Annotated in this window: 10 protein-coding genes (2 of these 10 only partly in view); all 10 read left to right on the forward strand. The window is 45.9% G+C overall.

Annotation, left to right across the window (positions count from 1 at the left end; translation table 11 throughout):
* A protein-coding gene (gene fabD / locus WA325_RS00860) for an ACP S-malonyltransferase (protein WP_336183067.1) crosses the window boundary here: on the forward strand, positions 1-1127 show its end. The gene continues 1177 nt to the left of window position 1, outside the view; 1127 of the gene's 2304 nt are visible here — the last part of the coding sequence; its start codon lies off the left edge, out of view; the stop codon is at positions 1125-1127.
* A 93-nt stretch (positions 1128-1220) separates the two neighbouring features.
* Positions 1221-1469, forward strand: a complete 249-nt coding sequence (locus WA325_RS00865; protein WP_024121473.1) for an acyl carrier protein — start codon at positions 1221-1223, stop codon at positions 1467-1469.
* On the forward strand, positions 1447-2694 hold the full coding sequence (locus WA325_RS00870; RefSeq protein WP_336183068.1) for a beta-ketoacyl synthase N-terminal-like domain-containing protein: 1248 nt from the start codon (positions 1447-1449) through the stop codon (positions 2692-2694). The genes WA325_RS00865 and WA325_RS00870 overlap by 23 nt, the downstream gene beginning before the upstream one ends.
* Entirely contained in the window at positions 2695-3957 is a 1263-nt protein-coding gene (locus WA325_RS00875; protein ID WP_336183069.1) for a hydroxymethylglutaryl-CoA synthase family protein, read from the forward strand.
* Positions 3945-4727 carry an enoyl-CoA hydratase/isomerase gene (locus WA325_RS00880; RefSeq protein ID WP_227599148.1) on the forward strand — a complete coding sequence of 261 codons (783 nt, stop codon included), beginning with the start codon at positions 3945-3947 and terminating at the stop codon, positions 4725-4727. Before WA325_RS00875 ends, WA325_RS00880 begins: the two co-directional genes overlap by 13 nt.
* Before the next feature lie 43 nt (positions 4728-4770).
* Positions 4771-5520 (forward strand): polyketide synthase, encoded by a 750-nt coding sequence (locus WA325_RS00885; protein WP_202852804.1) that lies wholly within the window; start codon positions 4771-4773, stop codon positions 5518-5520.
* Between the two features lie 62 nt (positions 5521-5582).
* Entirely contained in the window at positions 5583-20735 is a 15153-nt protein-coding gene (locus WA325_RS00890; protein WP_336183070.1) for an amino acid adenylation domain-containing protein, read from the forward strand.
* Positions 20719-34452 (forward strand): type I polyketide synthase, encoded by a 13734-nt coding sequence (locus WA325_RS00895; RefSeq protein WP_336183071.1) that lies wholly within the window; start codon positions 20719-20721, stop codon positions 34450-34452. Before WA325_RS00890 ends, WA325_RS00895 begins: the two co-directional genes overlap by 17 nt.
* Before the next feature lie 15 nt (positions 34453-34467).
* A complete protein-coding gene (locus tag WA325_RS00900) occupies positions 34468-47265 on the forward strand; it encodes an SDR family NAD(P)-dependent oxidoreductase (RefSeq protein ID WP_336183072.1) in 12798 nt (4265 codons plus the stop codon).
* Between the two features lie 82 nt (positions 47266-47347).
* A protein-coding gene (locus WA325_RS00905; protein ID WP_336183390.1) for a non-ribosomal peptide synthetase crosses the window boundary here: on the forward strand, positions 47348-57671 show its 5' portion. Its footprint extends 6179 nt past the window's final position; the window shows 10324 of its 16503 coding nt (coding positions 1-10324); its start codon is at positions 47348-47350; its stop codon lies off the right edge, out of view.

Genomic DNA, 57671 nt, shown 5'->3' on the forward strand with positions numbered 1-57671 from the left:
ATGGCATTAACCTGGTGCACAATATGAAGCATATTGAATCAGAAGAAAAAATGATTGATCTTTTATTGAAACATAATGTGAGACATTTGGAAGCCTCCGCATTTCTAAGTGTCACTCCTGCTTTAGTAAGATATCGCGCCAAAGGATTGAAACGGCGCCCAAACGGTGAAGTGATATGTGCAAATCGAATGATAGCGAAAATCTCAAGACCGGAGGTTGCCGAATCCTTTATGAGTCCTGCGCCGGAGAATATGGTAGAAAAGCTTTTAAGAGAAAACAAAATCACAACTAGTGAAGCTGAGTTATTGCGGGAGATCCCTGTGGCAGAGGATATTTGTGTGGAAGCCGACTCAGGCGGTCATACGGACGGCGGTGTCGCATACAGCTTGATGCCGGCGATGACATTATTAAGGGACGAAATGATGAAAAAGTATCGATATAACAAAAAAATACGCGTCGGTGCGGCAGGCGGGATAGGAACTCCTGAGGCGGCGATGGCTGCCTTTATGCTCGGTGCTGATTTTATCTTAACCGGCTCAATCAATCAGTGTACGGTTGAAGCGGCCACAAGTGACAGAGTGAAAGATTTATTGCAGCAAATGAATGTTCAAGATACGGCGTATGCGCCAGCGGGTGATATGTTCGAATCGGGCAGCAAAGTGCAAGTGCTGAAAAAAGGTGTGTTTTTTCCATCGCGAGCCAGCAAGCTGCATGAACTTTACCAGCGATTTGGATCATTGAGTGAGATCGATCAAAAGACCTTAACTCAGCTTGAGGAGAAATATTTTAAACGCAGTATCGAAAAAATATATGAAGATATTAAATTACATTATCCATCGGCAGAGATTGAGAAGGCTGAACGGAATCCGAAACATAAGATGGCATTGATTTTCAGATGGTACTTTAGGTACAGCTCGCAATTGGCGATCAGCGGAAGCGAAGAGTCTAAAGTCGATTACCAAGTTCACTGCGGCCCGGCGTTAGGGGCTTTTAATCAATGGGTGAAAGGCTCGGAATTAGAGAGCTGGCGGAACCGTCATGTGGATGACATCGGGAAAATATTAATGACAGAAACCGCAAAGTTACTTAACGACAGAATTGCATTATTTTCTCAAAAGGCGCTTTAAAGTCTATTGTGCAATAATAAAAGATTGAATATTGCGAAAAAACTGGGCCGAGCCTGCATGTTTAACATTCCATTTAAAGGAGAGACAAACGTTATGAATAAACAGAAAGTCTTCGAAGTATTGATTACTAATATTTGTGAGGTTCTTCCGGAATTGGACGGACACCGTTTTGAGCCTGAAGACCGATTAGCTGATTTAGGGGCTGATTCTGTAGACAGGGCTGAAATTATAACCATGGTGCTTGAGGATTTATCATTAAAAATCCCTCGTGTCGAGCTGTCTGGTGTGAACAACATCGGCGAATTAGCTGAGGTGCTTTATGACAAAGTACAATCCGCCTGAGATTCTGGTGACCGGTGTCGGAGTAACGGCAGCGATCGGCCAAGGAAAAGAGGCTTTTGTTTCTTCGTTGTTGTCTGGGAGGCATGCCTTTGAAGTGATGCAGCGCCCTGGCAGACAAAAAGACAGCCGGTTTATTGGAGCTGAAATTCCTTCGTTATCTTATCCGGACCGTCTTTCTAAGAAACTGCTAAGAAAAGCGTCATTTTCCAGCCGAGCTGCTTTGGTTACTCTCTCAGAAGCCTGGGAGGAGGCGAAGTTAGACGATGCTGGTTCCGCACGTATCGGGCTGGTAGCAGGAGGATCGAACTTTCAGCAAAGAGAGACCCTCCAGCTTTATGAGAATTATAGGGACCGCTCTGGTTTCATGTCGCCAGCATATGCACTGTCTTTTATGGATAGCGATCTTTGCGGTCTTTGTACAGAACAGTTTGGAATTACCGGTTTAGCTTATACGGCGGGAGGTGCTTCCGCAAGCGGCCAGTTAGCGGTGATTCAAGCAATTCAGCAAGTCCTGTCAGGAGAGGTTGATATTTGCATCGCACTGGGGGCGTTAATGGATATTTCCTATATGGAATGTGAGGCGCTCAGGGCTTTAGGCGCTATGGGAACGGATAAATATGCTGATGAGCCGGAAAAAGCGTGCCGTCCCTTTGACCAGAACAGAGATGGATTTATTTATGGAGAATGCTGCGGCGCATTGGTGATAGAACGAAAAGATACGGCTGTCCGCCGGGGCGTAAAACCCTATGCTGCATTGTCTGGATGGTCAATCAAAGTAGATGGGAACCGCAATCCTGATCCTTCTTTAGAAGGGGAGATCTATGTCATACAAAAGGCATTGGAGCGAGCCGGTCTCACACCTGAAGAAATTGATTACATAAACCCCCATGGCACGGGTTCTTTCATTGGAGATGAAATTGAATTGAAGGCGCTGCATGCTTGCGGTCTTTCTCATGCTTATATAAACGCAACAAAGTCAATAACCGGGCATGGGCTCAGTGCAGCAGGCATTGTTGAGATTATTTCTGTATTGCTTCAAATGAAAGAATCACGCCTGCATCCGAGCCGGAATTTACATGATCCAATCGATCCTTCCTTGCATTGGGTGACGGATCAATCAATTTCACACGACATAAAAAACGCGTTGAGTTTAAGCATGGGTTTTGGCGGAATGAATACCGCTGTTTGTATACAAAACATTGAAAAATGCGGAGGCGAATCATAAATGGTTTCTGCTGGAATAGAAGCGATGAATGTCTTTGGCGGAACGGCATACCTTAATGTCATGCAATTAGCCAAGCACAGACATTTAGATACTGCTAGATTTGAAAATTTATTAATGAAGGAAAAAGCGGTAGCACTGCCTTACGAAGATCCTGTGACCTTTGGAGTGAATGCGGCTAAACCGATTATTGATTCACTAAGTGACGCAGAGAAGGACAGGATTGAATTGCTGATCACCTGTTCCGAATCTGGGATCGATTTTGGAAAATCATTAAGCACCTATATCCATGAATACTTAGGGCTTAATCGCAACTGCCGTTTGTTCGAAATAAAGCAAGCCTGTTATTCAGGAACTGCCGGATTTCAAATGGCAGTGAATTTTATATTATCCCAGACGTCTCCGGGTGCCAAAGCACTGGTCATCGCCAGTGATATTTCCCGTTTTTTAATCGCTGAAGGCGGAGACGCTTTAAGTGAGGATTGGTCCTATGCCGAACCGAGTGCCGGAGCGGGAGCAGTGGCTGTTTTGATAGGCGAAAATCCCGAGGTGTTTCAAGTTGATCCCGGTGCAAACGGCTATTACGGCTACGAAGTGATGGATACGTGCCGTCCCATTCCCGACAGTGAGGCGGGAGATGCTGACCTGTCTTTAATGTCATATTTGGATTGCTGTGAACAAACGTTCTTGGAATATCAAAAACGTGTACCCGGGGCTCATTATCAAGATACGTTTCAATATCTAGCCTACCATACGCCTTTTGGCGGGATGGTGAAAGGGGCGCACCGGACGATGATGCGTAAGATGGCAAAGGCGAAAACGGCTGAGATAGAAACTGATTTTTTGAAACGGGTACAGCCTGGATTGCTCTACTGCCAAAGGGTCGGAAACATTATGGGAGCCGCATTGCTTCTGGCGTTGGCTAGCACTATTGACAAAGCGCAGCTTGACTCGCCTAAACGAATCGGCTGTTTCTCCTATGGTTCAGGCTGCTGTTCTGAATTTTACAGCGGAATTGCAACGCCTCAAGGCCAACAACGCCAGCGCTTATTTGAAATCGAGAAGCACTTGGACAATCGATATCATCTTTCAATGGATGAGTATGAAACGCTGTTCAAGGGAAACGGGATGGTCCGGTTCGGAACTCGTAATGTCAAGCTGGATCTTGAGATGATTCCGGGGGTATTGCAGTTTCATCAAGAAAAGCCGAGGCTGTTTTTAGAAGAAATTTCTGAGTTTCATCGCAAGTACAGGTGGATGTCGTGACATACCAAACAATTAAGGTCCGGTTTCAAGAGTCAATTTGCTATCTAACCTTTCATCGTCCTGACGCTAATAATACGATCAATGACCAATTAATCGATGAATGTTTACATGTGATGAATCAATGTGAGACATCTTCCGTTACGGTCATTGTTTTAGAGGGGCTCCCGGAGGTATTTTGTTTCGGAGCGGATTTTCAAGAAATATATCAGGAGATGAAAAGCGGCAGAAAACAAGCGAGTGCTCAAGAACCTCTCTATGATTTGTGGCTGAAATTGCAGACTGGTCCTTTTGTCACCATTTCACATGTGCGTGGAAAAGTAAATGCCGGAGGTCTTGGATTTGTGGCTGCCAGTGATATTGTCATTGCGGATCAAACTGCATCATTCAGTCTGTCCGAGTTATTATTTGGTCTTTATCCAGCTTGTGTGCTGCCATTTCTGATTCGCAGGATCGGCTATCAAAAAGCGCATTATATGACATTAATGACAAAACCGATTTTTGTTCAGGAAGCCATGGAATGGGGCTTGGTAGATGCCTGTGACGCTCAAAGCGAGGTCCTGCTTAGAAAGCATTTATTGCGCTTGCGGCGGTTAAATAAAAAGGCAATTGCGCGGTATAAACAGTTTATCAATTCATTGGATGACCGCCCTCGCCGTACGAAATCCATGGCTTTAACTGAAAATCAAGACATGTTTTCCGACCCTCAAAATCAAATGGGCATCATAAGGTACGTCGAAACGGGGCAGTTCCCTTGGGAGAAGAGCCCGTAAACTGTGTGAAATACATACAATCAGAAACCGTTAGGAGGACATCATGACGCATTCTGTTGTAGAGCTTTTTGAAATCGAGCCCGCTATTATTCAGGTCAAGATGCATGACCGTGTTCATAAAAACGCGTTTTCGCAAGAACTCACAGACGGATTAATTCAAGCGTTCGAATTCATTCGCAATCAACAAAGCTATAAAGCAGTGATTTTAACGGGATACGACAATTATTTTGCTTCAGGCGGAACACAAGAAGGTTTGCTGAGAATCCAGCAAGGAATCACTAAGTTTACTGATGACAATCTCTATTCTCTGGCACTTGATTGCAGAATTCCCGTCATTGCTGCCATGCAGGGTCACGGAATTGGGGGCGGCTTTGTCATGGGGCTCTTTGCTGATTTTGTTATTCTGAGCAGGGAGAGCGTGTATACCACTAATTTTATGAAATACGGGTTTACACCGGGTATGGGAGCTACTTTTATCGTTCCCCAAAAACTCGGGTTCAGCTTGGCGCAGGAGTTATTAATGAATGCAGGCAATTACCGGGGAGCCGATCTCGAAAAAAGAGGAATACCCTTTCAAGTCCTCCCTCGATCTGAAGTTTTGGAGTATGCTGTGGAGCTGGCGCGTGAGCTGGCGGAAAAACCGAGAAACTCCTTAATTACATTAAAAGACCACTTGGTTGCGCCGCTTCGCGAGCAGCTTTCCCGCGTGATAGAACAGGAGCTCGTTATGCATGAGAAAACATTTCATCAAGACGAAGTCAAAACGAGAATCACAGGTTTATATGGGAATTAATTGATTTAGAAACGATCGTCGTGTGATACATAAAAATGTGCAGGTGAAATGGAGGCAGCTCTATGAGAAATGATGTGAATACCAGCGGATTATCTAATCCCTCTGTCAGTTATGGGGAGCCATTACATATATCCGAAGATCAACCGGCTACAATACCCGAGGTTTTATACAAAACTGCAGCGGAGCTTGGAGAAACAAAGGGGATCATTTATCTGCAGCCGGATGGAATTGAGATTCATCAATCTTACGGCCGTTTATGGAAGGATGCGCTGCGTATTGTGAAGGGGCTCCGTCAATCTGGCCTGAGAGCAAAAGATAATGTGATCTTGCAGCTTGGTGACAATTCACAATTTATCCCTGCTTTCTGGGGCTGTGTTTCAACTGGAATTGTTCCGGCGCCTTTAGCTGTTGCCCCGACGTACACAGCGTCGAACAGCGGGACTCAAAAGCTGAAAGACGCATGGACACTTCTTGACAGGCCGCCGGTGATTACGAGTCGGGAATTGCTTCAGGAAATGATTGATTGGGCAAAAGAGCAAGAACTTGAAGGTTTTCGCGTCTTGGCTGTCGAGGATCTTTACTGTGATGAGATGGAAACCGACTGGCACCAAGCTCACCCTGAAGATTTGGCGCTTCTGCTGCTGACTTCAGGGAGTACGGGCACTCCCAAAGCAGTCATGCTCAATCACAAAAATATTTTAAGCATGGTGAAAGGCATTATTCAAATGCAAGGTTTTACAAGAGAGGATATCACGTTTAACTGGATGCCGTTTGATCATGTCGGAGGCATCGGGATGCTTCATTTGCGGGATGTTTATCTTGGCTGCCAAGAAATCAACGTCGCAAGTGAAACGATTTTGATGGAACCTCTAAAATGGCTTGATTGGATTGATCATTACCGTGCTTCTGTTACGTGGGCGCCGAATTTTGCTTTCGGACTGGTCACTGATTTTTCTGATGAAATGAAAAATCGAAACTGGGATCTGTCATCCATGCGCTATATGCTCAATGGCGGTGAAGCGATGGTCGCTAAAGTCGGGCGCCGAATGCTAGAGCTTTTAGAACCTCACGGATTGCCTGCTGATGCGATTCGCCCTGCATGGGGCATGTCCGAAACTTCATCCGGCGTGATTTTCTCTCGTGAGTTTACCCGTGCCACAACAAGCGATGATGATGGTTTTGTGGAAATAGGCTCCCCGATTCCTGGGTTCTCCATGAGGATTGTGGATGACCATAATGAATTGGTTGAGGAAGGCGAGATCGGCCGTTTTCAAGTCTCTGGCCTCTCTGTTACCAGCGGATATTATCGGCGCCCGGATTTGAATGAGAGTGTGTTTACGGAGGATGGCTGGTTTGAAACTGGCGATCTCGGTTTTTTGCGCAATGGGCGTCTAACCATTACGGGCCGTACGAAAGATGCGATTATTATTAATGGTGTCAATTACTACAGCCATGCGATTGAATCCGCGGTTGAAGAATTAGCGGAAATCGAAACTTCTTATACTGCCGCTTGTGCTGTCCGTGTGAATAACAATACAACGGATCAGCTGGCTATCTTCTTTGTTACTTCCACCCAGATGAATGATGATGAAATCGTTCAGCTTCTTAGAAACATACAGTATCATGTCACGCAGACAATCGGTGTGACTCCCGAATTTTTGCTGCCGGTGCATAAAGAAGAGATTCCGAAAACAGCTATAGGAAAGATTCAGCGCACGCAGCTGAAAACGGCATTTGAAAATGGAGAGTTCGACCACTTGCTTCACAAACCGAACCGTATAAACGGTGAGGGAGAGACACAAGAAGCAGATGATGCCAAAAGAATAAGAGAAGATATACAGGAATATCTGCTCAGCTGTTTTACTGATGAGCTTCATGTTTCCCGCAATTGGATTGAGCCCAACACCAATATCCAAAGCCTCGGTATTGACTCTATTAAGATGATGAAGCTTATTCGGGCGGTCGAGAAAAAATACCGCATCAGACTTACAGCCAGAGAGTTATATAAGTATCCTGCAATCGAATCACTGGCAAACTATCTGTCTGAAAAAGAAGATTTACGGAGCAGCCTGTCTGGTGACAAAGATAGCATTGACGCACCCCAATCAGAAGAGGCGGAAAAAAAGCAAGCAGCCTTTCAACCTCTTTCTGAAGTTCAAAAAGGTTTGTGGACGTTGCAAAAAATGTCACCTGAAAATAGCGCGTATCACGTACCTCTCTGTTTTCGATTTACGTCAGCGCTTCACCTTGAAACTTTAAAGCAAGCTTTTCACCATGTGCTGAAACAGCATCCGATATTAAAGCATGTGATTCAAGAAAAAGACGGAGTGCCTTGCCTCAAAAATGAGCCGGCGCTGTCTCTTGATATCAAAACAGAAGACATTTCAGGTATGAAAGAGTCTGACACGACTGCTTATCTTAGAAAACAAGTAAAAGAACCGTATGTAAAGGAAAACAGCCCGTTAATGCGCGTCCGTGTTTTTTCCAGATCAGAAGAAGAGCACTTTTTGCTTTTGACTATTCACCATATTATTTTTGACGGGATTTCTTCCCTGACGTTTATTCGCAGCCTTTTTGACAGCTATAAGCTTCTATTAGAAGGACAGGAGCCGAAAGAGTCTGTTTCACCGGCCGTTTATCACGGTTTTGCCGCTTGGGAACAGAACATGCTTGCCGGTGAAGACGGCGAGAAACATCGTTCGTACTGGCGGAAACAGCTATCGGGCACATTGCCGAATCTTCAGCTGCCGACTGTAAGCACCAGTACGTCCGTTTCAGAGTTTAAGGAAGACACATACGCTCGGCGGTTGCCCAGCAGTTTAATGAAGCATGTCAGATCGTTTGCCAAAGAGCATTCTACAAATGTTTCAACAGTATTGCTGAGCTGCTATATGATGCTGTTAGGCCGTTATTGCGATCAGAAAGAACTGATCGTCGGCATGCCTGCGATGGTGAGACCTGAAGAGCGATTTGATTCCTCTATTGGGCATTTTCTCAATATGCTGCCTATTCGAGGTGAACTGAAAGCGGGAGAAACTTTTTCTGAGTTTGTTTCGAGATTGCAATTCACAATCCTCGACGGACTGGATCATGCGGCTTATCCTTTTCCAAAAATGGTGCGGGATTTGAATATTTCGCGCCAGCAAGCAGGTTCACCTGTTTTTCAGACAGCTTTTTTCTATCAGAATTTTCTTCAAACTGGAAGTTATCAAAGTCTGTTGAGTAAATATAAGGATTCCTTTTCTGTTGATTTCGTTGAGAGTATTCATCAAGAGGGTGAATACGAATTGGTGTTTGAGCTATGGGAAGAAGAAGAAAAAATGGAGCTGAACATCAAATACAATACTGGGCTGTTTGATACCGCTTCTATTTCCGCTATGTTCGATCATTTTGTTTATTTAACAGAACAGGCTGTTGGGAGTCCTTCTCAGACTTTAAAAGAGTATTCCTTATTAACTGACGAAGAGGAACAAATGATTCTCAGAACGTGGAACGCTACTGAAAAGAATTATCCACATGCGTGTTTTCATGAGTTATTTGAGCAGCAGGCGAAAAAGACGCCTAATCGGGCGGCTGTCAGCTATAAAGGTGAAACATTGACGTATCGGGAGCTTGATGAAAAAAGCACACAGCTGGCCATATATTTGCAGGCGCATGGAGCGGGGCCGGATCGCTTGGCAGGTATCTATGTGGATCGATCGCTGGAAATGATTGTGGGTTTATTGGCGATTCTCAAGGCAGGAGGAGCATATGTGCCGTTAGACCCGTCTTATCCGGCTGAGCGATTGGAATACATGCTGAAGGACAGTGAAGTCTCCATTACACTGACTACTTCCGAATTGGCCAATACTTTAAGCTGGAATGGGGTTCAGACAGTTTTGTTAGATCAGGACTGGGATGATATCACTCAAGCCGCTTTTGATCGACGTGTTCTTTCGCGCACCGTCAAGCCGGAAAACTTGGCTTATGTCATTTATACGTCCGGAAGCACAGGGAAGCCAAAAGGTGTCATGATTTCGCATAAAGCGTTGACAAACTTTCTCGTTTCCATGGGCGAGACGCCCGGTCTTTCATCAGCGGATAGCCTGCTTGCTGTGACAACCTACTGTTTTGATATAGCTGCTTTAGAGCTATATCTCCCTTTGATAAAGGGGGCGCAGTGTCATATTTGCCAAACTGAACATACAAAAGACGTTGAAAAACTGAAGCGCGACATACAAGATTTGAGACCGACAATCATGCAAGCAACCCCTGCGACATGGAAAATGCTCTTTTATTCAGGTTGGAAAAATGAAGAGGGAGTCAAGATTCTATGCGGAGGCGAAGCCTTACCTGAAAAACTAAAGCGGCATTTTCTCAATACGGACAGCGAAGCCTGGAATATGTTCGGACCTACGGAAACAACAGTCTGGTCTGCGGTCCAGCGTGTGAATGAAGAAAGCTCTCACATCACGATAGGCCGGCCTATCGCAAATACCCGGATTTATATTACCGATTCGCAGCTTACGCCTGTCCCGGCTGGTGTCCCGGGAGAGCTTTGCATTGCGGGGGACGGAGTGGCAAAGGGCTATTACAAACAGGGTGAATTGACGAATGAAAGATTTATAGACAGCCCTTTTGAGCCTGGGTCAAAGCTTTATAGAACAGGTGACATGGCACGCTGGCTTCCGGGAGGCAGGATTGAATATATCGGCCGCATCGACAACCAGGTGAAAATACGCGGATTCCGCATTGAGCTTGGCGATATTGAAAGCCGGCTTAATGAACATCCGGCTATTCAGGAAAGCGTCATTCTTGCAGCTGAACAGGACGGAGACGAGAAGCTCGCTGCCTATTATACAGTGAAAGATGCAAATTTATCTCTATCATCAAGGGAGCTGCGGAATTATTTAAAAAACAGTTTACCAGCCTATATGGTGCCTTCTTATTTTACCCAGCTTGACCATATGCCGTTAACACCGAACGGCAAGATAGACAGAAATACTCTGAAGAAACAAAAAGTGACAGTGAAGCAGCCAAGGCAAGGGAATATTGCTTCTATGAAAATACAGGAAACTATTTTATCTATTTGGCAAGATGTACTGAACGTTTATGACATTGAGCAGGAAGACGGATTTTTCGATGTGGGAGGCGATTCGCTTCTCGCTGTTACGGCGGCCGAACGCATCAAGCATGAACTATCCTGTGAGTTTACTGTCACAGACTTGTTTGAATACTCAACGATCAAAGGCATCAGTAAATATATCACTGAACAGCAAATGGCGGATACTGGTTTCTCTTTGGCTTTAGCATCAGCGGAAAAGTCAGATAAGCCTATTCGCATGCGAAATGTTACTGGTGATCTTCCGGATTATTATGAGGACAGTGTAGCGATTATTGGGATATCGTGTGAATTTCCAGGTGCGAAAAACCATGCTGAGTTTTGGGAGAACCTTAGAGACGGCAAGGAAAGTATTAAATTTTTCAGTACAGAAGAGCTTCGGAGTTTTGGTGTTTCAGAGGAACTGACTGAGAGCTCACGGTATGTCCCGGCTAAATCCTCGATTGAAGGGAAGGACGAGTTTGACCCTAGCTTCTTTCAAATATCACCTAAAGATGCTGAATTTATGGATCCGCAGCTGCGGATGCTCATGACTCACTCCTGGAAAGCGATAGAAGATGCCGGTTACGTGTCCAAACAGATTCCGGAAACGAGTGTTTATATGTCGGCAAGCAATAATTCATATCGCGCGCTCTTGCCAAAAGAAACAACGGAGAGCCTTGAAACGCCGGACGGTTATGTATCGTGGGTGCTTGCACAGAGCGGAACCATTCCGACGATGATTTCTCATAAGCTCGGATTGAAAGGGCCTAGCTATTTCGTTCATGCCAATTGTTCTTCTTCTTTAATCGGATTGCATTCCGCCTATCAAAGCCTGATGTCTGGTGAATCTAATTATGCTTTGGTCGGCGGAGCGACATTGCACACTGAGTCAAATATCGGATACGTGCATCAGTCAGGTTTGAATTTTTCAAGCGATGGGCATATTAAGGCATTTGATGCCTCTGCCGACGGAATGATTGGCGGTGAGGGCGTTGCCGTTGTATTGCTGAAAAAAGCGGCGGATGCCGTAAAAGACGGTGACCACATCTATGCGTTGTTAAGAGGCATAGGTGTAAATAACGATGGAGCTGACAAAGTCGGCTTTTATGCTCCAAGTGTAAAAGGACAGGCGGACGTGATTCAAAAGGTCATGAATCAAACGAATATTCAGCCTGAATCCATCAGCTATGTAGAAGCGCACGGTACAGGTACGAAGCTTGGAGATCCAATCGAGCTGTCAGCGTTGACGGCAGTTTACAGGCAGTATACAAATAAAAAACAATTTTGCGGAATCGGATCGGTCAAATCCAATATCGGACATGCTGATACGGCCGCCGGGCTGGCAGGCTGCATTAAGGTGGTGATGAGCCTTTACCATAATGAGCTTGCTCCTAGCATCAATTATAAGGAGCCGAATCCAAATACAGACTTAGCTCATTCTCCTTTTTACGTCGTCGATCAAAAGAAAGCATTGAGTAATGAAATAAAAACGCACAGGGCTGCACTTAGTTCGTTCGGGCTTGGCGGGACAAACACTCATGCGATTTTCGAGCAATACAAAACAGTTTCTGCTGATCAGAAACAAACAGGGGCCTGCATCATTCCGATATCGGCAAAAAATAAAGAGCGGCTGCATGAGTATGTACATGGCATTCTGGTTCATTTGGAAAGAAGAGGGCTTGAAAGCGGCCGTATGGCTGATTTTGCTTATACCCTTCAGGTCGGGCGAGAAGCAATGGAATATCGGGTTGCCTTTATCGCTGATCATGTGGATGAGTTAAAACAAAGGCTGGCTGATTTTATCAATGGAAATTCACCAATAGAAGGCTGTTATCAAGGAGAGAAGCAGCAAGCCAAGGATGTTTCATGGCTGACAGAGGATGAAGACAGCGCGGAACTGATTGGGAAGTGGCTCGCAAAAGGTAAAGTGAACAAGCTGGCGGAGATATGGAGTAAAGGAGCGCATATTGATTGGCTACAGCTTTACAAAGATGTGCGTCCAAACAGAATGAGTTTGCCGACATATCCTTTTGCAAAGGAACGATACTGGGCATCACAGGATGATCACAAGCTTTCGGGAAGAATGTCCGCTAAACAGGCAGGCGTCAGTGCATTGCATCCGCTGCTTCATCAAAATACGTCAGACTTTTCTGAGCAGAGATTCAGTTCAGTTTTTACAGGTGAGGAATTCTTTCTGACAGATCATGTGGTGAGAGGGAAGCCGGTGCTCCCTGGGGTTGCCTACCTTGAAATGGCGCAAATGGCTGTAAACAAGGCGACAGGCAGCACGAACGAACAGGATGTCAGAATCAAATTGAATCGCGCCGTTTGGGTTCAGCCTGTAGTGGTCGAGAGTCAGCCGGTTCATGTGCATATCAGTCTCTTTCCAGAAGAGGATGGGAAAATCACATATGACATTTACAGTACCGGAGAAGGGTCAGACTCAGCCATACACAGTCAAGGCAGTGCGGAACTGATAACTGCAGCAGAAAAGCCGGCTTGGGATCTTGGTGAATTACAGCGCCGCTGCAGCAGGAAGGAGCTTTCGCCTCACCAATTTTACGAGGAAGGCAGAAGCAGAGGAATGTTTCATGGTCCGGCATTCCAAGGAATTCAGAAAGTGAATATCGGAAACAGAGAGGTTTTGGCACGATTGCAGCTGCCAGCATCTGTTTCTGACACACAGGAACGTTTTGTGCTGCATCCAAGTATGATGGACTCCGCTGTTCAGGCCGCCACAATCTGTATCATGCAGGAATTTACTGAGCAAAAATTGATTTTGCCGTTTGCGCTTGAAGAACTTGAAGTGATCAAAGGATGTACGTCTGCGATGTGGGCATATGCCAGGTTAAGTGACGGTGATCACGGCGGGGATATGGTGCAAAAAGCGGATATCGATTTGTTTGACGAGACTGGGGACGTATGCGTAAGGATGAAGGGATTTTCAACAAGAGTATTGGAAGGAGAAGTTCATTCGCCAAAACCTGCAGTTACACATGAGCGGTTAATGCTCGAGCCGATTTGGAATAAGCAGGATGAGGTGATCGCTAAAGATGTGACATCTTACGGAGAGTATCTCGTTGTCTTCTGTGAAACCGAACGAAAGGTCAGCGACGGCATCGCATCCCGCATGCAGAATGTGCATGTCATTACTCTGAATGAAACTGAGGGGAATATCGCTGAACGTTTTCAAAGCTATACACAGCAGGTTTTTGAACTCCTACAAAAGAAAATTCGCTCTAAAGCTAATCTGATCATTCAAGTGATTGTGCCGGGGAAAGGCGAGAAGCATTTGTTTGCAGGAATGTCCGGATTACTCAAAACAGCAGAATTGGAGTACAGCAAACTTACAGCTCAGGTCATTGAGGTCGAGAATCCGGAAGAGATCATTGGCCTTCATCAAAAGCTGATAGACGACAGTCAGAGGCCTGATGACAAACAGATCAAATATAAAGCTGGAGACCGCTTTGTCAAAGGCTGGCGTGAAATAGCACGTCCGGCAGCTGCTGAGCTTCATATGCCATGGAAGGATAATGGCGTTTACCTTATCACAGGTGGAGCGGGGAGCTTAGGGCTTTTGTTTGCAAAAGAAATTGCCAATCGAGCCGTTCATCCGGTCATCATTCTTACGGGACGCTCAGTCTTAAATGAGCATAAGGAGCAGGAGCTTGAGGCTCTCCGAAAGTTGGGTGCAGAGGTTATCTATAAACAGGCTGATGTTGGAGATCAAAAGGCGGTCTCACGGCTCATGGATGAAATCAAAGAGACGTACGGCCATCTCAATGGAATTCTTCACGGTGCAGGCATCATAAAAGATCACTTCATTGTGCACAAAACAAATAAAGAGTTTCAAGAAGTGTTACAGCCAAAAGTGAACGGTTTGTTTTATCTAGATGAATGCAGCAAAGATTGGCAGTTGGACTTTTTCATCTTGTTTTCATCTGTGTCCGGATGTTTAGGAAACACTGGACAAGCAGACTATGCAGCAGCCAATACATTTATGGATGCATTTGCCGCGTACAGAAACGCGCTTGCCGTGTCTAAGAAGCGGAACGGCACAACCATTTCCTTCAACTGGCCGTTATGGAAAGAGGGCGGTATGCAAGTTGATGCTGAAATTGAAAAGAGTATGTTGAAAAACGCAGGAATGGTCCCGATGCAAAGTGATCACGGCATTAAAGCCCTTTATCAAGGAATCGCTTCAGAAAAGCCGCAAGTATTCGTGATGGAAGGTCAGCTTGCGAAAATGAAGCAAAAATTGCTCTCTTCCGGGTCTAAAATCAAACGGACGGATCATAAAAGCGCAGATAAACATAACAGCCAAACCCGTAAATTGGAACAGTCTTTCATCCAGATGGTCGGAGAGATTTTAAAAGTAAACACTGAAGATATTGATATCAATACAGAACTCAGCGAGTACGGATTCGATTCGGTTACGTTTACTGTATTTACAAACCGGATTAATGAAGCGTACCGATTGGAGTTAGCGCCGACCATTTTCTTCGAATACGGAAGCATACGAAGCCTGGCTGAATATGTAATGTCTGAGTATCAGGATGAATGGCTGCATCAAGATGTAGCTGTCAGCGGGGCTGATGAACCATCCAACTCTTTACCTGCTGCAGACAGCCTGCAAGCTTCATTGAGTCACATGGTCAGCGTCATTTTAAAAGTGAACGTTGATGATATCGATATCAATACAGAGCTGAGTGAGTATGGCTTTGATTCAGTTTCATTCACTGTATTTACGAATCAGATTAACGAAGCATATCAATTGGAATTGACGCCGACCATTTTCTTTGAATATGGAAGGATTCAAAGTTTGGCTGACTATCTGATAGATGAATACAAGGAGGCTTTTGCTGAGGAGAACGCAATATCATCGGTTCCTGAAAAAGATGAAGAAACAGCTCCTGCGGCGCCAAGCATGACAAAGAGGAGAAAACAGCGCTTTAAACAGACTGTTATGCCAAAAGAGGAAAGAAACACAAATCAGACTGCCGATTATGAGCCGATCGCGATTGTCGGCATCAGCGGCCGATTCCCTGGAGCCAATGACATAGATGAATTCTGGAGAAATCTTGAGGAAGGCAAAGACAGTATCACGGAAGTCCCGAAAGACCGTTGGGATTGGCGGGAGCATTTTGGAAATCCTGACTCAGAAGCCAATAAGACTGACATCAAATGGGGCGGATTTATTGATGGTGTAGCAGAATTTGATCCGTTGTTTTTTGGGATATCACCCCGTGAAGCCCATTATGTAGATCCTCAACAGAGGCTGTTAATGGAATATGCATGGAAGGTGATAGAAGATGCCGGATGCTCGCCGCAGACCCTTTCAGGTACAGGGACAGGCATCTTTATCGGCACAGGAAATACAGGATATAAAGATTTATTTAATAAAGAAAATCTGCCGATTGAAGGACATGCCGCAACAGGCCATATGATTCCTTCGGTCGGCCCGAATAGAATGAGTTATTTCTTAAATACCCATGGTCCAAGTGAACCGGTAGAAACGGCTTGTTCAAGCTCGCTAGTTGCGATTCACCGTGCTGTGACTGCCATGCAAAGCGGCGACTGTGAGATGGCAATCGCAGGAGGCGTGAACACGATATTAACCGAGGAGGCGCACATTAGCTACAGCAAAGCTGGCATGCTGAGCAAAGACGGTAGATGTAAAACATTCTCTGCTGATGCGAATGGTTATGTCAGAGGAGAAGGTGTCGGAATGGTCATGCTGAAAAAGCTGACAGATGCTGAGCGCGATGGGAATCATATTTACGGCGTCATTCGGGGTACGGCAGAAAATCACGGAGGAAGAGCCAATACTCTGACATCGCCTAATCCGAAAGCGCAAGCTGATTTGCTGGTGCGTGCATATCGCCGGGCAGGCATAGATCCAAGTACAGTCACATATATCGAAGCGCACGGAACGGGGACTGAATTGGGAGATCCGATAGAAATAAACGGGCTGAAAGCCGCGTTTAAAGAATTGTCTAATATGGATGAGCACATACAGCCGGAAGTTCCGGATCATCGATGCGGGATCGGCTCAGTTAAAAGCAATATCGGTCATTTGGAGCTGGCAGCGGGTATTTCAGGCCTGATTAAGGTACTGCTGCAGATGAAGCATAAAACCTTGGCCAAAAGCCTGCATTGCGATACGCTCAATCCTTACCTGCAGCTTACTGACAGTCCATTTTACATTGTTCAAGAAAAAGAGGAATGGAAAGCTGTCAAAGACCGGAACGGGAACGAAATCCCGCGCCGGGCAGGAATAAGTTCTTTTGGGATTGGCGGAGTAAACGCCCATATTGTGATTGAAGAATACATTCCAAAAGCAGGTTCCCGACATGCGCTTACTGAACATCCGAACATTATTGTGCTGTCGGCTAAAAATAAACAAAGGCTAATGGATCGGGCTGCACAATTGCTGGGTGCCATTCGTGACAAAAAGTATACAGATCAAGATCTGCACCGTATCGCCTACACGCTTCAAGTCGGGCGGGAAGAAATGGATGAACGTATGGCTTGTATTGCGGGCACAATGCAGGAGCTTGAAGAAAAACTGCAAGCGTATGTAGACAGCAAGGAAGGGGCTGAAGGGCTCTTCCGCGGACAGGCGAATCGAAACAAAGAAGCGTTGGCCATTTTTTCTGCAGATGAGGACTTGGCAATGGCTATTGAGGCTTGGATCAGAAAAAGGAAATACGCCAAGCTCGCGGATTTATGGGTCAAAGGTGTCGCGGTCAATTGGGCTAAACTGTATGGCGAGGCGGCCAAACCGCGTCTGATGAGCCTTCCTTCATACCCGTTTGCGAAGGATTACTATTGGCTTCCGGCAGAGGAACGTCTTTCAGAACCGGACAACATAGAGTTCGTTGATCACAGTGAAAAGCGCACCTCATGTGTTTTGACAAAACAATGGAGCGCAAGTCCGATTGCCACAAAAACGCCGGGGACAAGGGCTGTTGCGATTCTCAGCAATGAAGAGACGGCAGACTTGGCAGCTGAAGTATCAAAGCATTTCCCGAAACATCTCATATTAAATGCGAGCCGGATTGACAATGAACAGTTAAGTAATGATTGGAAACAGTTTGACGGCCTTGTGGATTTAATCGGTTGCGGCGGACACGAGGAAGAACAGCTACATTGGATTAGCTGGATTCAAAGGCTGGTTGAAGACGGGCATAAAGAGGGACTCATGCTGCTTTGTGTGACGAAAGGGCTGGAATCATTCCAAAACCCTTCCGTGCAGATGACAGGAGCCTCCCGTGCTGGCTTGTATCGTATGCTTCAAAGCGAATACAGCCATTTGAGATCAAGGCATATGGATGCGGAAGACTCTGTTCATCCTCATATTCTCGCGAAGCAGATCGCTGAGGAGTTTTATTCCGATACTGAGGAGACGGAGGTTTGCTACAGAGAGGGCTTGCGGTACCAGGCTTACTTAAAAGCGCATCCGGTAACCTGGAGAGGAAACGAAGAGCGACAGACCTTCCCGGAAGAACATGTGCTTCTCATTACAGGCGGGACAAGAGGAATCGGACTATTAAGCGCCCGGCATTTTGCGGAACACTATGGAGTGAAAAAGCTGGTTTTGACAGGACGTGAGCAGCTTCCACCGCGAGAGGAATGGGCTCATGCTGAGACATTAAATACCTCTGTAGCGCAGAAAATTCAAGCGGTGCGGGAGCTGGAGGCACAAGGCATACAAGTTCAAATGCTGTCACTCTCTTTGTCTGATGAGACACAAGTACAGCAAGCCTTACATGAAATCAATCAAACAATGGGGCCAATTGGCGGAGTCATTCATTGTGCAGGAATAACGGACATGGATACCTTGGCGTTTATCCGCAAAACAGCTGATGATATGTGGCAGGTACTGGAGCCGAAGGTGTCTGGGCTTACAACCCTTTATCGCTATGTAAGTCGTGAGCCACTACAGTTTTTTGTATTATTTTCTTCTGTTTCGGCCATTATTCCGGCACTTTCGGCTGGACAAGCTGATTATGCCATGGCTAACAGCTATATGGATTATTTTGCAGAAGCACATAAGGAAAATGCGCCAATCTTCAGCATTCAGTGGCCGAATTGGAAAGAAACCGGAATGGGGGAAGTGACAAATCAAGCATATCGAGAAAGCGGCTTGCTGAGCATTACGAATTCAGAGGGCTTGCGTTTTCTGGATCAAATCTTATCTGGGACCTTGCAGCCGGTTGTCCTCCCTGCTATCACAAATCAGGAAAATTGGAAGCCAGACCGGCTGATGGAGCGGCGGATCCGGCAAGAATCTGGATTGAAAGAAGAAGATTTGCTTGTATCACAACCCGAAAAAATCGGGAAAACCGCAGAGCCTGCTAAACATGAGCTGCTTTTAGATGAAACGCGGACATGGCTTGTTGCTTTGTTTTCTGAAGAGCTGAGAATCGAACGCGAACACCTGGAAATTGATGATTTATTTCAGGATTATGGTGTAGATTCTATTATTTTGGCACAGCTGCTCCAGCGTATTAATCGAAAGTTAGACGCAGCGCTCGATCCATCTATTCTTTATGAATATTCAACAATTCAGCGCTTTGCTGATTGGCTTGTAGGATCTTATGCCGAATCCTTGACTGCGCTGTTTGGAGACAAGATAGCGGAAAATGCGGAAGCATCTTCGGCAAATAGAACTGAGACAGTCACACCTCACCCTGCAGAGGATCCAGATTCTGTCAGCCGAAGACAAGTGCCGGTGTCCTCGTCACCGAGTTCTCATGCAGAGGATATCGCCGTTGTCGGATTATCTTGCCGCTTTCCGGGGGCGGATACACTGGAATCATATTGGGCGTTATTATCTGAGGGACGCTCGTCAATCGGACCGGTTCCGGCAGAGCGCTGGGGTTATCAGTCACCGTATTATGCCGGAGTCATTGATCACATCAGCCATTTCGATCCTGATTTCTTCCTGCTCCATGAAGAGGATGTAAAGGCGATGGACCCGCAAGCATTATTGGTATTGGAAGAATGTTTGAAACTTTGGTATCACGCCGGATATACACCAGATGAAATAAAGGGTGAATCCATCGGTGTCTATCTTGGAGGCAGAAGCCAGCACAAGCCTGATGAAGAGAGTCTTCTTCATGCGAAGAATCCTATCGTGACAGTCGGCCAGAATTATGTAGCGGCAAATATTTCACAATTTTTTGATGTTCGCGGTCCGAGTGTTGTGTTAGATACAGCATGTTCATCAGCTTTAGTCGGCATGAACATGGCTATTCAGGCCTTACACAGCGGGGATATGAAAGCTGCTGTAGTGGGCGGTGTCAGCTTGCTGGGTTCAGACGCCTCTCACCGGCTGTTTGAGCAGCGCGGCATTTTAAGTAAGCATTCATCCTTCCACGTGTTTGATGAGCGTGCTGATGGCGTTGTTTTAGGTGAGGGTGTCGGAATGGTTCTGTTAAAAACGGTAAAACAGGCCATACAAGACGGAGATACCATTTATGCTGTGGTCAAAGCGGCCTCGGTCAATAATGACGGAAGAACCGCAGGGCCTGCAACACCTAATTTGGAGGCGCAAAAGGAAGTCATGAAGGCTGCGCTTGCCAAAAGCGGAAAACAGCCAGAGGACATCAGCTATCTTGAAGCAAACGGATCAGGCTCAATGGTAACCGATCTGCTTGAGCTTAAAGCGATTCAATCCGTGTACCGTTCAGGGAACGCGAACCCCCTTTCGCTCGGATCAATCAAGCCGAATATCGGACATCCGCTTTGTGCTGAAGGAATCGCAAGTTTTATCAAGGTTGTTCTGATGATGAAAGAGCGCAGTGTTGTTCCATTTTTATCAGGTGATAAAGAGATGTCACATTTCGATAAGCAGAAAGCGAATCTCACGTTCAGCCGATCGCTGGAAAAATGGACAGAACCGCTGCCTGCTGCGGCCATTAACTGCTTTGCCGATGGGGGGACAAACGCCCATGTCATTTTAGAGGCGTGGGATGAAGATAAAAAACGTGTGATTAAGCGTAGTCCAATATCGCCTCCTGAATTAAAGAAACGGGTGTTTTCGGCTGGCGCGTCAAAGCCGGAAGAGGAGACCTTAAAAATGGACACAGCAAACATATGGGATACTTATGAAGTGGAGGTCTAACGTGAAAAATATAACGAAGCAACTCACTCTATCGTTAAAAAATCCGTTTATTTATCACCATGTGGTTTACGGACAACATGTTCTTCCCGGTTTGGCTTATATTGATATGATTTACCAGATATTCAGAGAACACGGCTATTCCTTCTCAGAGCTTCAGCTGCGGAACTTATCCATTTACCAGCCGTTGACTGCTAGACAGGATTCGGTAATTATGCTCAATATCAATTGCACCGAGAAAAATGAAGGGCATTGGCAAATATCAGTTAAAGGCTTCGAAAAACGCCGTGATAACGAAGCGTCAGAGGAAAAGCTCTATATGAAGGCTGATATGCACACCGACGTGCCGGCACTGTTTGAAGAAACACTGGAGCTCAATCACCTCAAAGCAACTCCGGACACGATTGTACAGCTCGATGATGTGTATGAACAGTGCAGACGTCAGGAACTTGTGCATAGCGGATATATGAAAGCAAATGGACATATTTATGAAGAGGAAGACGGTGTGCTCCTTGATCTTTCTCTTGGCTCAGAAGCCATGCTTCATGCAGAAGGCTTTATGTTTCATCCGGCTCTCATTGATGGGAGCGGAGTGGGAGCCAACAATTTGCTTACATCCTTGCTTAAAGGGGAACAGAGGCTGTTTTTGCCTCTGTTCTATGAATCTTTTTCTGCTTCAGCCCTTTTGCAGACGCATTGCATGACAAGAATTAAGCGTTCATCTGTCCGTCAGGAAAAAGAGCTCATTTATGTAACGCTTGAATTTTTTAATGCTTCGGGAGAAAAGGTGGCTGAACTGAAAAACTTCACAAGTAAATTAGTGCGTGAAGCAGAGCTTATTCATGGAGGCCGCAAGGATTTGCCTCAAAACCAGGAGACGAGAAAAGATACAGCCGAATTTTCACAGGCTGCAGAAGGAATCAAAGAGGTGTCATCGTCAGCCGAGAGTACGGGGACATACGAGGCAGCTGAACAATTCGTCAGCCAATTAATCGCAGACAAAATCAATAAGCCGGTCGAACAGATTGAAAAGCAGGTCGGCTATTATCAAATGGGCCTGAATTCTTCCGGGTTGCTTGAAGTGGTAGAAACCATCAGTGACAAAATTGGTGAGAGCCTTTCACCGACGCTCTTGTTTGAGCATACCACGATTGCGGAGCTGTCAGCGTTTCTTGCCCAGGAGTACGGTGAGCATTTTTCCTCCTCTCATTCTATTGGTCAAAATGAACGAAATCGTGCCGCTTTTCGCGCAATCGATCGCGGTACTGCTGAAAGCCGGAAGAGACGTGTACATGAGGATTCTGCCCGAACTGCATCTCTGAAGGCAGCGGAGGGAGACATTGCGATTATCGGCATGGCGGGCCGGTACCCGAAGGCAAACAATATTCATGACTTTTGGAACAATCTGAAAGAGGGAATGGATTGCATTAGCGAGATTCCCGAGTCGCGCTGGGATTGGAGGCGCTTTGAAGGAATCACCTCCCCTTCAGGAAAAAGCATTTCTAAGTGGGGCGGATTTATTGATGATCCTGATTGCTTTGATCCCCAATTTTTCAGAATCACGCCTAGAGAAGCGGAGACAATGGATCCTCAGGAGCGGCTGTTTTTAGAAACATGCTGGGAAACGATTGAGGATGCTGGCTACACGCCGAAGACGTTAGCCACACCTAGAGGACGGAACAAAAGACAGCATGTAGGTGTTTTTGCCGGCGTCATGCATAAGGATTATACATTAGTCGGTGCTGAAGCGGCATCGAAGGAAAATGTGTTCCCTCTCTCTCTCAACTACGCGCAAATTGCCAACAGAGTGTCCTATTTTTGCAATTTCCACGGTCCGAGTATGGCGGTTGATACGGTATGTTCCTCATCTTTAACTGCCGTACATCTGGCGTTGGAAAGCCTTCGACACGGAGAGTGCGAGGTCGCATTAGCCGGCGGTGTTAACCTTTCTCTGCATCCGAATAAGTATATGACGTACGGTGTTTGGGATATGTTTTCCACTGACGGGCACTGCCGCACGTTTGGCAAGGATGGGGACGGCTATGTGCCGGCAGAAGGAATTGGTGCGGTCTTATTAAAGCCTTTGCTCCAGGCCGAGAAAGATGGAGATCGGATTTATGCAGTAATTAAAGGAAGTGCAGTCAACCATGTAGGAACTGTAAGCGGGATTTCTGTGCCAAGTCCTGTTTCACAAGCTGATCTGATTGAGACATGCTTGGAGAAAACAGGGATTGACCCGCGGACTGTCAGTTATGTGGAAGCGCACGGAACCGGTACGTCTTTAGGAGATCCGATCGAATTACAGGGTCTGGTAAAAGCGTTCCGCCAATATACAGAGGATCGTCAGTTCTGTTCAATCGGTTCTGTCAAGTCAAATATCGGGCATGCGGAATCCGCCGCAGGTATCAGCGGTTTAAGCAAAGTCGCCCTTCAGCTTCACCATCAAACCCTCGTGCCTTCTTTGCATTCAGAAGAGCTGAACCCGTACGTTGACTTTGAAAAGTCGCCATTTTATGTACAGCATAAAACCGAAACTTGGAAGCAGCCTGTTATCAATGAGAATGGTGAGGGAATCATCTATCCGCGCCGGGCAAGCATCAGTTCGTTCGGTGCAACGGGGTCTAATGCCCATATGATTTTAGAAGAATACATTCCTGAAGCAGCGGAGCAGACCGTGTCTGTACCTGACACCACACCGGTGATTATTCCGCTTTCTGCCCGGAATCAAGAACGTCTTCATGTGTATGCGGAACGTCTTCTCGATTTTCTTCATGAGGGTATTGAAATCAGAGATGTGGCTTATACATTGCAGATTGGCCGTGAACCGATGGAAGAGCGGGTTGCTTTTTTGGCAGGCGGGATTCAAGAATTGAGAGGTCAATTAGAAGCATATCTAAAAGGGCAGGAAACCATTGAGCATTGCTGGAAGGGCCGAATGACAAAAGAAACCGGTGATATATCACTTTCCGCGGAAACAGTACATAAATGGCTGGAACAAGAAAATCTAAACCTGATCGCTGAAAAATGGGCCGGCGGATCTGCGGTTGATTGGAAGCTCTTATACGGGGAAAACAAACCTAAGCGGATCAGCTTGCCGACATACCCTTTCGCAAAAGTGCGGTATTGGGTGCCGGAGAAAGAGACAGAGACTGACTTGCCGAAACAGAATTTGACCCAAGGCCATGCCATTCATCCTCTCCTGCACGAAAATGTGTCTGACATGTCGGGCGTGCGTTTTCGTTCAGAGTTCACAGGGCGTGAATTTTTCTTAAAGGATCATGTCATTAAGGGTCAGCACATTTTACCCGGTGCAGCCTTGTTAGAAATGGTTCGGGCAGCTGCAGAAAAGGCAGCTGCGAACCAGATGCATGCAGATATTCGTCTTCAGGATATCGTTTGGATTCGCCCTGTTGCCGTCACAGATCTGCAATCAGACATATACGTTCACCTTTATCCGGAAGACAATGGTGATATTTTGTTCGAAATCTGCAGGGAGAGTGACAGTGCGGGGGAGGAACCGGTGATATACGGCCAAGGAAGCGTTGTGCTTTGCCAGACTGAAGAAGCTCCTAAACTGAATATTGAAGAGGTGAAAGCAAGCTGCAGTAGACGCATTCTGCCGCCTGATGTATGCTATGACGCTTATGCGGAAATGGGAATTGAGTACGGTGACGGCCACAGAGCGATTGATACTATATATGTCGGGGCAAACGAAGCTCTAGCTAAATTGACGTTGCCGTCTGTCGTTTCATATACCCAAGATCATTATATTTTGCATCCGAGCATGATTGATGCGGCATTTCAAGCTTCTATCGGTCTGAGGCTTGGAACAGAGGATGCCAGTTTGACAGAAAGCCAAGCAATGCTGCCTTTCGCATTGCAGGATGTCCAAATTTTCAAAGATTGTGGGACTTCGATGTGGGCCCGCGTGAAATACAGCGAGGACAGTACCGCTGCGGATCGTATTCAGAAGCTTGACATCGATTTGTGTAATGAAGCGGGCCAGGTATGCGTGCGAATGAAAGGTTATTCTGCCAGAACTCTAGAAAACGAGACGGATTTAGCAACTGGCATCCTTTTATTCGAGCATATATGGGAAGAAACAGCTGTTTCCGAGAAAAATGAGTTAATGGAATATCAGAGGCATAAAGTTATTGTTTGTGATATTACAGAAAGGCAAATCGAAAGAATCCGGAACAAGTTTGACTGTACGGTATTAGAAATAAGCGGGCAGGCAGTTCATGAACGGTTTAAAGCGTATGCTTTACAGTTATTCGAAGACATTCAACAGCTGCTAAACTCAAAGCCTGGCGGGAATGTGCTCATTCAAGTCGCTGTTCCTGCATTGGACGAACCGCAACTGCTAAACGGCTTAGCGGGACTTCTCAAAACGGCCCAGCTGGAAAACCCAGCATTCAATGGCCAGCTGATTGAATTTGATTCAGGCATATCTGCAACCGATCTGGCTGAAAAATTATCAGAATGCAGGCAATATCCTCATGATAACCATATCCGATATTGGAAAGGAAAACGGTATGTAAGCAAATGGAAAGAGACAGCAGCTGATCAACCGGGCACCGACATGCCATGGAAGGATAAAGGGGTTTATCTGATTACAGGCGGTGCAGGGGGGCTTGGTTTCCTATTTGCAAATGAAATTGCAAACAAAACGCGTGAGGCTGTCATGATTCTCACAGGCAGGTCTCCGCTCAATGAAAGAAAGCAGTCAGAGCTTCAGAGGTTACAGAAAATGGGCGCGCGTGTTGTTTATAGACAAACCGATATGACTGAAAAAGAAGCTGTTATGGCTTTAACGAAAGAGATTCAAGAGGAATATGGCGGCTTAAATGGCATCATTCATAGCGCAGGCATTATAAAAGATAATTTCATTATTAAGAAAAAGAAAGATGAGATTCAAGATGTGATCAGTCCAAAGGTCACCGGTCTGATTCATCTTGACGAAGCAACGAAAGATATCCCGCTCGACTTTTTTATCCTTTTTTCTTCAAATGCCGGGACAGTGGGAAGTGCAGGACAGGCAGATTACGCAATGGCAAATGCTTTTATGAATACATTCAGCGAGTACCGGAATGTCCAAGCAGCAGAGCACAAGCGCTACGGGAAAACCCTTTCCATGAGCTGGCCGCTGTGGGAAGACGGGGGCATGCATGTTGATGCTGAAACCGAAAGGGTGCTGACGAGAGATACAGGTATGGTCGCCATGGAAGCAGATGACGGAATTCAGGCATTATACCATGGATGGGCCTCAGGAAAATCGCAGCTGATGGTGGCTGCAGGCGTTGTAAGCAAAATCCATTCATTTTTGGATCAAACAGGAAATGGGCAATCTCCAAATGGAAAATACAAAAGTGAAATTCAGCATACTGAAAATGCGAGTTCCGTGATGGGAGCCGACGAAGAGATGCTGAGAGAAAAAGCAGAGGATTATTTCAAGAGTGTGCTTTCCTCAGTTACAAAGCTGCCTGTCAGCCAGATTGACACCGAAGCTCCAATGGAGGATTACGGAATCGATTCAATTATGATCATGCATGTTACCGGACAATTAGAAAAAGTATTCGGTTCATTGTCTAAAACCTTGTTCTTTGAATACCTCAATATTCGGTCATTATCACAGTATTTTACTGAATCACATAGAGAAAAGCTGTTACACATCTTGGGGATTGAATCAGAAACATCTTCTTTAATAGAAAAAAATAGAAAGACAGATTCTGAGACCGAAGAGAAAAAAGAAAGTCCGGTTCGCCGCAGAAAGTCCGGATTCGTCCCCATGCAAAGAAATGGGCAAAAGCAGTCTGCTGAAAAAGAAACGGAAGAGATTGCGATTATCGGAATCTCCGGACGCTATCCGCAAGCAGACAACATCCATGAACTGTGGGAAAACTTGAGGGACGGCCACGACTGTATTACCGAGATTCCTGAAGACCGCTGGGACCACAGTCTCTATTACGATAAAGATAAGGACAAACCAGGAAAAACGTATAGCAAGTGGGGAGGCTTTATTAGGGATGTAGATAAGTTTGATCCGCAATTTTTCCATATCTCTCCTCGTGAAGCGAAATTAATGGATCCGCAGGAGCGTTTATTTTTGCAATGTGTTTACGAAACGATGGAGGATGCCGGATATACAAGAGAGCACCTCGGACGTAAACGGGATGCTGAACTTGGCGGAAACGTAGGCGTTTATGTCGGTGTCATGTACGAAGAATATCAGCTGTACGGAGCGCAAGAACAAGCGCGGGGCCGATCTCTGGCTTTACCGGGAAATCCATCCTCTGTAGCAAACCGGGTATCCTATTATTTCGATTTCCATGGACCGAGTATGGCTCTGGATACGATGTGCTCTTCTTCATTGACCGCTATACATTTGGCTTGCCAAAGCTTGCAGCGCGGTGAATGTGAGGCAGCTTTCGCAGGGGGAGTCAATGTTTCAATCCACCCCAATAAATATTTGATGCTTGGACAGAACAAATTTATGTCAAGTAAAGGCAGGTGTGAAAGCTTTGGACAGGGAGGAGACGGCTATGTGCCGGGAGAAGGCGTTGGAGCTGTACTCCTTAAGCCATTGTCCAAAGCGATTGAAGATGGCGATCACATTTATGGAGTCATTAAGGGCACAGCCATTAACCACGGAGGAAAAACAAACGGATACTCAGTTCCTAATCCGAAAGCCCAGGCAGAGGTCATTAAAAAGGCGGTTACAGAGGCGCAAATTGACCCGCGGGCTATCAGTTATATCGAAGCGCATGGCACCGGCACTTCACTCGGAGATCCTATTGAAATAACGGGACTGGCTAAAGTGTTCTCAGAACATACGAAAGACAAACAATTTTGTGCCATAGGCTCAGCCAAATCAAATATCGGGCACTGTGAGAGTGCAGCGGGCATTGCGGGATTAACAAAGGTATTGCTTCAAATGAAATACAGACAGCTGGCGCCTTCCCTTCATTCAAAAGTGCTGAATCCGAATATCGACTTCTTTAATTCTCCATTCAAAGTCCAGCAAGAGCTTGAAGAATGGAAGAAGCCGATCATTGAAGTAAATGGAAAAGAAATTGAATATCCGCGAATCGCAGGTCTCTCATCATTTGGCGCCGGAGGGGGTAATGCCCATATTCTAATAGAAGAATATGCTTTCAAATCTGAGCCAGAGCATTCTTCAGCGGGACAGGCGGCTGTTATTGTGCTCTCAGCAAAAAATGAAGAGAGACTTCAAAAACGGGCGGAACGATTGCTGGATGCTCTCCGTGAGGGGCGTTATTCTGAAGCCGATCTGCCTCGTATCGCATATACGCTTCAGGTTGGACGTGAAGCAATGAATGAGCGTTTGGCGTTTGTGGCTGAAAATATGCAGGAGCTTAAAGAAAAGCTGAATGATTTTATCTCTGGAAAAGAACACATTGAACACTTATATCGGGGACAAGTGAAGCGAAATAAAGAAACCATGGCAGTTTTTGCGGCTGATGAAGATATGGCGAAGACAATTGAAGCATGGGTTCGCAAAGGAAAATTCGCAAAGTTTTTAGACCTCTGGGTCAAAGGATTAAATATCGATTGGAACATGCTTTATCAAAATGGTAAGCCGCGCCGTATCAGCTTGCCTGCCTATCCTTTTGCAAGAGACCGTTATTGGATAGAAGAAACTGTGGTGAAGACAGTTGAAAAAAGACCAGTGAAGCCGGCTGTCACATCACAGCCAGTCATCCAAGAGCCATTTATTCCGGAAAAAGTCAGCGGTAAGCCTGCCAATATTTCGTTGCAGCCTTTGATGGCAAGCAGTCAGGAAACACCGCAAAGTACATCTGTTCCGCTGCAGCCGGTTAGAAAGCAGCAAACCATAACTGCTGAAGTCTTATGTGATGAACTGACGGCAAGCTTAGCAGACGTGTTATATATGGATCAAAATGAAATCGACCCGGACGAGGCATTCATTGATATCGGAATGGACTCCATTACCGGTCTTGAATGGATAAAATCAATCAATAAGAAATTTGGTACATCGCTTCTTGTAACCAAGGTTTATGATTATCCGACAATCCGTGATTTTGCCGCTTTCTTAAAAGATGAAGTAAGCACACAAGCTGATGGAGAAAATGCAGAAAACCATCCGCAAAAATCAGAGGAGACGTATACACCGATACAACGGGAATCCATCTCATCTAAACCGGATAATATTTCGTTGCAGCCTTTAGGCCATCATGAGCCGGAGCAGCAGAAACCAGTTGAAGACATTCAATATGCAGCTGCGGAAATATCTGCTTCCAGCCAATATGCTGGAACAATTGAAACACTGAATGATGAATTAAAGGAAAGCATTGCTGAAGTGTTATGCATGGATTCCCAAGAGGTCGATATCGATGACACTTTTATCGATATCGGAATGGACTCCATTACAGGACTAGAATGGATAAAAGCAATCAATAAGCAATATGGCACATCATTTTCAGTTACCAAAGTTTATGATTATCCAACAATTCGTCAGTTTGCAAATATGTTAAAAGCCGAGCTTGTCAATCATAGTAATAGAAGTAAAGAAAGAGCGGATGAGCTTTTCCAAGAGAATAAACAGTCTGAAGCACCAGCTAAAGCGAAACCCGCGGAGCGTTCGATTCAGCCTGTTCGGCTGCCAGCGATGAAAGCGCCTGAACAGAAACCAGACCGTTCTCATCAAGGTTACCGAGACGATGCGATAGCCATAGTCGGGATGGCAGGCAGATACCCCGGTGCCAAGGATGTAAGAGAATATTGGGGCAATCTGGTAAATGCAAGAAATGCGATCCGTGACATTCCGAAATCACGGTGGGATGTAGACAAATACTATGACCCGGCACTGAATCAAAAGGGGAAAGTCTACTGCAAATCACTGGGGATGCTGGATGATATTGAACATTTTGATCCGCTGTTTTTTAATATTCCGCCGTCAGAAGCTGAACTGATAGACCCGCAGCATCGAATCTTTTTGCAGGAAGGCTATAAAGCATTCGAGGATGCCGGATATAATGCGCAAACGTTAAGCAATAAAAAATGCGGTGTTTATCTTGGCATTATGAGCAATGAATACGGAGTGATGCTGAATCGGAATCAGGCAAGAGCAAGCGCCACCGGAAACAGCTTTGCAATAGCTGCAGCGCGTATTCCGTATTATCTCAATTTAAAAGGGCCGGCGATTCCGATCGATACGGCATGCTCATCCTCACTAGTCGGTACACATTTAGCGCGTCAAGCATTAGTAAACAAAGAAATTGATATGGCGCTGGTGGGAGGAGTCACCTTATACCTGACACCGGAATCTTACATCAGTATGTGTGAGGCCGGCATGCTGTCTCCTGATGGACAATGCAAAGCATTTGATAATGGCGCAAATGGTTTTGTTCCCGGAGAAGGGGCAGGAGCGCTCGTTTTGAAACGGCTGAAAGATGCAGAAGCGGATCGTGATCACATCTATGGCGTTATTATCGGTTCGGGCATTAATCAGGACGGGAAAACAAACGGAATTACGGCACCGAGCGTGAAAAGCCAAATGGATCTGAAACGGGATATATATGAGACATATGGCATACATCCTGAAAGCATTAGCTATGTTGAAATGCACGGCACCGGAACAAAACAAGGAGATCCAATAGAATTAGAGGCGCTGTCCACCGTCTTTAAAGAGAAAACAGACAAAAAGCAATTTTGTGCGATCGGTTCTGTGAAAAGCAACATTGGCCATACATCAGCGGCAGCGGGTGTTGCCGGTGTTCAAAAAGTGCTGATGTGCATGAAACATAAAACGCTGGTGCCTACATTGAACTTCTCTGAACCTAATGAGCATTTTCAATTTGAAGAATCGCCTTTGTATGTAAACACTGAGCTTAAGCATTGGGAAACGGCTGATAGAAAACCGCGGCGGGCCTGTGTGAGTTCTTTTGGATATAGCGGAACGAACGCCCACCTCGTGATTGAAGAATATCAGTCTGATAGAAACAATGATTCATTGCCAGATCGCCATCATTCAAAATTATTTGTGCTCTCAGCGAAAAAAAGGCAGCAATTGAAGGCTTATGCCCAATCGATGAGAGACTTCGCAGATTCTAATAAAGATATCAATCTGGATGATATGGCATATACCCTTCAGACTGGCCGGGAACCAATGGACTACCGAATGGCATTTTTGGCTGATTCGAGAGAAATGCTTATCAAAACGCTAGAAGACTATATTGCAGATATTCCCAATACGGAAATCTATGATGCGCATGTCAAAACGAAGAAAAGTGAAATGAAAGTGTTTGAAACAGATAATGACGCCAAAATCCTGCTGGAAACGTGGATTGAGAAAAAAAGGCTGGAGAAGCTAGCAGAATTATGGGTAAAAGGATTGCGAATAAACTGGAACGAGCTTTATGGCAAACACATGCCTCGCCGAATCAGTCTGCCTGCTTATCCGTTTGCAGAAGAATACTATTGGCTCCCAATTGAAGATGCTGCAGAAAAAGACAGCCGTTCGGCATTGCCATCTGCTGTACGGCCTACGAAACAGAGCTTGTTACAAAAACAGTGGCAGGATTGCCCGATTGCATCAGCAGAACGTATGAGCCAAACGGTTGCCATATTGGCAAACGCAGAAACAAGGTCATTGGCTGAAGAGCTTTCCCTGTATTTCTCGAGCTATCGCATCATTGACAGCCAAGAGCTTGAGTATCTGTCAGACGCCGACTGGGAAAATGTCGGCGGAGCAGTGGATTTGATCGGATGCGGAATGAGCCATGAGCAATCGCTAAACTGGATCAGTTGGCTGCAGAAACTGATTGAGCTTGGCCGTAAACACAAGCAAGAATTGACTGTCTTGTGTGTGACGAAGGGGCTCGAGTCTTACGATAATAAAGATGTTAATCTGTCCGGTGCTTCCCGGGCCGGTCTTTACCGAATGCTCCAAAGTGAATACAGTCACCTTACATCAAGACATATGGACACAGACCATGTAACAGCCGAAAAGGAGCTGGCCAGACAGATTGCAGATGAATTTTATGCTGACAGTACAGACACTGAAGTTTGTTATCGAGACGGACGGCGTTATCGTGCATATTTGGACGAGCGAACAGCAGATGCTGTTAATCAAAAAGAATTATCGTTTCCGTCAGACCAGGTGCTGTTGATTACAGGCGGGACAAGAGGGCTTGGAATGATGTGTGCGCGTCATTTTGTGCAAACATACGGGGTGAAACGATTGGTTCTCACCGGCCGTGAAGTCATGCCCCCGCGTGAACAGTGGGAGTTTCTTAAAGCGAAAAACACGCCGCTTGCTCAGAAATTGAAAGCCATCCAAGAGTTGGAAGCAATGGGCGCTCAAGTACAAGTACTGTCTCTTCAGCTATCCGATCCGCTTGCTGTCAAACAAAGCATCGAGACGATTCAGCATACGATGGGAGCGATTGGCGGAGCGATTCATTGTGCCGGCGCAGTGAATAAACATAATCCGGCATTTATAAGAAAATCAGCAGAAGAAATTCAAGCCGTGCTGGAGCCGAAAGTCGGAGGGCTTCAAACCTTATTTGACCTGCTCAAGGATGAGCCGCTGCAATTCTTTGTTTTATTTTCATCTGTATCAGCGACCGTCCCTGTGCTTGCGGCCGGACAAGCTGAATATGCAATGGCGAATGCATTTATGGATTATTTTGCAGAATCACATAAAGATAAATATCCGATCGTCAGCATTCAGTGGCCAAATTGGAAGGAGACAGGCTTAGGCGAGGTTCGAAGCAAAGCTTTAGAACAGACCGGACTGTTAGGCTTGAATAACGAGGAGGGATTGCAGCTTCTGGATCAGATTCTTTCTGAAAAACAACAAGCTGTTGTCCTGCCCGCGATTTACCATACAGATGTATGGCAGCCGGGTAAGCTCATGCAGCACTCACTAACGGATAAGGCTTTCCGACGTGCTGAGACAAGAGAATCAGACAGCGCTCAAAGCTTGTTCCATGGAACAGTAGAATGGCTTGTGACTATTTTTTCTGACGAGCTGAAGATAGGCGCCGGAGACCTTGAAACTGATGAGCCTTTTCAAGAATACGGAGTAGATTCGATTATTTTGGCGCAGCTATTACAGCAGATTAATCAAAAGTTAAAGGGAGATATCGATCCATCTATTTTATTTGAATACCCCACAATAGAATCTTTTGCAAAGTGGCTGATTTCTGAATATAAATCTGCCTTACCAGATGCTGTACATCCAGCTGACTCAAAAGAACATGTGCCTGATGCGGCATCATTGCCGCCCGATCAGGGTTCCGCGGCGAAACAGCAAATGCAAAAGGCAAGCGATATAAAACCGGCGCTTCATGCAGAAGACATCGCGATCGTTGGCCTGACATGCCGATTTCCCGGAGCGGAAACGCTGGAGGCATACTGGGATTTAATACGTGACGGTCGATCAGAGATCAAACCTGTGCCGCATGAACGCTTTGGCAATTCAAGCTCGTATTATGCCGGGGTAATCGAGGACCTGAACCGATTTGATCCTGATTTCTTCCTGATGTCCGATGATGATGTCAGAGCAATGGACCCGCAGGCTTTGGCAGTATTGGAAGAAAGTCTGAAGCTGATGTATCACGCGGGGTACACCGAAAAGGAAATGAAAGGCATGCGGGCTGGTGTCTATATAGGAGGACGCAGTCAGCACAAGCCTGATCAATCCAGTCTTTCAAAAGCGAGAAATCCAATTGTGGCTGGAGGTCAAAACTATTTAGCCGCTAATATTTCACAATTTTTTGATTTGCGAGGACCGAGTATTGTACTGGATACAGCTTGTTCCTCTGCATTGGTCGGCATGAATATGGCCATTCAGGCTTTACGAAGCGGAGATATCGAGGCAGCGGTTGTCGGCGGTGTCAGTTTGCTCGATACAGATGCACATCGAATGTTTCAGGAGCGCGGACTTTTAAGTGACAAGCCGTCTTTCCACGTATTTGACAAGCGAGCAGAAGGCGTCGTTTTAGGAGAAGGCGTGGGAATGGTTTTAGTCAAAACGGTCAGCCAAGCACTTGAAGACGGAGATTCCATTTATGCTGTCATTAAAGCCGCAGCTGTAAACAATGACGGAAGAACGGCAGGCCCGTCCGCACCGAATCTTGAGGCGCAAAAGGACGTGATGCTGTCGGCGCTTGAGAAAAGCGGCAAAAAGCCTGAAGAAATCAGTTATCTCGAAGCAAATGGATCTGGTTCAGTTGTGACGGACTTGCTTGAGCTTAAGGCGATTCAAGCGATTTACCGTTCCCGCTGCAATGCTCCATTAGGATTGGGGTCGGTTAAACCTAACATCGGCCACCCTTTATGCGCAGAAGGGATAGCAAGCCTGATTAAGGTCGCTTTGATGCTGAAACATAGACAATTGGTTCCGTTCCTGTCAGGTGATGAGAAAATGACGCATTTTAATATTGAGGAAACGGATTTGTATTTTTGTAAAACACAAGCCGAGTGGAAAGAGAAAACGCCGGCTGCAGCGATCAATTGTTTTGCCGATGGAGGAACGAATGCCCACTTGATTTTAGAAGCCTGGGATGACTTGGCTGATCGTCCGATCAGAAGAAAGCCTTTGCCGCTGCCGGCACTGCATCGGCGGCCCGTTTTAACAGAGAATCGAGCCCTATCAGCTCAAACTGAGCGGGGACAAGGGTTTTCAGACAAGAGTGCTCCTAAAGAAATGTTTTGGAAAACTTTCAAATAAGAGAGGAGTGGGAACATGATAACTGAACAACTGCGCATCTCATTAAATAATCCTATCATGTGCAATCACAAGGTATATGGACAAGCGTTATTACCCGGCCTTGCTTATATAGATCTGATTTATCAAGTATTCCAAGAACATGGTTACGCTTATCAAGAGCTAGAACTGAAAAATCTGACCATTTTTTATCCTCTGATCGCGGAAGCATCGTATGACATTGCCCTGACAATCCAAGTGTCTGAAAGCAAAAAAGGGACATGGTCCATCTTCATTGAAGGGCAAAAACAGCATGGAGAGTCGTTATCAGGTCATAGACGATATGCTTCGGCCGAGATGCATCATAAAGCACCCGCTGCTTTCACGGAAAAGATTGACCTTCATCAATGGAAAAAAGCGGCCGGCAGAATTCTGAATTTGGACGACATCTATGATCAATGCCGCCGTCAAGAATTAGTGCATACAGGCATGATGAAAGCAGAAGGACAGGTATATGAAACAAAAGAGGCCGCTTTGATTGATGTATCTGTCGGACAAGAAGCATTGCTTCATTCTGAGGCTTTTATGTTTCATCCGACGCTCATCGACGGCAGCGGTTTAGGGTCAAGCGGCTTGCTCTTAAGTGTAAATAAAAACGAACAGACTGTGTATCTGCCTTTGTTTTTCGAATCCTTTGCAGCTTCGGAGCCATTACAAAAAGAATGTGTGGCGCGCATTCAAGCTTCCTCCGTGCGCCAGAAAAACGAGCTTACTTATATGACCATTGAATATTTTAATTCATCTGGACAAAAAGTAGCCGAACTTAAAAATTTTGCAAGCAAGTCTGTCCGGGATGCGAAGGCCTTTCAGCCTGAAAAAGAAACTGATCAGCTCCAGGAAGAGAGAGTGGTAAAAGAAATTACTGTCTCTCATGACGCTGGCCGGAAATACAATGCATTTGAAAGGTTACTGCGTCAGTTGCTGGCTGAACAGCTTGAAATACCGGCAGAACAAATGGATATTCACGCCGGGTACTATGAGCTTGGGTTAGATTCGCCATCCTTGCTTGAAATTGTTCAGGCGATAGGATCTCATGTTGGAGAAGATCTCTCTCCCACTTTGCTGTTTGAATATACAACGATTGCAGAATTATCAGCGCATTTGGCTGAAAACTATTTGTTTGGAGAGGCGGACGATGCTGTCCGCCAGTCTCCTGCATCACTGCCGGAGTCTTTAGATGCTCCTTCTTCCCCGCCAAAAAAAGCGGAGGACATTGCGATCATTGGGATGGCAGGCCGTTATCCTAAGGCGAAAAACATACAAGAATTTTGGGAAAATCTTAAGGCTGGAACAGACTGCATCAGTGAAATTCCGAAATCACGGTGGGAATGGAAGGAATTCGATGAACTGACAACACCTTCAGGAAAGCCCTTTTCAAAATGGGGCGGGTTCATTGAGGATGCCGATTGCTTTGATCCGCAATTCTTCAGAATTTCTCCCAGAGAAGCAGAAACCATGGATCCTCAAGAACGCTTATTTTTAGAGACATGCTGGGAAGCCATTGAAGATGCAGGTTATACGCCTGAGACAATTGCTGCACAACGAGGCGCTAATAAAAGACGGCATGTCGGCGTCTTTGCCGGTGTCATGCATAAGGACTATTCCCTTATAGGTGCTGAAGCTTTATCCGAACAAAATCCATTTCCTTTGTCCCTGAACTATGCGCAAATCGCCAATAGAGTGTCTTACTACTGTAATTTCCATGGGCCAAGCATGGCGGTGGACACGGTCTGCTCATCCTCTTTGACTGCCATTCACTTGGCGATAGAAAGCATCCGGAATGGGGAATGTGAGGCTGCGATAGCAGGGGGTGTCAACTTATCTCTGCATCCGGCTAAATATATCAGCTATGGCAGTGTGGGGATGCACTCGAGCGACGGCTATTGTCATACATTCGGCGAAGGCGGTGACGGATACGTTTCTGGAGAAGGGGTTGGAACGGTATTATTAAAGCCTCTGCGAAAAGCTGAGCAGGATGGTGACCAGATCTATGCCGTCATCAAAGGAAGTGCCATTAATCATGTAGGCAAAGTCAGCGGCATTACGGTTCCGAGCCCTATAGCGCAAGCCGATGTTATAGAAACCTGCTTAGAAAAAACAGGAATCGATCCGCGTACGGTCGGCTATGTGGAAGCACATGGCACGGGCACCTCTTTAGGAGATCCAATTGAAATTCAAGGATTGGTGAAGGCTTTCAGCCGAAATACGCAGGATCAGCAATTTTGTTCGATCGGTTCTGTGAAATCAAATATTGGCCATGCTGAATCTGCAGCCGGCATCAGCGGGTTAACGAAGACCGTTCTGCAGCTGCATTATAAAACGCTGGTCCCATCCCTACACTCAGAAGAGCTGAATCCTTATTTGGAGCTGGATCAATCACCGTTTTTTGTTCAGCGCGAAGCGAAGAAATGGGAGCAGCCGGAATTGACAGAAAACGGAATGGAGATTAAGTATCCCCGCCGTGCCGGTGTAAGTTCGTTTGGAGCGTCAGGGTCCAATGCGCATATCATTTTGGAAGAATACATCCCGGAAGAGAACGACTCAGCCTCTGTTTCTGTGAAATATGAAGAGGCAATTATCCCCTTGTCGGCGAGAAATATAGACAGGCTGCAAGCATACGCCGGCAAACTCATTGAGTTTCTTCACGAGGACATTAATCTTTTTGAGCTTGCTTATACACTGCAGGCAGGACGGGTGGAAATGGAGGAGCGGGCAGCCTTCATCGTGAAAGACATAAAGGATCTAATTCATCAACTTCAAGCATTTGTAAAAGGTGAAGAAGCCGATCGCTGCTGGACCGGACAGGCCAAAGAGGGCCAAGGGTTTAGCGGGGCAAAATCGGGGGGTTTGGAGAATATCGCGGAATCTTGGGTTCAAGGAAAACAGGTCAACTGGGATGAACTCTACGGCGCTCGCAAGCCGCTTAAAATAAGTGTTCCAACCTACCCGTTTGCAAAAGAACGCTACTGGATACCGGCACCTGAGACGAAAATCAGCGGCAGAACAACGAATTCTGCATTACATCCGCTGCTGCATAGGAATACGTCAGACTTTTCTGAGCAGCGCTTTAGCTCTAGCTTCACAGGCAAGGAATTTTTTCTATCTGATCATGTTGTGCAGGGACAGAAAATCCTGCCGGGTGTTGCCTATTTAGAAATGGCAAGGGAAGCAGCGGAAAAAGCAGCGGGTGATCTGGGAGAGGGACAAAGAATTGTGTCGCTCAGAGACATCGTCTGGATTCGACCTATCGCGATTGAAAGTGAACCAAAAGAGATACATATTGGCCTTTATCCTGAGGATAGCGGAGAGATCAGCTATGAGATTTACAGCAAAGGTGAAAACCAGATAATACACAGCCAAGGGACTGCAATCCTAGAAGCTGAACCGGACATTCCTGTTTTAGATATTAAAGCGCTGCAGGCGGAATGCAGTCTGGACACAGTGACGTCAGAGCAATGCTATGCGGCGTTTCGGAAGATAGGGCTTGACTATGGAGAGGGCTATCAAGGGATTAAAAAAGTGCTTATCGGACACGAACAATTGCTTGCAAAAATCTCCTTGCCCGCTTTTTTGGAAGACGGTAAGAAGCAATTCATGCTCCATCCGAGTTTGATGGATGCCGCTTTCCATGCATCGATTGGTTTTATCGTTAGCTCAGTCAATACGGATGCTCAAGTCCATAAGCTGTCTCTGCCGTTTGCAATGCAGGAACTTAACATTCTTGCCCCTTGCCCTTCTGAAATGTGGTCTTATATTAGATTCAGTTCAGACAGTAAGGCAGAGGACAAAATCAGAAAGTATGATATTGATCTATGCGATGAAGACGGGAATGTCTGTGTGCAAATGAAGGGTGCGTCCATTAGAGCGCTGGAAGGAGAACCTCAATCTCCGGAAGCAATAGAAACGGGGGCTTCATCGATAGGACATACGATGATGGTTCCTGTCTGGGAACCAGTGTCTCCAAATGCGGAGAGCGGTGTCTCGGCTGCCGGTGGGCAAGCCGTTTTATTAGGGGGTACTGAGCACGAACAGAAGTTAATGAAACAATACTATCCTCAGGCTGTGGTTTTGGATATCCAGCCGGCAGATCACATGGAAACGATAGTGAACAAGCTGCAAGCGTGCGGCAGCATTGACCATGTACTGTGGATGGCCCCGCTACACTCAGAGCAGATGTTTATTGAAGAACAGGAAGAAAACGTTCTTCACGTATTTAAGCTTGTGAAAGCACTTCTTCAATTAGGCTATGGCGGGGAAAAGCTGGAATGGTCAATTATCACCGTCCAAGCGCAGCCGATTACTCAGCATGAAGCTGTCAATCCTGCTCATGCTAGCATTCATGGACTCATTGGCACAATGGCTAAGGAATATCCGCATTGGAAGATCCGGCTGATTGACCTTGAAGAAGGCTACACTTGGCCGATCAAACAGATGTTTACACTCCCTGCAGACCGTCTTGGGCACGCGTGGGCTTATCGGAATCACCAATGGCATCAGCAGCAATTGATTCCCTATCAGCAATCCCCGTCAAATGATACGTTATATCGAATCGGCGGAGTGTATGTGGTTATTGGAGGAGCTGGGTACATCGGCGAGGCGTGGAGTGAGTATATGATCCGCCGCTATCAGGCGCAGATCATTTGGATTGGACGCAGTCAAATCAATGATGCCATCCAGGCAAAATTAAACCGTCTCTCGGCACTTGGACCTGCGCCTTACTATATTGCAGCCGATGCTGCGGATATGCATTCATTGCAGCAGGCTTATGAACAAGTGAAAAAACGCCATCCTCATATTCATGGGATCGTTCATTCTGCAATGGTTTTATTTGAACAAAGCCTGGAAAATATGACGCTCGAAGAATTCAGAACTGGATTGGCGGCAAAGGTGGATGTAAGTGTTCATATGGCCCAAGTATTTCAGCAGGAGGATTTGGATTTTGTTCTATTTTTCTCTTCGCTTGTGTCCCATATCAAAAATGTGAAGCAAAGCCATTATGCCTCTGGCTGTGCGTTCGCAGATGCATTTGCTTACCGGCTGTCCCAAAGCTGGAGTTGTCCCGTTAACGTCATGAATTGGGGATATTGGGGGAACAGGGAAGCGGCCGAAGATGAAAATTATGTGCAGCTCATGAATCAAATTGGCTTAGGCTTAATTGAACCTGAGGAAGGGATGAGAGCGTTAGAAGCCCTGCTTTCAGGGCCTGTCAGCCAAACGGCTTTCATTCATACGACTAAACCTGTTGCAGTCGAAGGCGTGAATCAGAAGGAATTTATCACCCTTTACCCGCAGCAGTCTTTGATAGACGCCAAAAGCCTGAAGAGACGCCTGCCGGAAACACGAGAAATAGAAAGAGTAACACACGAGGAGCTGGACGCTCTCCTTTACAGACTTCTGTTAGCACAGCTGCAGACGGCCGGGCTGTTTGATGGTCATACATTATCGGTTGAACGTCTTCAACAAAACAACAATACTCGTGACTTTTATGAAAAGTGGCTCCGGAAAAGCAGCGAATTCCTTCTGCAGCATGACTACCTTAAAAAAGATGGAGATTCTTTATTGAGGAAGGACAAGGCAGAGGATATAGACATGCTTTGGAATGAATGGGATGCAAAAAAATCAGAATGGCTCCAAGACAGCAACACAAAAGCGATGGTTGTATTAGCTGAGGCCATGCTGAAAGCATTACCGGATATCCTGACAGGGAAGGTGCCTGCGACGGATATCATGTTCCCTCATTCGTCAATGGAATTGGTGGAAGGTATTTACAAGCATAACCAAGTTGCAGACTACTTCAATACAGTGCTCGCTGATACGTTAACAGCTTACGTAGATGAACGGCTGAAACAGGACCCTAAAACCTCCATTCGCATTATGGAGATAGGCGCAGGTACTGGCGGCACGAGTGCCGGAATCTTTCAAAAACTGAAAACCTATCAAAATCATATAGGAGAATATTGTTATACAGATCTTTCAAAGGCGTTTTTGCTGCATGCAGAAAAAGAGTATGGGGCGGAAAATCCTTACCTGACATATCAGCTATTTGACGTAGAAAAACCGATCGATCAGCAGGAAATCGAGGCAGGCGGCTATGACGTAGTAATTGCCGCTAATGTCCTTCACGCGACAAAAAATATTCGCCAAACGCTGCGGCATGCAAAAGCTGTGATGAAGCACAACGGATTGCTGTTACTAAATGAAATGGCGGGAAACAGCTTGTTTCCACACATCACCTTCGGACTGTTGGAAGGCTGGTGGCTGTATGAAGATCCTGCGCTGCGAATTCCCGGCTGTCCTGGTCTATATCCAAACAAATGGAAAGAGGCCTTAGAAAGCGAAGGCTTTGAATCCGTGTTCTTCCCGGCAGAAGCAGCACATGATCTCAGTCACCAGATCATCGCAGCCTCAAGCAACGGAGTGGTGCGCCGTATGGCTATGGAAATGGCACCTCCTGCAGAAAAGGATTTTTCTTCAGTGAGGAAGGAGCCGGCATCTGTCCAAAACGTAGCTTCAGAGATAGGCGGACCATCAAATGATGCCGTCTTGATAGAAAAAAGCACCGAGTATATGAAAAAACTAATCGGACAAACATTGAAAATCCCTGCAAGTAAAATTGATTCATCTGAACAGCTTGAAAAGTACGGCATCGATTCTATTGTCGTAGTTCAGCTCACGAATACATTGCGTAAGGAACTAGACCATGTGAGCAGCACTTTATTTTTTGAGTATCAGACAATAGACGCGTTAGTGGAACACTTAATCAAAACGAAAAAAGAAGCACTTTTGAGACTGACAGGCCTTGACCGTCAAGTGCAAAATGACAAGCCGGTAGCAATCAATAACAAATCTTCACAGGAGGCTGGGCAGGCGCCTGATACAACCCGGCGCTATCGTAAGCTTGGCCGCAGCCGCGAGAAAGAAGCACCATCACTGGCACAAGCACCGGTCAGCCGTGATGTTGCCATTATCGGCATATCCGGGCGTTATCCTCAGGCGGAGACAGCAGAAGAATTTTGGAACAATCTAAAAGAAGGAAGAAATTGTATAGAGGAAATCCCGAAAGACCGCTGGGATTGGAAAGCATATTACGATAAAGAAAAAGGAAAAGAAGGCTCGATTTATACAAAATGGGGCGGATTTATCAAAGGTATGGATACTTTTGATCCTTTATTCTTTCAAATTTCTCCGCTAGAAGCAGAAAGAATGGACCCTCAGGAGCGATTATTCCTGCAAACCGCCTATGCGAGTATTGAAGATGCGGGATACACGCCAGACACGCTCTGCTCAAGCAGAAAAGTCGGCGTCTTTGCCGGAGTAATGAACAAAAATTATCCTACTGGCTACGGCTATTGGTCCATTGCCAACAGGGTATCCTATTTGCTGAATTTCCAAGGCCCGAGCCTTGCTGTTGACACAGCATGTTCGTCTTCTCTGACAGCGATCCATTTGGCGTTAGAAAGCATTTACAGCGGATCAAGTGAGTGCGCCATTGCTGGCGGCGTCAATTTAGTTGTCGACCCTGTTCACTATCAGAACTTATCTGTCATGAACATGCTCTCTGAAACTGACAAATGTAAATCATTCGGTGATGACGCAGATGGGTTTGTTGACGGAGAAGGAGTGGGTGCCGTCATTTTAAAACCTTTGCAAAAAGCAATAGAAGACGGTGACCATATATATGGGGTGATAAAGGCCAGCTCCATTAACAGCGGAGGCAAAACCAACGGATATACGGTTCCAAATCCGAATGCCCAAGCCAAGCTGATTAAAGAAGCCATTCAGCATGCCAATATCCCAGCCAGAACGATCAGTTATCTGGAGGCACACGGAACAGGCACTCCATTAGGAGATCCGATTGAGATTGCTGGATTAACAAAAGCGTTTGAGGAAGATACACAAGAAAGACAGTTCTGCGCGATCGGCTCCAGCAAATCCAATATTGGTCATTGTGAAAGTGCAGCCGGCATCGCCGGTTTGACAAAAATACTGTTTCAGTTTAGATACGGTCAAATCGCACCATCACTGCATGCTGAGCGTTTGAATCCAAATATTGAATTCAGTCAAACTCCGTTTATCGTTCAGCAAAAGCTTGGTGAATGGAAGCGGCCGATCATTGACGGTCGGGAAGTGCCAAGACGCGCCGGATTAAGCAGTTTTGGCGCCGGCGGGTCAAATGCCCATCTGATCTTAGAAGAATATATTCCGAAAACCGGGGCACAAACACCTCAAGTTCATCCTCCTGCTCTGATCGTGCTGTCAGCGAAAAACAGTGAACGGCTTCAAGAAAGGGCGGAGCAGCTGCTCACTGCCGTTCGCGAAAAAAGGTACAGTGAATCAGATCTGGTCCGGATTGCCTTTACGCTGCAAACAGGCCGTGAAGCAATGGAGGAAAGGCTTGGCTTTATTGCCGAATCAATAGAAGATCTAGAGAGCAAGCTGCAAGATTTTATAGAAATGAAAGCAGAGGATCTGTATCTGGATCGTATCGACGATAATAAACAAGCATTAGCGCTCTTATCAGCTGATGAAGATACGGAGAAGATGATAGACGCCTGGGTGAGCAAAGGGAAATTTACGAAATTACTGGATCTTTGGGTGAAGGGCTTGTCTTTTGACTGGACAAAGCTGTACGGAGCTCATAAGCCGATCCGAATCAGCCTGCCGACATATCCATTTGCGAAGGAACATTACTGGGCATCAGGTGTTGAAAAGAGAACAACGTCCTTTGAAAACAATATAGAACACCAAGAGCAAGAAGACTTCGAGGTGATGACCTTTAAAGAAGTATGGAAAGAACAGCAGGTGTCTCTCACATCGAAAAGCTTCACAACTCTCGTCTGTTTTCTGACTGACAGAGACAAGCAACAAGCATTTGCTTCAGCTGTGAAAAGCTTTGATTCAGAGACCAAGGTCATATTTGTTTCTCAAGGCGAAACGTACGGCAAACAGTCTCAATACTCTTATCAAATTGTACGGAAGGACCCCGGCACTTTTGAGAAAGCCTTCCGTAGGATTCAGGAAGAACATGGAGAACCGGATGCAATCCTCTATTTATGGGCGACGGAGGATTCAAGCTGTAGTCAGGATTATTCCTGTGCAGTCTATTTATTGCAAGCTATGGCGGCCGCGAAGCTTCAACCTGCCCGTGTGTTATTGGCTGGATGTTTTGAAAATGGTCTTGACCGAAGTTATCTGGAATCATGGATAGGATTTGAACGTTCACTCGGGCTAGTCCTTCCGAATACGAAAGTGACAGGAGTCTTTCAGGATGCTGATCAAATTCCAAAAGAATCAATGGATGATTGGACAAGTAAGGTCTGGACGGAATTACAGGCTTCAATCGAACAAACCGTCTTGTATCAGAATGAGAAACGTTATGTATGTCAGATTGAACAGACAACGTTACAGCCAGGCAACAGCAAATTGAAGCCCGGGGGAACTTACCTGATTACAGGCGGTTTAGGAGGGCTCGGTTATTTATTCGCCAAGCATTTGGCTAAAAACTATGCTGCGAACATCATTCTGACAGGACGAACGCCTATCAATAAAGAAAAACAAAAGCAGCTAAAAGCATTGAAGGAGTTAGGCGGCGAAGCCATGTATGCAGAGGCGGATGTGTGTGATCCGATCGCAATGGGAGACTGCGTGAAACGCGGAAAAGACCGGTACGGCACCATCCATGGTGTCATTCATGCTGCCGGTATCGAGAGCGGGTCCTCTATTTTTGAAAAAGAGATGGATAGCTTCAAGCGCATTATTGAACCGAAAATCAATGGAACGATCGCGCTTGACGAGTGGTTTAAAAAAGAAACCCTGGATTTTATCTGTTACTTCTCTTCGTCTTCTGCTATTTTAGGAGACTTTGGTTTTTGTGATTATGCGGTAGGGAATCGGTTCCAAATGGCTTATGCACATTACAGAAACGAGCTTCATCACGGCAATACATTTGTTATCAACTGGCCTGTTTGGAAGGACGGCGGGATGACAATCGGGAATGCCAAAACTACCGAGATGTACCTGAAGTCAAGCGGTCAGCGCTTCTTAGAAGCGGAAGAAGGCATACGTATGTTTGAACACATTTTGTCTCAGCAAGATGCGCAGCATCTTATCATAGCCGGTCAGCCAAGCCGGGTCCGCCGCTTTTTAGGAATGACTGAACGTGCCGTTCCAGAACCGGACATGATAGCCCCGCCTGCACAAGAAACATTGGGCGGGATGAAGAACCTAAGCGTTGAAAAACGTTTGGAAATGGACTTGAAAACGCATATTCACACCTTGCTTAAGATCTCAAAAGACAAGCTAGACTTGAATAAGAACTGGGCCGACTTTGGATTTGATTCCATCTACTTGGCTAAATTCTCGAACGTGTTAACTGACTATTACAAAGTCGAGATAACGCCTGCATTATTTTTTGGCTATTCGACTTTAAAAGAATTGATCCGCTTCTTTTTAACGGATCATAAAGGCCTGATCGAAGAATTTTACCGGGATGATGCATCTGATACTCAGAATCAGGCAGAAGCTGAAGTGCCGGTTTCTGCAGCACTCGAAACACAAAACAGCCATAGAAGCGGCCGGCAGCTTTACACAGAGCCTATCGCCATTATCGGAATGAGCGGCAGGTTTCCTCAAGCTGATTCGGTTCATGAATTGTGGAACAATCTGAAAAACGGAAAAAAATGCATTTCAGAAATTCCGAATGACCGCTGGGACTGGCGTGAAGTCAAAGGACATCCAGAGAAAGCAGAAGTGCCGAGATGGGGCGCATTTTTGAAAGACATAGACAGATTTGATCCGCTGTTTTTCCACATATCGCCTAAAGAAGCCAAAAGTATGGACCCGCGCCAGCGATTGTTTCTGGAAGAAGCATGGCATACATTTGAGGACGCAGGATATATGGGAAACCGGATTAAAGGAAAGTCCTGCGGCGTTTATGTGGGTGTGGAAGAAGGAGAATATGCCCACTTAGCCGGTGATACGGATTATATTACCGGCACTCAAAACGCCACATTGGCTGCGCGAATTGCATACGCATTAGATTTAAAAGGACCTAATATGGCGTTGACGGCAGCATGTTCCTCAGGACTTGTAGCCATTCATCAGGCTTGCGCAGCCTTGCGTCAGGGAGACTGTGAAATGGCTTTAGCCGGCGGCGTCAGTCTGAATATTTCTCAAATGTCTTATGAGGCGCTGACAAAGGCGGAAATGCTTTCTCCAGATGGACAATGCAAAGTGTTTGATCAGGATGCCAATGGGCTTGTGCCTGGTGAAGCGGTAGCAGCTGTTCTGCTGAAACCATTATCAAAGGCAATTGAAGATCAAGATCACATTTATGGATGTATAAAAGCAAGCGGCGTGAATTATGACGGCAAAACCAATGGAATGACAGCTCCCAATCCTTTTAGCCAGGCGGAATTAATAGAAAGCATTTATGAAAAATATCAGATCAATCCGCTGGATATTCAATATGTGATGGCGCACAGCACTGGATCAAATCTGGGAGATCCGCTTGAAGTACAGGCATTGACGGGTGCGTTCAGCAAATATACGAAACAGAAGCAATTCTGCACCATCGGCTCGATTAAATCATTAATCGGACACACATTTGCAGCTTCCGGTGTGGTTGCTTTGATCAGTATGCTGATGGCTATAAAAAATCAAACCATTCCGGCTACCCATGAATGTGAATCGAGCAATCCCTATATTCAGTTTGCAGAAAGCCCTTTTGTGCTTCACAAAGAGAACCAGCCATGGATCAGAAAAAATCATAATCCGAGGATGGGGACAATCAGCACAACGGGCATCAGCGGTACGAATGCGCATGCAGTAATTGAAGAATACATTCCGGATGAGCAGGCATCCGCGCATCAAGAGCCAACGGAATGTCCGCAAGTTATCGTGCTTTCTGCTCAAAATGAGGATCGGCTTCACGATGCTGTTCTGCAAATGCTTGAGTATGCAGAGCAGAATGACAGCCTTTCATTACCAGATGTTGCGTATACACTCCAGGTTGGAAGAAAAGCAATGGAAGCAAGACTGGCGATCGTAGTGAATAATCAGGAACAACTGGTGCGAAAATTGAAGGAATTTGCAGAAGCGGTGAAGAATGGTGAATCATTCGGCCAATTTACATCCTTTTATACAGGGAATGCGGAAGACATTTCAGAAGAACGAGATGAGACATCTCTGCAAACGGTCGTCATAGAAAAAGATTTTAAAAAGATAGCAGATTGGTGGACGAAAGGAAATCATATTTCTTGGGAACTGCTCCATGAAGATAATAATGTCCGTATCGTTCCGTTACCTGGCTATCCATTTGCAAAGGAACGCTATTGGATCTCATCAGATAAGAATATTAGGCCATCGTCACAAGTCGCCCAAAGTGAGACTGACGAGTCCAATGAAGAGAAACACATTCAAGACATCATCGTACAATTTCTGGAACGAGAGCTGAGCCTGTCACGGCATCAAATCAATTTCAAAAGAAACGTTCAAGAATACGGGATGGATTCAATTCTTGGCCGAAAGCTGATGCGTCATTTAGAAAAGACCATTCAGATCAAGCTGACCGGCCGGGAGCTTCTTGAATTCCAGACAATCCAAGCGCTTTCTGCTTATGTGGCTTTAAAAGCTGAAGGGCAAAAACGAACGGAGGCTCTGCCGCAAAATCAAACCAACAGCCTGTACACTGACGAGCAAATCATCGGTTTGATGCAAGAGGTGGCGCAAGGGAAATTGGATTTTAAGAGTGTGCAAAACATCATAGAAGGGAGTTAATCGTATGAACCATAAAGAAATTCTCGATGCCTACAGATCAGGAGAATTAACGATTACTGAGGTAGAAAAACATCTTCAAAGTATGAAGCGTCAGTTGAATAGCCCGCTTTCAGAAGGTCAAAAAGGGTTATGGATGCTTCAAAAAATGTCTCCTGATATGGGTGCTTATAATATTCCTTTATGCTTTCGCATCAGCAAAAAATTACATGTCGAGACGTTCAAGCAAGCCCTTCTGTTTGTACAGAAACAATATCCTGTTTTAACGAGTGTGATTCAAGAGGAAAATGGCATTCCATTTCAAACGGTGCAGCCGTTGCAGGCTCTTCATTTTGAGGAAGCGGATATCTCAGCTATGCATTCAGCTGAGGTATTGCCCTACCTAAAAGAAAAAGCTAAAGAACCTTTTCATCTGGAAACTGGTCCGTTAATGCGCACATATCTGTTTCATCAGTCAAACGAGGTATGCATTGTGCTTATCACGGTTCATCATATTATATTTGACGGTGTGTCAATGCTGACATTTATATCGACGCTTTTAGAGGCGTATCAACAATTGCTGCGAGGAGAAGAGCTGGTGCTGCAGACTTTACCGGCCGATTATCCTGACTTTGTTGACTGGGAAAATCGTATGCTGGGCGCTAGAGAAGGGGCTGAGCACCTTGCTTATTGGAAAGAGCAGCTGTCCGGGACGCTGCCTATTCTTGAGCTGCCGGCCGACCGTCCCCGTCCTTCAGCACAAAAATATAAGGGGCAAGCTTACAAAAGCTTGCTCCCTCATAACCTGAGCAAGCAAATAAAGTCGTTAGCCCGTTCTCATTATGTGAACGAATCTGTTGTGTACCTTTCTATTTATAAAGTGCTGCTGCATCACTATACAAAACAAAAGGACATCATTGTCGGAGTCCCGACAATGGGGCGGCCTGAAGACGGTTTTGAATCGATCATCGGGTACTTTATTAATATGATGGCTGTTCGGAGTAAAGAGCTAGGAACCCAAACATTTCATGAGTTCCTTCGAGACCTGCAGCTGACAGTGGCAGACGGACTTGACCATGCGGCATACCCGTTTCCGGCACTGGTAAGAGAACTGAATGTAGACCGCTCAGCAGCGGATTCTCCGATTTTTCAAACAGCCTTTCTCTACCAGAATTTCTTTCAGACAGCAGGCTTACAAAAAATGCTGGAACCATATCAAGCTCTTGGCATCAAATATATCGAAGACATTCGGCAAGAAGGGGAATTCGAGCTGGCGCTGGAAGTGTATGAACAAGAAAACGAAACAGTGCTTCATCTTCTGTATAACCCTGATATATATGAATTATCTACCATTGAAAGAATGATGGAGAACTACATCAAACTCACTGAAAACATCATTAACGATCCGTCTTTATCACTTGAAACATACTCTTTACAGTTAGATCAGGAACAAATCAGCTTGTTCGAGCAATGGAATGCGACAAAGACAAATGACTCCAAAGACAAGTGCATACATGAGATTTTTGAGGAAAAAGCGAAAAAAACCCCCGATGCGATAGCGGTCGTATTCGAAGAGGAGACTCTTACATATAAGGAATTAGATCAAAAAAGCACATCGCTGGCCATTTATCTTCAAGCACAGGGGGCTGGACCGGAACGCCCGGTAGGGATTTGTACAGAGCGTTCGTTTGATATGCTGATCGGAATTTTAGGGATTCTGAAAGCCGGCGGAGCGTATGTGCCTCTAGATCCGAACTTCCCTCAAGAACGATTAGCGTACATGCTCAAAGACAGTGAAGCGTCCATTGTCCTTACACAATCTAAAGCTCATGACAAAGTAAACAAATTAACTGATGACCATGTAAAAGTCATCAATATCGATTTGGCTTGCAGTCACACGGACACTGCTCAGCAAAAAAGTGAATTGAAACGAGAAGTCAAACCCCATCATCTCGCTTATATCATTTACACCTCGGGCAGTACCGGACAGCCCAAAGGAGTCATGGTAGAGCATCAGAGCATTATGAATACGCTGAATTTTCTTGAATCCCAGTATCCTGTCACTGCTGAGGACGCTTATTTATTAAAGACGAACTATGTTTTCGACGTATCCATATCGGAATTATTCGGCTGGTTTATCGGAAATGGCCGACTTATTATTCTTCCGCCAGATGGAGAGAAATCACCGCAGCAGTGCATGGATGTGATTGAAAAATATCAAGTGACCCATGTTAATTTTGTTCCTGCCATGCTGCATGTATTTTTAGAAACGGCGAAAGACAACAGGAGATTTACTGAAGAAGGACCAATCAAATACATGATGGTTGCAGGAGAAGCCTTTCCTAAGGAATTGGTGAAAAAGGCAGTATCGATCTTTAAAAACTGCCGTGTTGAAAATATTTACGGACCAACAGAAGCCTCCATTTACGCGACTTATTTTGGATGCGGAACAGGAGATATCGCCAGTCATCATACGCCAATCGGCAAGCCTGTATCCAATACGAAGATTTATATCGTGGACCAGCATCTGAAGCCTGTTCCGATCGGAAAACCTGGTGAGCTTTGTATCGCAGGCGACGGATTGGCAAGGGGCTATTATAACCAGCCCGGCCTGGCAGCGGAAACATTTATTGACAATCCGTTTGAATCTGGGACCAAGCTTTATAGATCCGGTGATTCAGCAAGATGGCTGCCTGACGGCAATATTGAATATTTAGGCCGTATTGACAGCCAGGTTAAAATTCGAGGTTTCCGAATTGAATTAGGTGCAATAGAAACGAAACTGAGTGAATATCCGGGCATTTTAGATCAGGCAGTAGTGGTCAAACAGCTGGAAGGACATAAAAAGCTGGCTGCATATTATACGGAGCAAAATGGACATCAGCCTATCGATCCAAACGATTTGCGACGCTGCCTGAAATCCAGCCTGCCGGAATATATGATACCTGCGCACTTTATCCGCCTGGATGAGATGCCGTTAACACCAAGCGGGAAAGTGAACCGCAAGGAATTGGAACATCGGAAGGTCATTTTAAATAATAGAAAAACACAACACTTACAGTTATCAGAAGTAGAAGGCAAAGTGCAGCTCATTTGGGAGGATATGCTGAAAGTCAGCGGTTTTGGGCCAGAGGACGGATTTTTCGATGTGGGAGGCGATTCACTTCTTGCCGTGGCCGTGGCGGAACGAATCCAAAAAGAATTTGACTGTGAATTCAGTGTAACGGAGCTGTTCGAGTACGCCAATATCAGGGCCATCAGCCAATATATTATTGAAATGAAAAACACAGCGGCGGCCATACCTCAAAATGAAAGCAAGCAGAATGTGACGAGGGTGAAACAAACGGAACAGACGGAACAGACGGAACAGACGGAACAGCAAGCGCTGCCGCCGTATTTTGAAGACAGTATTGCCATTGTGGGAATCTCCTGCCAGTTTCCGGGGGCGAAAAATCATCATGAGTTCTGGAATCAAATCAAAGAAGGCAAGGAAAGTATTCAATTTTTTTCAAAAGAAGAACTGCGAGAAAATGGAGTGCCTGAAGAATTAATTCAACATCCTGATTACGTTCCTGTGCAATCTGTGATTGAGGGAAAAGATTTGTTTGACCCAGGTTTCTTTCAGATCTCTCCGAAAGATGCTGAGTTTATGGATCCTCAGCTTCGTCTCTTATTGCTGCATTCATGGAAAGCAATTGAGGATGCGGGTTATGTGGCAAAAGAAATTCCGGAAACAAGTGTGTATATGTCTGCAAGCAACAATTCCTACAGAACGTTATTGCCGAAGGAGAGAACAGAAGGTCATGAATCTCCGGATGGCTATGTCTCATGGGTATTAGCCCAAAGCGGAACGATCCCGACGATGATCTCGCACAAGCTCGGATTAAAGGGGCCAAGCTACTTTGTTCATTCCAATTGTTCTTCTTCACTAGTAGGTTTGTATCAAGCGTACAAAAGCCTAACAGCTGGTGAATCTGAATACGCGCTTGTTGGAGGCGCAACCTTGCACGCGCAGTCAGGAATAGGCTATGTGCATCAAAACGGATTGAATTTTTCAAGTGACGGGCATGTTAAGGCATTTGACGCCGCCGCTGACGGAATGGCAGGAGGAGAAGGTGTAGCTGTCGTCCTATTGAAAAAAGCTGTGGATGCGGTAAGAGACGGAGACCATATTTACGCCATCATGCGCGGAATAGGAATCAATAATGACGGAGCTGATAAGGCCGGCTTTTATGCTCCTAGCGTAAAAGGCCAAACAGAGGTCATACAGAGCGTATTGGACGAAACCGATATCCATCCTGAAACGATCAGCTACATTGAAGCACACGGTACAGGGACTAAATTAGGCGACCCTATTGAAATTTCTGCCTTAAACAAAGTGTACAAGCAATACACGGACAAAATACAATTTTGCGGAATCGGTTCGGTGAAAACCAATATCGGACATTTGGATACTGCCGCAGGGTTAGCCGGCTGCATTAAGGTTGCCATGAGCTTATCTCATAACGAACTTGCGCCAACTATCAACTGCCAGGAGCCGAATCCGAATATTCACTTTGACAGCTCTCCATTTTATGTTGTCCGCGAACGAAAATTATTACAGAAAAATCAAGGTGTACATCGGGCAGCTCTGAGCTCGTTTGGGCTTGGCGGAACGAACGCTCATGCCATATTTGAACAATATGAAAATGCCCAAGATACAAGAGCGGATAACGAAGGAAATCCTCCGTACCTCATTCCGGTATCGGCAAAGAACAGGGAGCGGCTGCAAGCATATGTAAAGGAACTGCTGACATTTGTCAGTCAAAATGATCTGACACAACACTCTTTAAGGGATTTGGCATACACCTTCCAGATCGGCAGGGAGGCGATGGACACAAGAGTTATTTTTATGGCGAGCGATTTGGAAGAATGGAAGCTGCAGCTGGAGCGTTTTGTGAATGGACAACCGTTGACAGAAGGCTGTATTCAAGGAGAAAAAACGCGAGTGAAATCCGCTGATCTCTTGCTTGGGGATGAGGAAACAGAAGAACTGGTTGCATCATGGATGTCCAAAGGCAAACTGAAAAAGCTTGCCGAAGTGTGGGCCAAAGGTTTTCAGGTTGAATGGCGCCATCTTTACCCGAATGCGAAGCCGCGCCGTATGAGTCTGCCGACATATCCTTTTGCTGAAGAACGGTATTGGCCTGACATCAGCACGGGCAATCGTAAAACAGCTGAATCACGCTTGCATCCTTTGGTGCACCAGAATACATCTGTTTTATCGGAGCAGCGGTTCAGCTCCAGCTTCACAGGACAGGAGTATTTTATTGCTGAGCATATCATTAAAGGGATGGCGATTTTGCCTGCAGCTGTCACGCTTGAAATGGCAAGAGCCGCTATAGAACAAGGAATTGGCGGTTTAGATGATGAGGAATCCGGAATCCGCCTGAAACATGTGGTTTGGATGCGTCCGGTTGTAGCGGGAGATGAGCCGGTTACAGTAAACATCGGACTCTATGATGAAGACGGCGGACATATTCTTTATCGGATGTATGGTGAACCGGAATCCGCTGATGCAGACCCAATTGTATATAACCAGGGCATAGCGGAATTATTTCAGCCAAAGCATGCGGAGGTATTGGATCTAGAGGCGATAAAGAATCAATGTAATCAAGGCTTGATGGACACCTCCTTATTTTATGAAGGCATGATCGGAGCCGATTACGGTCCCGGATACAAGAGTGTGGAGACCGTTTATAAAGGAGACGGCCAGCTGCTTGCAAAATTATCGCTGCCGGGATCTGTCTCTCATACAGCAGCCGATTATGCTCTTCATCCAAGTTTATTGGATGGAGCGTTACAGGCGGCTGAATATCTGCAAAACGTCACCAGGGCGGAGCTTTCTGACAGTGAAGACTTTAAAGCTGCACTGCCATTTGCTTTAGAAGAGCTTGAAGTCTTTCATGAATGCGTTTCTGATATGTGGGTTTATGTTCAATTCAATTCAAAAAATAAACCGGGCGATCTGATACAGAAAGTTGATATTGATCTATGTGATGAGCATGGCAGCGTTTGTATACGGATGAAGGGGTTTTCGACGAGAGTGATGGAGGCTGACATACAAACAGAATCATCACATTCAGAAACCTTATTGCTTCAGCCCGTTTGGAAAGAACAAAAGGCTGGCGGAAAAGCGGATAAAGAATATGCAGAGCATCTCGTGTTCCTCTGTGAATGTGATCAGGACATGAGAAAAAAGATCGAAGCAGAAATGGAGCATGTCCATGTCTTCATCCTGGAAGCAAGGCCTGCTTCAGTGGATGGGCGTTTTCATTCGTATACGGAACAGGTGTTTAGAAAAGTGCAAGCGCTGATTCGCGAGAAACCGAAAGGAGATATTCTGATTCAGATCGTGACCTCCGCAGAAGGCGAGCAGCAATTGTTTTCTGGATTGACAGGGCTGCTGAAAACGGCCGAGTTAGAAACGGCTAAGCTGACCGGACAAATGATTGAAATCAGCAGTGAAGAAAGCGGGGAAAGTATCGCCCGCAAACTGAAAGAAAATCAAATAAGCAGCGGCACCCATATCAGATATCAAAACGGTACACGATTTATTGCAGATTGGAGTGAAATGAAAGCGGCAAGCCGTAACATCAGCATGCCGTGGAAAGACGGCGGCGTTTATCTCATCACAGGCGGTGCCGGTGGCTTAGGCCTTATGTTCGCAAAAGAAATTGCTGAACAAACGAAAAATGCGACAGTCGTTCTGACGGGCCGTTCACCTCTGAATGATAATAAAAGAGGGAAGATTGAAGAGCTTCGCGCCATAGGGGCCGAGATCACCTATCAGCAAATGGATGTTGCCGATAAAATCGCAGTGTACCAGTTAATGAACAATATCCAGAAAGAACATGGCCGTCTTGATGGCATTCTTCATAGCGCGGGAATTATTAAAGATAGCTATTTGGCCAAGAAATCAGCAGAAGATTTGCATGACGTGCTGGCACCTAAAGTAAAAGGACTCGTTCACCTGGATGAAGCCAGCAAGGATTTGGCATTGGATGTTTTCATTCTCTTTTCATCTCTTTCGGGAAGTTTAGGCAGCATTGGTCAGGCTGACTATGCGGCAGCCAATGTATTTATGGATATGTATGCCGGATACCGCAGTACGCTAGCCGAACACGGTCAGCGGCATGGCAAAACGCTTTCTGTAAACTGGCCATTATGGAAAGAGGGCGGCATGAAGGTCGATCGTGAAACGGAGAAAAGACTTGTGCAGCTGGCCGGAATTGTTCCTCTGGAAGCAAAACAAGGCATACAGGCTTTTTATCAAGCGTTCAATAGTGAGGCAAGCCAGGTCATGGTGATGGAAGGCAACGTTCAGAAGATAAAACAAAACATGCTGTCAAAAACAGCCTCAGCACCTATTGAAAAGAGGGAAACAGAAAGCATGACTGAACCGGCAAAGAGCATTGACACAGGGAGTTTGCTGGATAAAGTAAAGGCGATGTTAAAGCGGGAGGTCGCCAAGCTATTAAAGGTTCCATTTGAAACGATTGATGACCATGCCGAAATGACGGTGTATGGGTTTGACTCCATTTCTATGACTGAATTCACCAACCATATCAATCGGGCATATAAACTGGCGCTGACGCCAACCGTCTTTTTTGACCATCCGACGATCCATGAGTTCGGCAAGCATTTGTCAGAAGAATATCAAGCGGTATTTGCGAAAACATTTGCTGTACGGACCAGGTCTAAGGTTCAGGCTCAGCCTGCATTTGAACAGGATAAAACCATACATGTCACCTCAAAAAGACGCCGAAAGAAGCCGGTTATGCTGCCGGCAACCATACAGAGTGAATCCGGTCCCGAGCCAATCGCAATCGTCGGAATAAGCGGCATTTTTCCTATGGCAAAAGATGTGGATGCCTACTGGAAGAACTTAAAAGAAGGCAAGGACTGCATGACGGAAATTCCGAAAGACCGCTGGGATTGGCGCGAATATGAAGGGGACCCTGCGAAGGAAGCCAATAAAACGAATGTAAGATGGGGAGGTTTTATTGACGGCATTGCGGAATTCGACCCATTATTCTTTGGCATTTCCCCGCGTGAAGCTGAACAAATGGAGCCACAGCAACGCTTATTATTGACTTACGCATGGAAAGCGATTGAAGATGCAGGGTATTCGGCAAAAAGTCTGTCAGGTACAAAAACAGGCGTATTCATCGGAACGGGTAATACAGGATACAGTTCTCTTTTATCTAAAGCGAACTCGGCAATAGAAGGGTCAGCGGCAGCTAACACGAGCCCGTCAGTCGGTCCGAATCGTGTCAGTTATTTCCTTAATCTGCATGGGCCGAGTGAACCTATTGATACGGCATGCTCCAGTTCATTGGTAGCGATCCATCACGCCATTTCCTCAATCGAGGAAGGCACTTGTGACATGGCATTAGCCGGCGGCGTTAATACGATTATTCTGCCTGAGGTGTATATCAGCTTTGATAAAGCGGGTGCCCTGAGCAAAGAAGGCAAATGCAAGACGTTCTCAAATCGAGCTGATGGTTTTGCTCATGGGGAAGGAGCCGGCATACTGTTTCTGAAGAAGTTAAAAGCGGCCGAGGAAGCGGGAGACCATATTTATGGAGTGATAAAAGGAAGCGCAGTGAACCACGGGGGGCGTGCGGCGTCTTTAACGACGCCTAATCCGAAGGCCCAGGCGGAAGTCATTCAAACGGCATTCCAAAAGGCGGGAATCGATCCCAAAACGGTGACGTACATTGAGGCGCACGGAACAGGTACGGAGCTTGGAGATCCGGTTGAAATTAACGGATTGAAAGCGGCTTTTAAAGGGCTGGGTGTAAAAGAAGGAGACACTTCAGCTAATCATTATTGCGGCCTCGGTTCAGCGAAGACAAACATCGGTCATTTATCGCTTGCAGCCGGTGCAGCAGGAATTATTAAAATTTTAATGCAGCTTAAACACAAAACCTTAGTGAAAAGTCTCCATTGCGAGACTGTCAATCCGTATATTCAGCTTGAAAACAGCCCATTTTATATCGTTCGGGAAACAGAAGAATGGAAAGCGCTACAGAATGAGCAGGGGCAGGAGCTGCCTCGCCGTGCAGGCGTCAGTTCATTTGGTATCGGCGGGGTAAATGCCCACGTGCTCATCGAGGAATATATTCCGAAGACGGACGCTGGCAACATACCGTCGATCACTTCTGAGCATCCAGGTATTTTCGTCCTATCAGCTAAAAATGAAGCAAGACTAAAAGAATACGCACAGCAGCTGGCTGAAGCGTTAGACCAGCATATTTACAAAGACGAAGATCTCGCAAATATTGCTTATACGCTGCAAGCCGGGCGAGACGCGATGGAAGAACGGCTGGGGATCATTTCCGGGTCAATTGAGGATTTGCAAGACAAGCTAAAAGACTATGCAGCCGGCAAAAATAATGTGGAGGATGTATATAGAGGGCGGATTGATAAAGGAACGCTGCAAATGCTGACGGAAGATGAAGAAATTCAAGAAGCGGTTGAAAAATGGATGGAGCGCGGAAAGTATGCAAAACTGCTGGAATTATGGGTGAAAGGGCTTGATGTGGACTGGGCGAAGCTGTATGGCGAGAATGAGCCGCATCGCATCAGCTTGCCGACATATCCGTTTGCGAAAGACCGTTACTGGATTTCTGATTATGTCGCAAAAAGGGGAAGCTTTGCAGCCGACAAAAAAGCACCTCACATCAGCGCATCTGTGTTACATCCATTAATGCATCAAAACACTTCGAATCTCTCGGAACAGCGGTTTAGCTCAATCTATACGGGAGAAGAGTTTTTCCTTGCAGATCATGTTGTCAAAGGCCAACGGATCTTGCCGGGAGTGGCCCATCTTGAAATGGCGCGGGCTGCCATTGAGCAGGCTGCAGAGGTACAAAACGGTCAGTATAGCATTACGCTCAAAAACACAGTGTGGGTGCGGCCAATTGTAGTCGGGGAGCAGCCGCTGCAAGTACACATCAGGCTTTTTCCGGAGGAGCATGGTGACATTACGTATGAAATCTACGGCAACCCGGAAACAGCTGGTGACAAACCAATTGTATACAGTCAGGGCGGGGCTGAATTACATCCTGCTGCGGATACGCCGGTCATTGATTTAGCATCCCTGCGCAAGAAGTGTCAGCAAACTCATTTCTCCGTAAACGAAGTATACGACACCTATAAAATGATTGGTTTTGACTACGGTCCAGCTTATCGCGGTGTAGAAAAGATTTATACAGCTGAACATTTTGTATTGGCAAGATTGTCATTGCATCCTTCTGTCTTAGATACAATTGGCCAATTCAGCATGCATCCGGGTCTGATGGACTCCGCTTTACAGGCATCCAGCATTTTGACAGGCGCAGGAGATAACCGGCTGACGCTGCCTTTTGCGGTTCAAGAGCTTG

Source organism: Bacillus sp. 205(2023) (assembly GCF_037027485.1).
Taxonomy (GTDB): Bacteria; Bacillota; Bacilli; order Bacillales; family Bacillaceae; genus Bacillus; species Bacillus halotolerans.

Bases quoted from the DNA above. Each gene is read 5' to 3' on its own strand.
- WA325_RS00865 (WP_024121473.1), top strand. From the start codon at position 1,221: ATGAATAAACAGAAAGTCTTCGAAGTATTGATTACTAATATTTGTGAG.
- WA325_RS00870 (WP_336183068.1), top strand. From the start codon at position 1,447: ATGACAAAGTACAATCCGCCTGAGATTCTGGTGACCGGTGTCGGAGTA.
- WA325_RS00875 (WP_336183069.1), top strand. From the start codon at position 2,695: ATGGTTTCTGCTGGAATAGAAGCGATGAATGTCTTTGGCGGAACGGCA.
- WA325_RS00885 (WP_202852804.1), top strand. From the start codon at position 4,771: ATGACGCATTCTGTTGTAGAGCTTTTTGAAATCGAGCCCGCTATTATT.
- WA325_RS00890 (WP_336183070.1), top strand. From the start codon at position 5,583: ATGAGAAATGATGTGAATACCAGCGGATTATCTAATCCCTCTGTCAGT.
- WA325_RS00895 (WP_336183071.1), top strand. From the start codon at position 20,719: ATGAAGTGGAGGTCTAACGTGAAAAATATAACGAAGCAACTCACTCTA.
- WA325_RS00900 (WP_336183072.1), top strand. From the start codon at position 34,468: ATGATAACTGAACAACTGCGCATCTCATTAAATAATCCTATCATGTGC.